Genomic DNA, 57,671 nt, shown 5'->3' with positions numbered 1-57,671 from the left:
CGTGCCCCAGGGTTCGCGGCCGGCGCCTCGCAGAGGTCCGCCCTTTCGTTCTCGAATAATTTCCGCTCGAAAACCACGGCATTCCCCGGTGTGCTCCGCGAATGCTGCTTCGTTCCGACAGGAGAACCTCATGAACATGCGTATCCGTCGTGTCGCGATGGCCGTCGCCACCGCCGCTGTGCTTCCGATCGCGCTGACGGCCTGTTCCGACGGCGGCAAGGACAGCGACGCGTCGAGTTCCGCGAAGGCGTCGGCCTCGGCCTCTGCCTCGGAGGGGGAGTCCGCAGGTTCGGCGGGGATGGCCGGGAGTTCCGACGAGCCGTTCGGTCCGGGATGTGCGTCGGTGCCGAAGGACGGGGCGGGGTCGTTCGACGGGATGGCGAAGGACCCGGTGGCCACCGCGGCGTCGAACAACCCGGCGTTGTCGACCCTGGTGTCGGCGGTGAAGAAGGCGGGTCTGGTGGACACGCTGAACAATGCCGAGAACATCACGGTGTTCGCGCCGACGAATGACGCGTTCGCGAAGATTCCGAAGGCGACGCTGGACAAGGTGCTCGCGGACAAGGCGCAGTTGACGAAGATTCTGACCTATCACGTCGTGGGTCAGAAGCTGGCGCCGAAGGATCTGGAGAACGGTTCGTTCGAGACGCTGGAGAAGAGCAAGCTCATGACGAGCGGATCGGGGGAGTCGTACACGGTGAATGACTCCGCCAAGGTGGTGTGCGGCAATGTGAAGACCGCCAACGCGAACGTGTACATCGTCGACACCGTACTGATGCCCACGAGCTGACACGGCGACGCGCTCCGGGCCCGCGGCCGACAACCGCGGGACTGCCAGGAGTTTCCTGTGGCGGGCAGGGAAATAGGGAGTGGCCGGGACAGGCATCTGTTCCGGCCACTCCGTTCGGCCCCGACAGTCAGGGAGCCGAGGACGCCGGCGGGACCGGCGGTGAGAGGTGAGGGATGAACAGAGCAGTCGTCACAGTGTTCGCGGAGGCACGGGACGTGGCCGCCCCGTGCCGGGTCCTCACCCGGGTACGGATCGGCAACCGCCCTCACCGGACCGCGCATGTCCGCTGAATCCGGGCCGAACAGCGCCATCGACGCGGTCCGCCCGGCACGGCCCGGCCGGTTCGGGCCCCGGCCGCCCGACCTCTGGTGGCCTGCACTGCGCCGCACGCCGGTCTCGATGTGGAACGACGACATCTCCGACTGGGCGGCCGCGCTGACCTACTACGCGATCCTGGCGGTCCTGCCGGCCATGCTCGTCATGGTCATCGCCTTCGGTCTGATCAGCCCGGACACGGCCGAGCAGTTCATCGCGCACGTCACGGCGTACGCACCGGCACAGTCGGGGGCGGAGCTGCACCAGGCGCTGGGGGAGATGGTGCGTCAGCGATCCGCCGCCTGGACGCTCCTGGTCGCCGGTGCGGCGAGCGCGCTCTGGTCGGCCTCCAGTTACCTCGCGGTGTTCCGCCGGGCCCTGCACCGCATGCACGACGTGGCGGACCGCCGCTCGGCCTGGCGGACCGCGCCCCGTCTGGTGCTGACCGCCCTGGCGTTGCTCGGGCTGCTCGTCGTGAGCGCGCTCGTCCTGCTGCTGACCGGCCCCGTGGCCGAGGCCGTCGGCCGCGTCCTCGGGGTGGACACCACCGTGTCCGTGGCGTGGGGCCTGCTCCGCTGGCCCGTGCTGATGTGCCTGGTGGCCCTGCTGGTCCTCGTCGTGTTCCACACAGGTCCGCTGCCCGCCCGCCGCCGCCGGTACAGCCTGCCCGGCGGCATCCTGGCAGCGTTCCTCTGGCTGGTCGTCTCCGCCGGATTCGCCCTGTACGCCTCCGTCCTGGGCGCCTACAGCAGGCTCTACGGCTCTCTCGCCGGCCTCGTCGTCTTCCTCGTGTGGCTGTGGCTGTCCAACCTCGCACTGCTGGCGGGCGCGCAGTTCACGGCCGAACTGAGCGGGGCCGCCGCGGCGAGGAAATCGGCAACAGTTTGAGACTCGAAGGTTTGTTCCGGCCGGGACGGCGCACACGGACTGAGGAAATCAAATCCTGTACGGACGGTGGAGGAACTGTGGGAATCATCGCTTGGATTCTGATCGGGTTGCTTGCCGGTGCCATCGCCAAGCTGCTCCTGCCGGGCAAGGACCCGGGCGGGATCATCATCACGATGCTGATCGGTATCGCCGGGGGTCTGCTGGGTGGCTGGCTGGGCAAGGTCATCTTCCATGTCGACTCGGTCGACGGGTTCTTCGAGGTGTCGACCTGGATCGCCGCCATCGTCGGCTCGCTGATTCTGCTGGTTCTGTACCGGGCGCTGACGGGCAACCGCCGGTCGCACCGCCACGCGTAGAAGGGCTCCTTGGCTCGTTCGACGCGCATGACTCACGGCCTGGGGCCGGCACCGGAACATCCGGGTGCCGGCCCCAGGCCGTGAGTCGTCGATCGCAAGCCCGTCCGAATGAACACGGCGGGCATTTCGGAGTGCGCCCCCTCGCGAGGGGTACCGGTGCGCCAAGCCGTGGGTTGGGAACAGCAGTCTCGCGGGCCGGCACTCCTCCGGCGTCCCGGGACGCCTGGGGGTGCGCCCAGGACTTCATGCCCGCCTGTTCACCGCGGCGGGTGTCCTGCGATGATCACCGGACAATCTGTGCGCCCGCCCGATCGCGGGCTCTCGCGCCGCGCCCGATCCCGTTTCCGGTCGGCCGGAGCGGGACGCGACGCCGCCCGTGAGGAGTCCGAGTGACCTACGACGTCGGCGCGCTGCGCGCCGGGATCCCCGCCCTGCTGTCCGGTGTCGCGCACTTCGACGGCCCGGGCGGAACACAGACCCCGGCCCGGGTCGCCGGAGCGATCGCGGACGCACTCACCGGTCCGCTGTCGATCCGGGGGCGCTGGACACCGGGAGAGGTGAACGCGGAGGGCATCGTCCAGGGGTTCCGGCAGGCGGTGGCCGACCTGGTGGGCGGCGATCCCTCCGGAGTCGTCTTCGGCCGCAGTGCCACCCAGCTGACGTACGACTTCGCCCATGCGCTGGCGAAGGACTGGGAGCCTGGGGACGAGGTCGTCGTCAGCCGTCTCGACCACGACGCGAACATCCGGCCGTGGCTCCAGGCGGCGGAACGGGCCGGTGCCCACGTGCGCTGGGCGGACTTCGACCCGGTGACGGGTGAACTCCCGACCGCGGCGGTCGGCGACCTCCTGACCGAGCGCACCCGGCTGGTCGCCGTCACCGCCGCCTCGAACCTGATCGGTACCGTGCCCGACATCGCCGAGATCTCGCGCCTGGTCCACCGGTGCCCGCGGGCGCTGCTGTATGTGGACGGGGTGCACTACGCGGCGCACGCGTTCGTGGATCTCGCGCGGCTCGGTGCCGACTTCTTCGTGTGCTCGCCCTACAAATTCCTCGGCCCGCACCACGGTGTCCTGTCGGCCTCCCCGGAACTGCTGGAGCGGCTGCGACCCGACAAGCTGCTGCCGTCCACCGACGCGGTTCCCGAGCGCTTCGAACTCGGGACGCTGCCCTACGAACTGCTCGCCGGTACGACCGCCGCGATCGACCTTCTCGCCGGGCTCGCCACCGTCACGACGGGCGGTCGCCGAGACCGACTGCGGTCCGCCTTCGATGCGATCGAGCGGCACGAGGGAGCGCTGCGCGAGCGGCTGGAGGCAGGTCTGGCCGAGCTGCCCGGCGTCACGGTCCGCTCCCGGGTGGCCGAGCGCACGCCCACCCTGCTGCTGACGTTCGATCACCGGGACGCGGCCGACGCCTATCCGTTCCTCGCCGACCTCGGTGTGCACGCGCCCGCCGGAGCGTTCTACGCGGTGGAGGCGTCCCGGCACCTCGGTCTCGGTGACACCGGGGGCCTCCGCGTCGGTCTCTCGCCGTACAACGATCAGGACGATGTCGAACGGCTGCTGGAGGGGCTGGCCGCATTTCTGCGGTCGTAGGGGCAAGGGGCATGGAGCAAGGGGCCCGGGCAGGGCCAGGGGTAGGCGGTGGATCAGGCGTTGGGTGCCGTCCGCCGGTCAGGGCCCGGCGCGGCGTCGTCGTCGGGCTGGTTCTCCGGCGCGGAGATCAGACGGAGTGCTTCGGCGAGGTGCCGTGGGCGGAGCAGCCCCGGACCCGACTGCCTGCCCCAGCCGGGGCCGCTGAGCAGGACCTGGCTCCGCGTCCGCGCCCCCCGCACTCCCCAGCGCGTCGCGGCGATGTGACGGGCGAGCGGAAGGTTCGCCGTGTCCCGTGACTGCGACCACAGGACCACCGACGAAGGGCCGACACGCTGCACCGCCGTCATGAGCGCTTCGGGCGGGACCGCGCCACCGAGCGTCAGGACAGGTACCCGCCGTTCCGCCAGCGCCGCGTTGAGCGCCTCCAGGGGCAGGGTGTGCATCTCGCCCGGAAGGCAGGCGAGCAGCACGGGCGAGGTCACGGTGTCCCGTCCTTGCCCCGCCGCGGACACATAGACATGCCGCAGAGTGGCGGAGACGTGCCAGGACAGGAGGTGCTCGACCTCGACGTAACGGTCGCCCGAGGACTCCCACTTGCGGCCGACCGCCCGCAGGGTGGGCACCATCACTTCCTCCCAGGCCCTGGTGAGGCCGTGGGTCCGGACCGCGGCCGTCAGCTGTTCCTGGACGGCTAGGGCGTCCAGCCGGACGGCCGCGCGCGCGAGACCACGGCACTCCTGGCGCACGTCACCCAACGGCAGCCCGGTGCCCGACCGCGAGCCCGGGTTTCCCGGCCGAGGGGCGGTCATCGACGACCGCTCCGGAATCCGGACGCCCGCAGGTGCCCGGGCGACCAGGAGGGGAGCTGCCGTGACATGGCCGCGGGCCGCCTCCTTCGCGACGCGGGCGGCCTCGGCCGGAGGCAGGCCGGCGGCGGTCAGACGGCACATCTCCTGGACCATGGCCACGTCATCGGGAGCCCAACGGCGGTGGCGGCCGTCCGCCCGTACCGCGGGCCCCAGACCGTACCGTCGGTCCCAGGAGCGCAGCGTCGTGGGCGACACTCCGAGCTTCCGCGCCAGGAAACCCGTGGTCACGCCCACGCCGGCGGTCTCCGCCTCCTCGTGGGCGCTCAGTTCCACGCTGCGGCCCCGGCGGGAACGGTGGGCGAGGCGCCGGCGGAAGGGGCGCCCCGCCCGAGGATGGAGGACCCGGGCGTGCGGCGGCAGCAGATCATGTCGGGGCCTCGCCTCGATTCCGGAGCCGTCCGGGACCGGCCGGTCCGCCGGGCTCACCCCCTCTTCGGCGCGGGGATGCCCGGCGGATGCAGCGGACCGATCCGTCGTGGCGACGGCGTCGCCCCGCCTCCCACCGGGGAGATTCCGCCGGTCCGGTGTTCACGCGCCGGACGGTGTCGGCCGACGCTCCGGGCGCCCCGTCGACCGCCGTGCCGTCGGGCGGCCCCGTCGCGTCTCAAGAACCTGGGCCGGAGCCGTCGAGCAAGCGATGCAGCACGGTCTCGGGGTCGCTGAGCGTCGAACGCAGCAGGGCCTCTTCGTACCCCTCGTCGCCGAGGAGGGAGCGGGCGGTGTCCTCGTAGCGTTCGCGTACCGGGCCCAACTCGGGCGTGCCGCGCTGCGGATGACCCACCGCGCTCCAGTACGTCTCCCCGGCGCCGTACGCGGCGACCGCTCGTTCCCCGGCGCCCTGCGCGGCGAGCGCGGAGGCCAGCAGATCCAGGCCGAGCGCGATGCCGAAACTGTCACCGATGCGCCGCTTGCCGTCCAGCATCGACAGGGCGTGCGCGGTGGCGTCCTCGGCGCGGTCCTCGAAGAGGGAGATGAGCGCCAACTGGTAGTCGGTGTACGAGCGTGTCCACCACTCGCCGCGCGCGACGCAGCCACGCCGCAGTTCCTCCGCCTCCCGGCGCGCCTCGTCCAGCAGTCCCTCCGCGGTCAGGGCGAACACCTTGACCAGGTGGCACAGCAGGTGGCCCGCTGAGGTGAAGGCCGTCCCGCCCGCTCCGCGCAGAGCTCCCTCGACCTGGTGCCTGGCCGCCATCGGCCGGCCCTGCAGCAGGTGGGCCAGGCCCAGGAGATACGTGGCGTGCAGGGTTCCGTCGACGTCGTCCTGGAGGTCGGCGCGGCGTCGGCAGAACTCGGCCAGTTGCCGTGCGGCCTCGTGCTCGCCGCGCAGGACCCGGGTGACCCCCAGCGCCCACAGGGCCCGCGTCCTGACCGGGCCGGACGCGGCGGACAGCGCCAGGGCGTCCTCCAGATACGCCGCGGCCTCCCGCAGGTGTCCGCAGCAGGTCCATGGGAAGGTGAGCAGTCCGATCAGTTCGAGGGCCGTGTCCGGGCGGTCGTCGAGCGCGTGGTCGAGTGCCGCGCACAGATCGGCGTGCGCCGAGCCGAGCCGGCCGTACCACTCCGCCTGCCGCTCTCCGAGCCAGCCGTCCCGGGCCTCGCGGGCCATCTCCAGGAAATGCCGGGCGTGCCGGTCCGACAACGCCTGGCTCTCGCCGACCTGGTCGAGCCACATGCCGCCGTACTCCCGGACGGTGTCGAGCATGCGGTAGCCGTCGCCCGCACGCGACAGCACCGATTTCCTCAACAGGCCCGCCAGCGCCCGGTCGACGAGGTCGGCGGGCAGCGGACCTCCGGCGCACACCGTGCGTACCGTCCGTGCGTCCACCGCGTCCCGGAACACCGACATCCGTGCCCACAGCAGGCGTTCCTCGGGCGCGCACAGCTCGTGGCTCCAGCCGATCGTGGTCCGCACCGCCCGGTGGCGGGGCGGCCCGTCGGGCACGCCGTCCGCCGTGATGTCCAGACGCAGGCCGAGCTCCAGGTCGACTTCCTCGACCGTACGGTGCGCCAACTGCCCCGTGATCAGCTCCACCGCCAGCGGCATCCCTTCGAGCCGTTGGCACAGACGGGCGGCGGTCACCATGTCCGCCGGGGCGGACAACGGGGTGCCCGCGGCGGCGGCGCGCAGCCGGAACATCTCCAGGGCGTCCGTGGCGGGCGGCAACGGCCCCACGGCGACGACGTGTTCACCGGGCACGTCGAGCGGCTCACGGCTGGTCGCGAGGACGGTCAGGCGCGGACAGGCCAGGACGAGACGGGCGACCAGACGGCGGCAGGGGCCGACCAGGTGCTCGCAGGAATCCAGCACGAGCAGGGCGTCCCGGTCCGCCAGCCAGTCGACCAGGGAGTCCAGCGCCCCGTTCGTGGTGTGATCCGCGAAGTCCACGGCGTCGGCCACGGACGCGACGAGCAGCCGGTCGTCCTGCAGGGGCCAGAGGTCGGCCCACGCCACCCCGCGCGCGCCCGAGCCCAGAATCCGGTCCGCCGCCTGGAGCGCCAGGCGGCTCTTGCCCACGCCCCCGGCCCCGGCCAGCGTGACGACGCGCTGCTCGCGCAACGCGACGTCCAGGTGGGCGAGTTCCTCCCGGCGTCCGACGAAGTCGGCAGGAACGACCGGCAGATTTCTCAACACGCGCACAGTCTTCCGGCTCTGGGTCCTCCGGCGCACCGAATTCGCCGACTCGGTCCCCGGCTTCCGTCCGCGCGGCGCAGGGGCGCACGGGTGGGGGCGCCGGGCCGGTCGCCGGTCACGCGACCGGGGCGACGCTTCGCGCACGCGCCGGCTCCATCGCCCAGCGCACGGCCGAGGTGAAGGCGCAGCCGAGCGGACGCACGCACACGCTGTCCACCAACTGCGGCCGGGGCAGCCGCAGTTCGGCAGCGGCCCAGGCGGGCAGCAGGGACACGGCGTTCGCGGCGAGCACCCCGTACGGGAGGCGGGCGATGAGTGGCACCGGCGGGTTCAGCAGGAGGAACCGCGCGGCATCGCGTGCCTCCGGAGTCGCCCGCACCTCACCGCGGTACTCGGTCAGCCGCTCGGTGAGTTCGGCGCGGTTCGTCGGCGGGTCCAGGACGCCCAGCGCGGTGGCGACGCGGGCCGTGTCCGCCACGTACGCGTCGCAGCCGGCGGCGGACAGCGGACGCGCGCCGTACCGCTGATGAGCGCGCAGGAAGCTGTCGATCTCCGCGACGTGGACCCAGCCGAGCAGGTGCGGATCGGCCGCGTGGTACGCCGTTCCCTCCGAGGTCGTCCCGCGCACCCGCTCATGGACCGCCCGTACCCGCTCACAGGCCTCCTGGGCGCTCTCGGCCGTCCCGTACGTCGTCATCGCGAGGAAGGTGCTCGTGCGCTGGAGTCTTCCCCAGGGGTCCCCGCGGAAGCCGGAGTGCGCGGACACGGCGGCCATCGCGAGCGGGTGGAGCGACTGGAGCAGCAGCGCGGAGAGCCCGCCGATGAACATCGACGCGTCCCCGTGCACCCTGCGGATCGGGCGGTCCGGGCCGAACCACCGCGGTCCGGGCGTGCCATGGATCCGGGCGCGGTTCTTCGGTCCCTCCGGGCCCGCGACCCGGGAGAACAGAGCGCTGCCCAGCCGTTCCCGTACTCCGGCACCGTCCGGTCCGGTCAGTCTCATGGGGGCGATGGCCTCCCTCCGCGTCATGCTCCGGGTGGGCCCGCGGACCTGTCGGGAACCGGCGAGACGATTCGGCCGGCCGGCCGCGCCGCACGGCGCGCGGACCCCGGAGCATTCGCCACCGCGGGGCCTGGCGGATGCGGCGCGCGACAGGCTGTTCCGAGGCTGTGCGCGCCCAAGCGGAAGCACTGTCCAGGATGGCCGAACTCATGGACGAAAGTCCACAGTGCCCACGTGTGCCCACGTGTGCCCACGTGTGCCCACGTGTGCCCACGTGCGACGCCGGGCCCGGTCCGCGGCCACCGCACCGAGCGGTCCGCCGTCCCGTGCCGCTCGCGGAGGCGGCGCACGCATATGGCTCACACATACGGTTCACATGGCGAGTCGGGTGCCCCAGGCCTCCGTCCGCGCGACCGTGTGGGCGACATGGGCGGCGGCCACATCCAGCGCGGCGTGCCCGGTCGACTTGAACACGGTGAGTTCGCCGTCGTCGCGGCGACCGGGGTGTTCGCCGGCCAGGACCGAGCCGAGGAGCGTCACGGACCGCTCGGGCGGGAGGTCCTGCAACTCGTGGGCGCCGGACGGGGGCCGGGTCGTGGCGGCGCCGGGCCATTCGGCGAAGAGACGGGCGTCCCGGACGGTGGCGGTGTCCAGCTCGGGGCCGTGGGAGCCGCCCACCGAGCTGATGTGTGTGCCGGGGGCGAGCCAGGCGCGACGGATCACCGGCCGCACGGCGCCGGTGCAGCAGAACACCGTGTCGGCCCCGCTCACCGCTTCCTCGATGCCGCGCGCGACCCGGCCGGCGGGGTGGAGAGCGGCGGCGCTCTCCGCGCGCTCCGGATCGCGGCCCGCCACGGAGACGGGGGCCTCGGGATCCAGGGCCGCGAGCAGCGTGATCTGGGCGCGCGCCTGGGCACCGGTCCCGATGACGGCGACCCGGGTGCCGCCTGGGCGCGCCAGGGCCCGAGCGCTCAGTGTGGCGGTCGCCGCGGTGCGGATCTCGGTGAGGGACTCGGCGTCCATCAGGGCCAGCGGGCGTCCGTCCGCCGCGTCGAAGAGCGCGACGAAGCCCCGGTGACTGCTGCGCCCGGGCCGTGCCGGGTCGGCGAACACGGAGACGAGCTTGGCCGCGAGCCCGAGACCGGGCACATGCCCGGGCATGGCACCGAGCAGGCCGCCCGGGGCGTGGGCCGCGATCCGCGGGGGCACGGAGACTTCGTCACGGCCTATGGCGACGAGAGCCGTCGCCACGGCGTCCAGGACGCGGTGCGGATCGAGCGCGGCGCGCGTCTGCGCCCCGTCGAGGAAGAGGATCTCGCTCATGCCGGACCTTCGGGGGACGTGGACGTGGACGTGGACTGCGACGAGGGCGTGGGCCGGGACGAGCCCGGTTCGGGGGCCTGGGGGACTTCGGGGGCTCCGGGGCCGGAGAGGATCCGCGCCAGTTCGTCCGTCGCCTCACGCAGTCGTTCCTGCAGGAGGGGGAGTCGGGCCTCGTCGAGCTCCGCGCCCAGGCCGACCAGGGTGAGGGCACAGACAGGCGCGCCCGGACGGGTGACCACGGCACGGGCGAGCGAGGCGACCGGCTGCTCGTTGCGCCCGTACTCGACGGCGAATCCGGTCCGCTCGGTGCGCTCGATGTCGGCCAGCAGTCCGTCGTCTCCGGTCAGCGGGTGTCCGCTCACCTCCGCGGCGCGCAGGTAGGGGACCCGGTCGGCCGGGGCGAGGGCGGCGACGAGGGCGAGCGGACCGGCGAACAGGTGGACGGGCAGGGCCTCGCCGGTCAGACGGCTGATCATCGCCAGGCGGTCGGGGCGTACGACATCGATCACGCGGGAGCGGTCGACCTCCGGCACCTGGAGGTTGACCATCATGCCGGTGCGCTCCGACAGCGCCTCGATCACCGGTCGGGCGAGCGCTCCGAGTGAGTTCCTGGCAGCCGAGGACGACAGTTGCAGGACCGCCGTGCCGGGCAGATAGCGATCACCGGCGCGCAGCACCCAGCCGCGCCGGACCAGGTCGACGAGGACGCGATAGGCGGTCGCCCGGTGCAGGCCGACCTCCTCGGCCAGGTCGGTGAGGCGCGGCGGCTGGGGCGCACGGGCCACGGCCTCGACCAGGTCCAGGGCCTTGTCCACCGCGGTACGGGGTGCTGCGGGCAATTCCGACCCCTCCTTGTGGCGTCGTGAGATGCGAGCGTACGGTAACGCATGTTTCGAGAGACGATACGTCTGTTGCGTAGAGCGTAACAACGACTTCAGGCAGAGCTACGACGAGGTGAAGATGACGGACGAGGCTTCGGGCGCACCGGCCCCGCACGCACCCGCGGTGAAGGGAACCGTCGCGGTGTACCGCGGCGCGACGCTGTTCGACGGAACCGGGCGGCCGGCCCGGAGCTCGACGTCGATCGTGATCGACGGCCAGGTGATCCGCGCCGTCGGGGACGACGCCGCGATCGCCGAGAACCTGCCGGCCGACGCCGAGGTCTTCGACCTCGGCGGCCGCTTCGTCGTGCCCGGCCTGATCGACGCCCACCAGCACATCGCGACGCCGCCCGACCGGCCCGTCGCCGAGGCGGTGCTGCGCCGGCTCGTCCACAGCGGAGTCACCGCCATCCGCGACATGGCCGACGACCTGCGCCAGGTGGGCGACCTCGCGAGGGCCACGCTCGTCGGCGAGATCCCCGGCCCCGACATCCGGTACGCCGCGCTGATGGCGGGACCCGGCTTCTTCGACGACCCGCGCACCCACCAGGTGTCCCAGGGGGAGACCCCCGGCGCCGTGCCGTGGATGCAGGCGATCACGCAGGACACCGACCTGCGGCTGGCCGTCGCCCTGGCGCGCGGGACCCATGCCGCCGCGATCAAGGTCTACGCGGACCTCGACCACGCCACCGTCGCCGCGATCACCGCGGAGGCGCACCGCCAGGGCATCCCCGTATGGGCCCACGCCACCGTCTTCCCGGCCACACCCGGTCAGATCGTGGCGGCCGGCGCGGACAGCGTCTCGCACGTCACCCTGCTCGCCTTCGAGGGCACCGACGGGCCGCTGATCAGCTACAAGAACAAACCGCCGGTCGACCACGACCGGTTCGCCGCGGGTGACGACCCCCGGATCGAGGAACTCTTCGCCCTGATGCGCGGGCGGGGCACCGTCCTCGACGCGACCGCGAGCATGTGGGCGAGCGAGGCCCTGGCGGGCGAAGGTCCCGAGGACGCGGCGCGGGCGGCGGCCAACACCGGACTCGCCGCGGCGCTCACCGCCCAGGCGCACCGCGCCGGTGTGGACATCGCGACCGGCACGGACTACGAGACCGACCCCGAGGACCCCTTCCCCGCGCTGTTCGACGAGTTGTCCTTCCTCGTGCGCCGCTGCGGGATGTCACCCGAGCAGGTGCTGCGCTCGGCCACGCTGATCGGTGCCCGGAGCGCCGGCGCCGAGGACGTCATGGGAAGCGTCGAAGCGGGCAAGCTCGCCAACTTCGTCGTCCTGGACGACGATCCGCTGCAGGACATCGAGCATCTGCGCAGCGTCACGCTGACCGTCAAGCGCGGCCGTCGCTTCGAGCGCCGTGACTTCGAGCGCACCGCCCCCGGCACCGGGAGGCCCGGCCGTGTCCAGACCTCCGAGACCGACGCGCCCGGAGCGACCCACCCCGTCGAGGAGACCCGATGACCGCCCTCCCCATGATCATCAACGCGCTCGGGCAGCTCGACAATCCGAACGCCCCGCAGTCGGCCGAGGCCGCCGCGCAGCTCAACCCCTCCAGCGAGCAGATGACCATCGACGCCCGCACCTTGGCCGACGCCCACGCCTCGGGCCTCACCGCCGTCAACATCACGCTCGGCTACACGATGGGCGATCTGCCTCCGTACGAGCACACGCTGCACGAGATCGACGTCTGGGACCGGATCATCCGCGACAACGCGGCCGACCTCCTCAAGGTCCGTACGGTCGCGGACATCCACCGGGCCAGGGAGGAGGGCCGGATCGGCGTCATCTACGGCTTCCAGAACGCCGTCGCGGTCGGTGAGGACACCGGGCGCGTCGCCACCTTCGCCGAGCGGGGCGTGCGGGTCGTCCAGCTCACGTACAACCAGGCCAACCACATCGGCGACGGCTCGATGGCGCCCGCCAACCGGGGGCTGACCGACTTCGGCCGGAGCGTCGTCGAGGCCCTCGACGACGCCCGCCTCATGGTCGACCTGTCCCACAGCGGGGAACGCACCTGTCTGGACGCCGCGAAGACCGCGCGGCGCCCCGTGTCGATCAACCACACCGGGTGCCGGGCCGTCGCCGACCTCCCCCGCAACAAGACGGACGAGGAACTGCGCCTGGTGGCCTCGCGCGGCGGCTTCGTGGGCATCTACTTCATGCCCTTCCTGAACGTGTCGGGTCACGCGACGGCCGCGGACGTCGTGGAGCACATCGTCCACGCGGTCGACGTCTGCGGTGAGGACCACGTCGGCATCGGCACCGACGGAACCATCACCTCCATCGACGACCTCGACGCCTACCGCGCACACCTCGCCGGGCACGTTGCCCTGCGGCGCGAGGCCGGCGTCGGTGCGGCGGGGGAGCGCGAGGACACGGTTCCCTTCGTGCTCGACCTGCGCGGAGTGGACCAGTTCCGCGAGCTGATCCGTCTCCTGGAACAGCGCGGCTACTCCTCCGAGCGCATCGAGAAGATCCTCGGCAGAAACTTCCTGGACTACGCCGACCGGGTGTGGGCCCCGGAGGCCGCCGCCCAGTAGTCGATGCGCGTGCCGGGGTCGCCGATTCCTTTGCCGGGGCGGGCAGTTGCCGCATCAGGGCGGCGAAGTGATCGCGTCCTCGGCGGGTTTCGGCCGAGAAGGCATCACATTCGCTCCGGCTCGGTCGATACGCGTTCCATTTCCGCGATGGACTGCGGTGGGTGTTTCCCGTCGGGAGACTTCACCCACCGCAGTTCGGCGTGAAGCCTCCTCCGTCATGGATGGCCGTACGTTCCGGCTGTCGTGATCAGGAGGGGACGTGGAACGACCGACAGACGGAGTCGCGGAGGCGCGGCCCGGTCAACTGACGTGTTGTGAACCGGGATGCGCGTATTTCCACCAGCATCAGCCGGGGTCGCACTGCCCCGGGTGCGGAAGCCGCACCAAACACCGCCCGACGCCCGACCTCTACGCACAACTGGGATATCCGCGCCCGGCCGCGCCGCCGCGTCCGGCGTTTCCGCCGTCGGTCCCACCGGGGTCCCCGCCATCCGCGCCACCGCTGGGGACCCGCGAAATACTGTCGCGCACCCTGTACGGCGGATTCTGGGCCGTGGTCGCCGTCGTCGTCGGAAGTATCTCCCTGGCCGGCCTGTTCGAGGGCCGTATCGGGGGATTCCTGCTCGGAATCGCGGTGGCCGCGGCAGCGGGCTTCTACGCCCTGTACGTGTTTCGCGGCGGGCGATTCCGCTTTCTCATCTTCTGAGACCCTCCCTTCCTGGGGCCTCCCTTCGGGTTCGAGGCCCATTTCTTCCAGGCCGAGGAGCCGTCGCTGTGCCCGAACCTGTCATTTCCGCGCTCGTCATCTGGGGCGGGACGAAGGTCTACCAGTCCGTGGTCTCCGACGTCCCCTCGGGCGGCCTCGGTTCGGACGCCACCTGCACCGAGTGGCTCCAGGCGGATCCGGCCGTCCAACGGCAGTCGGCCCTGACGGCCGCGCTGGAGGCCGGCAACAACGAGGCCGCGTCGGACGGTTTCATCGTCCAGAACACCCAGTACAGGTGCGGATACAACCCGGACATGACCCTGCGTCAACTCTTCACCGTGAACAACAAGGGTTAGTGCGTGGCGGGCGTCGCGGGGCAGGCGAGACGTTACGGACACGCCCTGGCACGGTCGTCCGTCATCCGAAGGCCGGCAGCCCCGTGACCCGTATCCGCGCGAGCAGGCCGTCGGCCGAGACCGGCCCGGTGGTCGATTCGCCGCTCGGGTCCGGGGCCGGTGGCTGCGTCGTCTCCCCGGGCGTGCCGCTCGGAGTGGGGGTCGGCGAGCCGGACACCTCACCGGCCGGCGGGGCGGGAGTGGCACGCGGAGGTGCCGTGCCGGCCCGGCCGCTCGGCGAGGGAGCCGCGGGGGAGGGTGTCGTGTTCGCACCGTGGCCGGGCGGCCGCTCCTCGGACCCGATGACGCCGACCCGTCGGTCGGTGCCCGGGTCGTCCGTCGGCAGGGCCGTTCGCCCGGCGGGCAGCCCGCGCGGACGCGTGAGGGAAGCCCCGCCGTCCACGGGCGACGGGGACGGCGTGCCGGTGGGCCGCTGACCCACGCGCGACGCGGCACCTGCGGCCGAGGAGTTCTTGTGCGCCTTGCGGACCCCGTTCGGCAGGGACAGCCAGGGCGCGGCCGAGTCGCTCCCGCTCACCAGGGTCGCGAGGGCCGTGGCGAAGCAGACGCAGGAGACCGCGACGATCCAGCCCATGCTCCGGAGCCAGGAGCGCCGCCGCCCGCTCTCGTCGACGAACACGGCTCCCTCGCCGGACGCGACGACTTCTGTCCGGCTCCGTGCCGCGCACGTCGACGGCCCCGTGATCCCTGCCATGCCCCGCTCCTTGCCGTTCCCTGTCGCACCCCGGCGACTGCGCGCTGTTCCGGATGGCGACTCCGCGCTGATCCAGAGATACGAAGGAGATCGCTCGTTGGCTCATTCCGACCGGTTGTGATGCATCTGGGCCGGGTTCGGTTCTGGAAGAGGGTCGGTGAAACGGGTACCGAGTCGACAGAATCGATTGTCTCGGCACGCGAATCGATCGTTTGGTCTTGCTGGAACTGCGTATCCGTTCGTAGCATTGCTGAATTCGCACGCCGACAGAGGAGTCCTCGATGGACCGCACTCGCCTGCAGCAGCTCCTGGCTCGTGAGAGCGCCGAGGCTGAGCGCCGCAACCCGCGGTCCAGGGCCGCGTACGAGCGGGCCGATCACCTGTTCGGCAGGGTCCCGATGACCTGGATGAACAAGACCGCGGGGGCCTTCCCGCGCTATCTGGACACCGCACGCGGCGCTCGTGTCACCGACATCGACGGCCACGAGTACATCGACTTCTGTCTCGGCGACACGGGCGCGATGGCCGGTCACTCCCCGGACGTGGTGGCCGAGGCGGTGCGGACCCGGTTCGCCGAGAGCGGCGGCGCGACCGCGATGCTCCCCACCGAGGACGCGGAGTGGGTGGGCGCCGAACTGACCCGCCGCTTCGGGCTCGCGCGCTGGAGCTTCTCGCTCACCGCGACCGACGCCAACCGCTGGTCCATCCGGCTGGCGCGCGCGGTCACCGGCCGCCCGAAGATCCTGGTGAACAGCTACAGCTACCACGGCAGCGTGGACGAGTCGCTGATCGTGGTCGGCCCGGACGGGCACGGCACCGCCCGCCCCGGCAACGTCGGCGCCCCCTGCGATGTCACCCTCACCAGCCGTGTGGCGGAGTTCAACGACCTGGAACAGCTGGAGCGCGAACTCGCCCACGGTGACGTCGCCGCCGTTCTCATGGAGCCCGCGCTCACCAACATCGGCATCGTGCTGCCCGAGACCGGCTACCTGGAGGGCGTCCGCGCCCTCACGCGCCGGTACGGGACCCTCCTCATCAACGACGAGACGCACACCTTCTCCGCGGGCCCCGGTGGCTGCACCGCCGCCTGGGGCCTGGAGCCGGATCTGCTCACCATCGGCAAGGCGATCGGCGGAGGGATCCCGGCCGGCGCCTACGGGCTCTCGGCCGAACTCGCCGACCAGCTGCTCGGCCGCGCCGACCTGGACCTGGTCGACATGGGCGGCGTCGGCGGCACCCTCGCCGGGAACGCCCTCTCCGTGGCCGCGATGCGGGCGACCCTGGAGCACGTCCTCACCGACGCGGCGTTCGACACGATGGCCAAGCTCTCCGAGCGCTTCGAGGCCGGGGTGCGGGCGGGCATCGAGGAATGGGCCCTGCCGTGGTCGGTGAGCCGGCTCGGAGCCCGTACCGAGTACCGGTTCGCCGACCCCGCGCCGCGCACCGGAACGGAATCGGCGGCGGCGGCCGACACCGAGCTGGAGGACTTCCTCCACCTGTATCTCGCCAACCGGGGGATCCTGCTGACCCCCTTCCACAACATGGCGCTCATGTGCCCGGCGACCACCGAGGAGGACGTGGACCGGCACACCGGCGTCTTCGCCGCCGCCCTGGCCGAACTGGTCGGCTGAACGGCGCCGTTAATCTGGGGACCGGGTCAGCCGGAGAGGAACAGCGTGGACGAGATCGACCGGGCCATCCTGCGTGAACTGCAGATCGACGGCCGTATCGCCTATGCCGAACTCGGGCCCAAGGTGGGGCTCTCCGCGTCGGCGGCCCGGCAGCGCCTGCAACGCCTGCTCGACTCGCAGGCGGTCCAAGTGGTCGGCATCACCGACCCGATGGGCATGGGCGGCCAGTCGATGGCCCTGCTCGGCATCGCCGTGGACGGCGATCCACGAGCGGTCGCCGACGTGCTGGCCGAACGCGCCGAAGTCGTCTACTCGGTGCTGACCTCGGGCGGCTTCGACCTGTTCGCCGAGGTCGTCTGCCCGGGGCCGCGGGATCTGCTGGACTTCGTCAACGATGTCGTACGGCCGATCGAAGGCGTCCGTCAGGTGCAGTCGTTCCCCTACTTCGGCATCCACACGCACCGGTTCCTGTGGAACGTGGGCTGAGCCCACCGCTCGCCACGCCCTGGTCGTGTCAGCCCTGGGACGCCACGTCCCGCGACGGCTTCACGTCGGGCGTGGCGACCCGCACCCCCAGCGGGCGGGCCAGGCCGATCACCCCTTCGTCCAGGCGCTGGAGGTGCCGCAGGACCCGGCCCGTGACGCGGTCGTGGCGTGGCGCGTCCGGTGTCTGCGGCTCCAGCATGGAGGCGAGGCTCGCTCCGGTCTCCGCGACGCCGTCGCCGGCGTCGTCCGCCACCCGTGCGACGAGGACATCGATGTTGCGACTGATCCGGCTGCCCGCCAGCTTGAGCCGAGGGTCCGCGGCGATCGTCCTGCTGTAGGGGACGAGTTCGGCCGTCGCCGCCAACGTCCGTGCGTGATAGGCGCACGTCTCCAGCAGTGCGACGACGTAGCGGGCGGTGTGCCGGCGCGCCCGCAACGGATTGATCCGGTGCGTCAGCGGCTTGGTGGAGGACCGCAGATCGTCCAGGGCCGTGTCCAGATCGCGGGCCTTGTCCAGCAGATCGAGCGAGACGCCGCCGCTCAACTGCTCCACCGCCGCGTCACTGACGTCCCTGAGCCGGACCAGCACCGTGGCGAGGAGTTCGTCCGTACGGCGGTCGGTGGGGACCGGGAGGACCAGGGCGGCCGCGACCATCCCGCAGACGGCGCCGAGCGCGGTCTCCTCGATCCGCAGGACGAGCACCGCCGGGCTGTAGGTGTTGAGCAGGGTGTACAGCAGTCCCAGCATCGCCGTCACGAAGAAGGACGAGAGGATGTACGACAGCGGGGCGGTGAAGTACATGGCGAAGATGAACAGCAGCACCAGCGTGAACGCCGTCCAGGTGTGGTTGCCGACCACGCCCGCCAGCGCGACACCCGCGATGACGCCGAGGACCGTGCCCAGCAGCCGACGGTAGCCCTTGACCATGATCTCCCCCGTCGAGGAGGTGTTCAGGAAGACCACCCAGCAGGTCAGCACCGCCCAGTACCACCGCTGAGGCGAGAGCATTTCTCCGCCGACGATGGCCAGGGCCGACCCCACCGAGACCTGCACCGCCGCCCGGGTCGTGGGCCGGTCCAGTCCCTTGGGGTCCGGCTCGTCGAGCTCCGCCTCCTCGGCGGCGATGGCGACGTCCTCGGCGTCCAGTTCCTCCCGGGAACGAATCGTCTCGGGGGTGTCGTCGGACTCGTCCTGGGGGCCGTCGATCGCCAGGCGCAGACCGAGGACGGCGCGGGCCGCCTCTCCGATGCCACGGAAGACGTCCTGCACGGCCGCCGACGCACGCGGCAGGTTCTCCTCGTCCCGGTAGCCGAGCAGCCGGTTGCGCACCTGTGCCAGTCCGGTGCCGTGCTCACCGGAGACGGGGCGGACCACGAGGAGCCGCAGCGCGTCGAGATCACGGCGCAGCACCGCGGTCGTGTCGTCCTGCGCCCGGAGCCGGTCGCCGGCCGCGGGCAGGGGTGCGTGGGGCAGGTGCAGGGTGAGCGTGTGGGCGCGTTCGGCGCTGCGAGCGGTGAGGATGAGGAGACCGAGCCGTTCGGCGGAGATCTCGGCGTCGGCCACCCGTCGCTGGAGCAGCGAGGCGGTCGTGCTGTCGCTGGTGCCCTCCTCCAGGCGGCCCTGGATCATCATCGCGCTCTCGTGCAGCCGCCGAGTACGCAGCCGTACGTCGTCCAGCGCCTTCTCGACGTGCTCGGTGTCGGGGTCGAGCAACTCGGTCTGGGCGCGCACCAACTGGGCGAAGCGGGCCCGGAACGCCTCGCGCAGCCGGTTGAGGACGCGTTCGGGTGTCTCGACGACGACGACGAAGCGCACCACCGCGCTGCACGCGAAGCCGATGGCCAGGATCGCGCACAGTACGGGGAGTGTGGAGGGGGTGGCGCCGACGAAGAGGGACACGAAGTAGACCTGGAACCCGATCAGTCCGAGCGCCGTCCCGCGATCGCCGTACCGGCGGCAGTAGACCGCGACGAAGATGAGCACGATGAAGAACACGTCGCCCGCGACGACATGGCCGCTCAGCAGCGCGCCCAGCGACATCGCCGCGACCGCCACGGGCAGGCCGAGCGCCAGCGTGAGCGCCTGCTCGCGGCGCTGCTTCTCCTTGAGGGCGAAGGTCGCGACCAGGGCGGCCATGGCGCCGGTCACCATGTGACCGACACCGGCTCCGAGGAGACCGAGGACGGCGAGCGCGAACGCGATGGCACCGACGGTCCGCAGGCCTGCCATGAGTCGCAGCAGACCCGGGTCGGCTGCCGCGAACCGGTCCCAGATCCCCGCCCGACTCGGCCGTGTCACTGTCCTCACGCTGCCGCTTTTCCCTGCTCCCGCGTCATGATCCGGACTTCCAGCATGGCACGCACGGGCGCCCCGTTCCTTGCCGCCTCACCGGCCGCGGCCCTCGGTCGGCGCGATCGCCATACGGGTGTCCGCGTGCTCCCGGCGGGGGAGCGGACGCGACCGGTCGGCGTCTCGGCACGTGTCCGGGCCCTCGGCGCCTGGGCCCTCAGCGCGTGTCCGGGGGGTGCGGCTCGGCATGGATGCATGGCGCCCCGGCGGGCCTCCGCGCGCAGGCATGCGGGGCTCAACGCGGATCCGGGCGGAGGAAGACCTCGTCGCTGTAGCACCAGGCCCAGGTCTCGCCCGCCTCCAGGGACCGGGCCAGCGGATGCCCGGACAGCTCGTGGTGCGCGGTCGCGTGCCGGCCCCGGGAGCTGTCGCAGCAGCCCACATGCCCGCAGGTCAGACAGGCGCGAAGGTGCACCCAGGAAGTGCCCTGGGCGAGGCACTCCGCGCAGCCGCCCGCGTCGGCGGAGCCCGCTTCGGACACGGCGTGCTCCAGATGCGAGCAACTCCGCCCCTCCGGCCGGCCGCCGTCCTCGGCGACGGTCCACCCGTGTTCCGCTGCCTCGTGAGGTGCCATGCCACGAGTCTCCCCGTCCGGAAACGGCCGCGCACGCCTTGGGCGGCCAGGGGCGGTCACTGCCGTTCCCGGCGGAGCGTCGCAGGCGCCAGGACCGGGGCAGGGGGCGGCATCAGGTGTCCGTTGCTGTACGGCCGCTCTTCCCGCACCTCTTGTGGGAGCGCTCCCAAGGCGTCAGGATGCCGCTCATGAACCCATTGCCGACCATTCGCGCCTACCGGCCCACCGACCGCGCAGCCGTCGCCGACGTGTGTGTGAGCACCGCGGACGAGGGAGGGGATTCGCGCGCCCGGTTTCCCGACGAGGAGTTGATGCCGACGCTCTTCGCCGAGCCCTACTGTCATCTCGAGCCCGAACTGGCCTTCGTCCTGGACGACGGGAGCGGCCGGGCGGTCGGCTATGTCGTCGGTACCAGGGACACCGCGGAGTTCGTCGCGAGGTTCCGCGACACCTGGATTCCGCGCGTCGCGCACCGCTATCCCGCCCTCACGGCAGCGCCCCGCACGCCGAGCGAGGAGATGGTCGGGCTGCTGCACACGCCCGAGCGCATGATCCTGCCCGAACTCGCCGACCACCCGGCGCACTTGCACATCGACCTGCTGTCGGACTTCCAACGGCGCGGTTACGGAAGGGCGTTGATGAACACCTTCCTGACCGCTCTGCACGACCGCGAGGTGCGCGCCGTCCATCTGGGGATGGTCACCGCCAACACGCCCGCGCGGGCGTTCTACGACCGTCTCGGCTTCCACGAGATCCCCGTCGAGGACCCTGGACCGCTCACCTACCTGGGCAGATCCACGGTGGTCGAGGAGGCGGCGTACGCCGAACAGCCGCTCACGGTGAGGGCGCCGGGGAGTTCCGGGCGTCCGTAGCCACCTCGATGCGAGGGAGAGGCGCAGCTCCCGGTCGGTGCGCCGGTCGGGACGTACGGCGGGCGGAGCGGTTCGGAGGTACGACGGATGCACCGGTTCCGGCGGCCGGTGGACCGCCGGAACCGGTGCGGGTACGACGCGGGCCTCAGCGCGCGGCGGCGGCCGTTTCGGGCGTGGCCGCGGGGCCGGTCGTGTCGCCGGCGAGAGCGGCGCGGGCTGCCGGGATGACGGCCGCGATCGCGGCGGCCACCAGGGCGACGGCGCCACCGACGATGAGGCCGGTGCGGAAACCGCTCTCGGAGGTGAAGCTGTAGCCGGCCGCGCTCGTCGTCATCTGGGCGAGGATGACGCCGACCACCGCCGAGCCGACGGAGGTGCCCAGGGAGCGCATCAGCGTGTTGAAGCCGTTGGCGGCGGCGGTCTCGGAGAGCGGGACCGAGCTCATGATCAGGGCCGGCATCGAGCCGTAGGCGAGGCCGACGCCGCTGTTGATGACCATGCCGACCAGCATGAGACCCCAGGGCGAACCCATGAGCGCCAGCGACAGTCCGTAACCGAGGGCGATGACGAGAACACCGCAGATCAGCGTGAACTTCGGGCCGCGGGCGTCGGTGAGCTTCCCGCCGAACGGAGAGACGATCATCATCATGATGCCGCCGGGTGCCATCCACAGGCCGGACGCGAGCATCGACTGGCCCAGGCCGTAGCCGGTGGTCTCGGGGAACTGCAGCAGCTGCGGGATGATCAGCATGCTGGCGTACATGCCGAATCCGACGAAGATCGAGGCGACGTTGGTGAGCAGGACCCGGGGGCGGGCCGTCGTGCGCAGGTCGACCAGCGGGTCCTGGGTGCGCAGCTCCCAGGCACCCCAGGCGAGCAGGACCACCACCGCGGTGACGAGCAGTCCGAGCGTCGTCGCCGAGCCCCAGCCCCAGTCGGCGCCCTTGGAGACGCCGAGGAGCAGGCAGACCAGGCCGATGCCGAGCCCGAGCGCGCCGAGCCCGTCGAAGCGCTGACCCTTGGCGCTGGCCGGCACGTCCGGGATGAGGAACCAGATCAGCGTTCCGATCACCGCGGCGAGCACGGCGGAGCCCCAGAACAGCACGCGCCAGTTCGCGTACTGGGCGACCGCCGCGGATATGGGCAGGCCGAGGCCGCCGCCGATACCCATGGAGGCGCTGACCAGCGCGATGGAGGAGCTCAGCTTCTCCTTCGGCACGACGTCGCGCAGCAGGGCGATGCCCAGCGGCACCATGCCCATGCCCATGCCCTGCAGGCCCCGTCCGACGATCATCGGGGTGATGGACGAGGAGAGGGCGCACACGACGGAGCCCACCACGAGCGGGACGGAGCAGGCGAGCAGCATCCGCCGCTTGCCCACCAGGTCGCCCAGGCGGCCGGAGACCGGGACGCAGACGGCCGCGACCAGCAGGGTGACGGTGATCACCCAGGCGGAGTTCGCGGATGTGGTGTGCAGGATCTGCGGCAGCTCGGCGATGAGCGGGGTGACCAGCGTCTGCATGATCGCCGCCACGGTGCCGGCGAAGGCGAGCGTGGCGACCACGCCGCCCGCTCGGGCGGAGGGCTGGGGGGCGTCCATCAGGGACTCCTCGGGTTCTGTCTTCGGTGGCAAGAGATGTGCATCGTACACGTCGTATGTATCGCGCATGTGATGTGGCTCATGCATGCAGGTGTGGGAGCATGGAGGAGGGCCGCACCGAAATCTGCGGGGTGCGCGGCTCAGGTGACGACGGGAGGCGGCAGGCGGATGGTCAGGCCCACACACGAGGTCGAGTACGAGCAGATGCTGCTCAGCCGCCATGGCCTGCTGAACCAGCGGGGCGGCCGCACCAAGGACGGCGTCCTGGAGCGCAGCGCCTACATCCTGCTCAGCCGTATCCGGGTCCAGGGGCCGATGTCGATCGGCGAACTGAGCGACGCCTTCGGGCTCGACGCCTCCACCCTCAACCGGCAGACCGCGGCGGCGATGCGCGCCGGGCTCGTCGAGCGCATCCCGGACCCCGAGGGCGGCATGGCCCGCAAGTTCCGCATCACGGACGAGGGCGCGCGCCTCCTCGACGAGGAGCGCCAGGGGCTGATCAGTTCCCTGGACCGTGTCATGGCCGACTGGTCGGAGCCGGACATCGCCGCCTTCGCCTCCTATCTGCGGCGCTTCAACACCGACATCGAGCGCATCGGTGGTCGTCCCTGGCCGCGCCCGTGACCCATCGGTCCGACTGCCGGCGGACCGGGGCACCGTGGCGGAAAACCCGATGACGCGGTGACGTGCCGCCTCCTACGCTCACCCGCATGGACACAGCCGGGGGACTGCTGAACGTCGTCGATGTCGAGGCGACCTGCTGGGAAGGCCCGCCCCCGCCCGGAGCCGTGAGCGAGATCATCGAGATCGGGCTGACGGTCGTCGACCTGGACCAGGGCGTGCGGGTGGAGAAGCACCGTCTTCTTGTGCGGCCCGCGCGGTCGACGGTCAGCGCCTTCTGCACGGAGCTGACCGGGCTGACCCAGGACGAGGTCGCGGAAGGACTCGATTTCGCGGCGGCCTGCCGTGAGTTGGCCGCCTGTCATCGCGCGGGGGAGCGGCCGTGGGCGAGTTGGGGCGACTACGACCGGCATCAGTTCACCCGTCAGTGCGCCGCCGCGGCGACCCCGTACCCCTTCGGCCACCGGCACACCAACGCCAAGGCGGTCTTCACCGCCGCTCGCGGCTTGCGGAAGCGGCCCGGCATGGCGCAGGCCCTGCGGATCGCGGAACTGCCACTGGAAGGCAGGCATCACCGGGGCGAGGACGACGCGTGGAACATCGCGGCCCTGGTCCTCGACCTGGCCGAACGAGGGGCCTGGCCGGACGCCGTCGTGTCGCGCGGTTAGCTCCGAGGACCGTGCGCCGAGGTGCTGCGCTCGACCGGCTCCGCCGCGGCGCGTGATGGCCGGCCGGCACACCGGCGTGCCACCGGTTCACCCCGAAGGGTTGTTTCGCGGCAGGTCGTCGCGAACGTGGTGTGGGCGACGGTGCGGCGGGGAGAACCTGGGCCGTACGCGAACGCCGACACCAAGGAGCGCCGCGTGTCAGATGTCGTCTTCACCGCGGATTTCACCTCGGCCCGTCAATGGGTCGCGGGACATTCCTGGGCCTATCCCGACGGCGGTCCGGTCAATCCGGACGACGACAAGCTCGACCATCTGGTGGCCGACCCGGCCTATTGCCGGACGGGCCGCTTCAGAGCGACCCGGCGACCGGACGGCAGATGGAACGCGGGCCTGCTGACCACCGAGGGGAGCGCGGACGCGTTCATGGTCCGCACGGGAGACGTGCTGGAGACGCGGGTCAGGCTGCCCACCGAGACCGGCGCCTGGCCGGCCATCTGGACGTGGTGCGACGGCGGTCAGGAGATCGACCTCTTCGAGTACCACCCCGACAACCCCGACCTGCTGGAACTCTCCAACCATGTACGCGGCACCCACCGCTATTACCGGGACGAGGCCATCGGGCCGGGAGCCTGGGTAGACCTGGTGGTCGAGTTCGGCGCCCACCGTGTCGTGTGGTGGGTGAACGGGACCCGCGCCTTCGCCGACCGGCGCGGCGTGGGCAGGACCTGGCGGGCCTACCTCATCGTCAACCTGTCCGTGTGCGCGGGGCGTTACCACCCGGCGCCACCCCCGGAGATCTCCGAGATGGCGTTCGAGGTGGCCCATCTGCACGTCCGCAGGCCTCAGTTCGACGAGCCGTTCCCCGCGGTGGAGGACGTAGGCCTCCTCGACTGACGCCCGCCGGGCGGTGGGGCGGTAGGCGGTGGTCAGAGGCGGCAGGCAGCGGCTGTCGGACGTCAGGGCCGGCCATTCGGCAGCCCGCTTCCGTCATCCGGGGTCGCTCGTCGGGCGCTGTGACGTGGGCGGGCGGGGGCAAAGCGGGCAAGCCACCCACGGCCGAGGGGAATCGAGCCGCGACAAGTGCATCCGCCGCGGCCCTCGGCGCGGAAGTACGGCATCAGTAGCGGCGCTGCGCCCGTGCACGTCGTGCCGACGGGTGCCGAGGGCCATGACGAATCCGCAACCGGGGCGAGACGCCCCCGAGGCCGCGTACGTCAGTCACGTCGGCAGCTGCCGTACGTGCCGGCGGGAGTCGGGGCGTTGCCCGCGGGCCGAACGCCTGTGGCGTCTCTATCAGGAGTGGCGCAACGGCTACCGCGCCCGGCCCGAGACTACCGAGTGAGTCGCCGCCCCCGTCGGCACGCGCTCCGCGGAGCGGCACCGGACCTGTGACCCGGCTGTGACCCGGACTGTGGCCCGGACTGTGGCCTCTGGAACCGGGGCGCGGTCCGCAGGGCTCACCCGATCCTTGAGGACTGGTCGTGACCTCTCCCGGTCCGCCACCAAACCGTTGTCCCTTCGGCTACGGATATCCAGTGGCCGGTGGGACGATTCTTCCTCGGCCGGTGCGAGGCGTGGAGAGACGCCGTGAAGGTGAAGAGGTGCCATGCGAGGCTCAGCGCGGATGTCCGCCGGTGATGTGTCCCGGCCCGGGGCGACCGGGACACCCGCGGCGCTGGAGCCGTGTCGCGCCACCGGTCCGGGTTCGGGTCCGACGCGCGCCGCCGTGCTGATCCTTCACGGTGGCAGGGCGGACAGCCGGGCCCCGTCACGTCCGTGGCATGTCGCCCGTGTGCGCATGCGGCCCTTCGTACGTGCTGTGACGCGGGCGCTGCCGGACGAGGACGTGTTCGTCGGGCAGGTGCGCTACCGCCACAGAGGGTGGAACGGTGCGGACGCCGACCCTGTCGCCGACGTCCGGCAGGCGCTCGCCGAACTCGCCGATCTGGTGGGGGAGGTGCCGGTGGTGCTCGTGGGCCACTCGATGGGCGGTCGCGCCGCCCTGCGGGCAGCGGCCGCGCCGCAGGTCCGGGGCGTGGTCGCCCTAGCGCCCTGGTGCCCGGAGGGCGAGCCGGTGGCCCACCTCCGGGACAAGCGCGTGATCGTGCTGCACGGAGACCGGGACCGGGTCACCGATCCCGCGGCGTCGTTCGCCCTCGTCCGCCGGGCCGACGAGGCGGGCTCCGCCGCGAGCGCGGTGCGGGTCGAGGGCGGTGACCACGCGATGCTCCGACGCGCGGGCACCTGGCATCGGGCGACGGCCTCGACGGTCGCCGAGCTGGTGGCCCGGGGTGACGGTGGGCTCGGACCGCTCTCCGCCGAGTGGCCCGGCAGCGAACCCGGGGTTCTCTAGAACCCTGTCCGGCCGATCACGGCGGAGGAGACCGGCGCCCGCGTCTCCGCCGCGACCGACCGGGACAGGTCCTAGTGGCCGGTCGAGTCCAGCCGGTCGTCGGGGTCCGGGCCGGTGGAGAAGCCGCGGCGAGGGCCGGCCGCCAGTCGTGCGGCGGAGGCGGGGAGCGGGGCGCCCGTCGACGGATCCCAGCTGAGGATCCATTCGAAGTCGCGTTGCAGCCGACGGGCTTCGCTCCGGACGAGCGTGGGTATGTCGCCGCGTTCGGAGATCAGTTGGGCATAGATCGGCGCATCGTGCACGTGGGGATCCTCGACTCGCTCTCGTGGTCTTCCGTGCCTCGAAGGTACGGCCGGGACGTGGTCACAGCGGTGATCCGCCCAGCTCGGCCACAACCGGTCACGGTGTGACCATCGGGCGCCGTCGATGTCGAACGAGCTGTCAGGGGACGCCAGTTCCTTACGCACTTCCGACAGGCAGGGAGGGCGCGACCTGGTCCGCGGGACGCATGAGCGGCGGGGCGGGAGGGGCTGGACCAGGGCGGCCGGACGGGAAGAGAGTTCCGATCGCCCCCAACGGGGTTGCTCCGCCGCTGTTCTGAGTACGGCGCGTGCCCTCACCGTCGCCCTGCGAGGTCGTGCGATGAAGGTCACGAAAATGTATCGGACATCTGGGACGTGGATCTTCACATGGGGTGCACAACATGGCTAAGTTGGCGACCAGGCCGTCCGACTCCCTCCGGCGAAGCTCGCCGGGCGGCGCGGCCTCCGCCGAGTCCTGGCTGTCCCCGTGGCAGCCGGAGCCGGGGACCCACCGAACTTGGGGTGAATCGGCCCAACTGCCTCACAAGGCAAGGGCCGTAGGGCATACCTTCCGGAACCGTCCGCCCGAACCCGACAGCTAACCCGGTAGGCGGATGACGGAAGGAGTGCCACTCCCATGGCGCCGGAACGCACCCCGCCCACCTCGGGCACCAATCTGCCGAGCGTGCGGGACGCCGCCGTCGCGGCGATGGCCGTGTCGCGCGAGTCGACGCTCGCCCCCACGGGGAACGCCCAGTCGCCCGCCGGGCGCGCTGAGCCCAGCCGGGAAGAAGTCCGCCAACGGCTTTCGTCGCTCTACGACCAGGCGGAGAACGCCACCGGCAACTTCAACGCGACCCGCGCCCTGGCGAACCTCTCCCGCAAGCCCGACCGGCGAGCCGCCGGTCAGGGACGCGCGGATGTCGACCCCGCCCAGGCCGACCTGATGCGGCAGTGGTTCGACGGGGCGCGCTCCCGGCTCGGACCCTCGGCCCCGGCCGTGCTTCCGGCCGACAGGCAGCCGAGCCGCGGTCGGGAAGCCGCCCGCCCGACACAGGGCGCGAGACGTCCGGCCGATGGCCCGACGACATATCAGGTGGAGCAAGCCGGCCGCCCTGTAGCCGAGTTGACCGCGGCACCGGCACGAGAGCTGACCGCGGGTCCGACTCCGGAACTGACCGCGCGCCCCGTGCTGGAACTGACAGCGGGTCCGGCGGCCGAACTGACGGCCGGGCGCGGCCCGGCAGCAGCGGGGCCTGGGGCGGCGGTTCGTGCGGCCCTGCCGACGGCATCCGCTCCTGACGCCGCGTCGCAGCTGTCCCCGCTCCAGGTCAAGAAGGATCGTGCCCGGCGCCAACTGGCCGCCGCGCAGGCGCTGCTGTCGAGGCACATCGCGCGGCAGAGCATGCCGGTCGTGCAGGCTCCGGCGATGGAGTACCGGTCGGCCGTGGAGTACCGCCCGGCGGTGGAGGCGCCCCGGCCCACCTCGTTCGAGTCGGTTCCGTTGCCCACCTCGTTCGAGTCGGTGCCGCTGCCCGCGCAGTTCCAGTCGGCACCTTTGCCGACTACGTACGAGTCGGCACCGTTGCCCACCTCGTTCGCGTCGGCACCCCTGCCCACATCCTTTGAGCCGGCGCCCATGCCCACCTCGTTCGCGTCGGCACCCCTGTCCACATCCTTCGAATCGACGCCCATGCCCACCTCGTTCGCGTCGGCACCCCTGCCCGCATCCTTTGAGCCGGCGCCCATGCCCACCTCGTTCGCAGCGGCACCGCTGCCGACCTCGTTCGAGTCGGCGCCTCTTCCAGCTTCCTTCGCGTCGGCGGCCCTGCCCGTCGACGCCGGGTGGCGGCAGCCGTGGCCGGCCGGAGGCGACCAGCCCTGGCCCACGGCCCCCGCGCCCGTCGATCCGACTCCGGGGTTCGATATCGACAGCCTCACCCGTGTCGGCGCGGCTGCCGGCACCGTTGCCGCTCCCGCCGCCGCACCGGTCGTCGGATACGACAGCAGGGCCGCGGAGGCGGTCGCCTTCGCCCGTGCGCAGGTCGGCAGGCCGTGCGTGTGGGGCGCGTCCGGACCCGGTTCGTACGACCCCTCCGGCCTCACCCAGGCGGCCTGGAAGAGCGCCGGGGTGCTGCTCCCCCGCTCGACGCAGGACCAGGTAAAGGTCGGCCCCGCGATCGCCCTCACCGGTATCCAGCCGGGTGACCTGGTCTTCTTCCACGGCAACGTGAGCCATGTCGGCCTCTATGTCGGTGACGGCATGATGATCCACGCCCCGAGTCCCGGTGCGCGGATCGCCGAGGAGTCGATCCACTACGCCGGGCAGGGGTCGATCCACAGCGTCGTACGTCCGGCCTGAGACCGACCCGGACCTCCGGAGGAACGCCGCGGCGGCGCGCGCTGTCAGAATTCCCGGTCGATCCCCGTGACGGCGGCCGGCCCCAGCGGGGCGTCGTCCTCCGAGAGGCCGCTGTCGCGGAGCGCGCCGGCGACGAGCCGGACGGCCTCGACCTCGGCGCTCTTCTGATTCGCCGCCTCGACTTCGAGCCGGACGGAGAACGTGTGGTTCTCGTCGACGGTCAGGAGGCTCAGCTCTTCGGTCTCGCCCAGGTCCGTGTTCTGAGGGTCCTGAGGGCGAAGCCTGCGTTCCACGTCGGCGCGGGACGCGTCCGAGAGGCCGTGGACGAACGTCCCGGGAACGGTGATGACGTAGGTGGTCACAGGAACTCCTTGCGTGGGTGCCCCGCGGGCCTGAAGTGCGGTCGGCTGTGTGATCGCCCGTCTACCCCGCATTGTGCCGGGCACCCGGGGCTTCTTCGCGTCGGACGGCGCCTGCCGCGTGGTGATCGGGTGGCGATACGGTCGCCCCATGGCTGATGCTCGGTTGACCACCGCCTCGTTTCTCGTGCTCGGCATCATCGACAAGTTGGGCGAGGCCAGCGCGTACGACGTCAAGGGGGAGGCCGCACGTACGGTCGCGCCCTTCTGGTCGGTGCCGCACGCACAGGTGTACGCGCAGTGCGACCGCCTCCTCGAGGCCGGGCTGTTGTCACAGGTGCGCCAGGAGAGCGGCCGCGACCGCAGGGTGCTGACGCTGATGGACCAGGGCAGGGCGGCCCTGCGGGGCTGGCTGGACGACCCCGCCTTCGTCCCGGTGGAGGCTCGGGAACGCGGCATCCTCAAGTTGTGGTTCGGTGGCCGGCCCGAACTGCTCGGTCCCGTACGCTCGCTGTACCCCCGGATGCCGCCGCGCGCCGTGGCGGAGGGACCGGGACCGATGGCCACCGGGCCGCTGCGTGATCTGGCCGCCCAGGCCACGGGGCTCGTCGCCGGATGTGTGCTTGCCGTCGTACGTTCCCAACCGCCTCGTCCCCGCGACCTTCGCCGCGTGATGCCTTCCGCGGCATGACGCCCTCGGCCACCGCCGCTCGCTTCGGTGCCGCCGTCCGTCGCCGGTTCGGCTCACAGCGGGAGGATCACCAGGGCCGTGTCGTCGGTGGCGCCGCCGGGCGGGAGCAGATCCGACAGGAGGGCGTCGGCTAGGGCATCGGGCTCCGCCTCCCGGTGGTCGGCCAGGGCGGCGGCGAGACGTCCGAGGCCGACGTCGATGTCTTCGGTGCGGCGTTCGATCAGACCGTCCGTGTACAGGACCAGGGTGTCGCCCCCGGCGAAGTCCGTAGTGGCCTCGGGGCGGGGCACGTGCTCCGGCCGGGCTCCGAGGGGAGGATCGGTCGCCCGGTCCAGGAACTCCACCCTCCCGTCGCCGTGCAGCAGGGCGGGCGGGGGATGACCGGCACTGCTGTAGGTGATGGTGTGGGTCTCCCAGTCGATGCAGGCCGTCACCGCCGTGGTGGACTCGGCGCCCTCGACGGAACGCGCGTACAGCCCGAGCACCTCCAGGGCTCGCGCGGGGCCGCTGGAGGCCCGGGACGCGGCACTGAGGGCACTGCGCAACTGGCCCATGACGCAGGCAGCCGACAGGCCGTGGCCCACGACATCGCCCACCGCGATCGCCATGCGGTCGCCGGTCAGGCCCACCAGGTCGTACCAGTCGCCGCACACGTTCAGCGCACTCGTGGCCGGCCGGTAGCGCACGGCGGCGTGGTGGGGCCCCACTTGGTGGGGTGAGGGCAGCAGCGCGTCCTGGAGGGCGACGGCGACCTCCCGTTCGCGGGCGTGGGCCCGCCGCAGACGATCGTTGACCTCCTGCAGCTCCTTGGCCCGCTTGTACAACTCGGCCTCCAGTACGGGGGTCCGGTCGCCGTGCGTCACCCCGCCGCGGGCGCGGACGAGTTCGGTGACCTCCTCCACCCGGTGGACCAGCAGCACCACGTTGCCGTCCGTGTCGAACACGGGAGCGTTGACAGGGCTCCAGTACCGATCCTGCCAGACCCCCGGCCTGTCCAAGGACTCGACGTCATAGCGCTGCAGGGCCATGGCGTCGCGCTCCCCGGTCTCCACGACCCGGCGCAGGGACGCCTCCAGGTTCCGCATCCCGTTGGCAGCCGAGTCGTCCGGCCGGTCGGGGAACACGTCGAACAGATACCGGCCGACCAGCTGCTCGCGGGAGCGGCCGGAGTTGGCCAGATAGTCCTCGTTCGCGTCCAGGAAGACCATCTGCGGGGTGAGCAGCGCGACCATGCCGGGCAGGGCGTGGAACACGCCGCCGTAGTCGATCTCCGCTCCCGCCACCTGTTCACCCGCCTCACGCCGTGGCCCTGGTCGTGCCCACGGTGGAAGCGGCGGAGCAGCCGACCCTGCCCACCCGCCCAGGTCATGGCCAGGGCTACGCCCAGGGCCCACGTGTGGTGCAGTCTTCCCATCAGGCCACCGGACCGCGTCCGCTGCAACCGCGGGAGGACCGCGCCGCCCTCGCCCGGCCCCGGTTCGCCGGGACGGGCCGGTCCTCCGGCGTCCCCGACGTGTCTTCGGACCCTTCCTCCATACGGTTGCTCCATACGGTGTTGCTGTGAATTCGAGAGGCGGTTGAACACACCAGGATCCGCGTGCGTATAGGGCTGGGGGATTTCCATGCCGAGCCGACCACGACGCGTAGGAGCACTACCTTGGGACGCAACACGCGCAGACGCCCCACGGGCGCACGACGCGCGACCTCTGCAGCTGTCGCGCTGATACTGGGCGGAGGCGGACTGGTAGCAGTCAACGTCTACGCATCCGCGACCGAGAGCGGGGCGGGCGGCGACCAGCAGGGCGCGAACGTCCTGTCCGCCGGTGCCGCCACCATCGACTGCCCTGACATCGGGGACGAGTTGACGTCGGTCCCGGAAGCCGCGAAGGGGGATGTCGACAAGGAACTCGCGCTCCTGGACCAGCAGATCGCCGAGGCCTATCAGCAACTCCAGGCAAAAGCCGACCAGATGCAGCAGAACGGCGACAGCGACGCCGACGCCATCATGAATCCGCTCAAGGAGAAGCGCATCGAGTCGATCGGCCGCATCGTGGCCGCCATCGACGGCGCGGGCGAGCGGCCGGACGGGCTCGACGACCTCGCGGCCTGCGAACTGCGCTCCTCCGGCAACCAGTCCGGTGGCGGGGAGAACGGCGGTCAGGGCGACGGCGCACAGGGTGGCGCGGGACAGGACCAGGGCGGTGCCGCGGGCCAGGGCGACCAGCAGGGCGGCGGCGCCCCGGCCGGCAACGGCCCCGTGGCCGCCGACTTCGCGGACATCAAGTCGGTCCAGCCCAACGCGCAGAACCCGCGACCCCAGGACAACGCCTCCCAGGGCGAGTTCGCCACCAGTTGCGGCGTGAACGCCAACGGACTGTTCAACTCCGACAACGTGATCGTGGCTCCCGGTGTCACCAACGGCGCCCACCACTTCCACGACTACGTCGGCAACCAGTCCAACAACGCCTTCGCCAGTGACGGCGATCTGGCCAAGGCCGACACGTCCTGCCAGGACGAAGGCGACAAGTCCACCTACTACTGGCCCGTGGTGCGTCTCCAGAACGGAACCCGCGAGAAGGACGCCGACGCCGCCGGAGGCGGGACCGAGGGCAACGCCGGTGAGATCGTCACTCCCAAGCAGGTCACGCTGACCTTCGTCGGCAGCCCGCGCAGCAAGGTGACGGCCATGCCGCGCCTGCTGCGCATCATCACGGGTGACGCCAAGGCGTTCGTCAACGGCAACGCCAACGCCAACGCCTCCTGGAGCTGCACCGGCTTCGAGGACCGGCAGTTGAAGGACAAGTACCCGGTCTGTCCGCAGGGCAGCGACGTGGTCCGCACCTTCAAGTTCCAGAGCTGCTGGGACGGTGCGAACATCGACAGCGCCAACCACCGTGCCCACGTGGCCTTCGCGGATGCCGAGGGCAACTGCCCCGGCGGCTTCAAGGCCATTCCGCAGCTGGTCCAGCGCATCGTCTACGACATCGACGCGCCGAGTCTGCAGGACGGTGGCCGTACGTCACCGTTGTTCGCGGTGGACTCCTTCCCCGAGCAGCTGCACAAGCCGGTCACGGACCACGGCGACTTCATCAACGTCTTCGACGAGGGCCTGATGAAGGACATGGTCGACTGCATCAACGCCGGCCGGAAGTGCGGCGCGGGTGCGGGGGGCGAGGAGCCGGAGGACCCGTCGCAGAGCGCCGAGCCCCCGAACCCCTCCGAGGAAGCCCCGGATCCCTCCGAGGAAGCACCGAACCCGTCCGAGGAAGCCCCCGATCCTTCTGAGGAAGCCCCGAACCCCTCCGAGGAGCCCACGGAGCAGCCGGCACCCACCGCGGATGACCCCTCCGACGACAACGGGGGATCAGCCCCCGGTGACAACGGCGGCGGTCAGACCGAGGAGCCCTCGGACGACGCACCGAGCACCGAGCCGGCGGACGGCAACGCGTCTCCCGTCGACGTGGAGCCCAAGGCCGATGTGACGTCGTCGCACGACATCACGGGCGACGACCGGAGCGCCGAAGTGGGCACGCCCGCTCAGACGGCACCCGCGGCCGGATCGGACCAGTCGGCGGCCTCGCAGACCGAGCCGCAGGCGGTCGGGGGCGGTGGGCTCGCCGAGACCGGGGCGCAGCTCTGGCCGGCCGCGATCGGCGGGATCTTCGTGATCGCGGGCTTCGTACTGCTCCGCCGTATCCGGCGCAGCCAGATGTGACACGGACCCGTCAGGACGGACACGTCCTGACGGGCGAGTTCCGACGGATGAGTTCTGAGGGGGCTCGTGGCCTGTGTGGACAGGGCACGGGCCCCCTCGGCCGCGTTCAGGGCGACGCTCTCGACCGGCGGTGTGTGCCGATTCACAGCATGCTGGTGGAAGACGCGATCATGTCGTCCACATTGGGGAAGGCGAAGCTCCATGGACGCATCAGAGCAGGCACCGGATGACCGGCCCCTCGACCTGTACCTCGAAATGCTCCGCCTGCGTATGGCTCCGGCGGACTACGCGCTCTTGCTGCGCATGGTCGAGCCCGTACTCGAAGCGATCAGGGAGGAGAGGGCGGGAGCGATCGAACTGAATCTGGACGGCGCGGAACCCGACAGCGTCTCGCAGGAGGTCCGTGACGAGGCGTCGCTCGTGGTCGCCGTAGCCGTCACAGGACGCCTGGACAACCGGATCGTCGAGCTGGAGACCGAGGAGATCGGGGTCGTCCGGGTCGTCACGGATTCGGGTACCGCGGATGATCCCGAGCGGTGCAAGGAGATCGCCGACTTCATCGGGGAGCGGCACCGCCAGGACGAGGAACTGCGCGGCATCGCCGAGGTGAGCGGTCTGCCCACCGATGTGTGACACCGCTCGGAGCGCTCCGGCCTGTACCGCGAAGCCGTTGACCGGGCGGCCGGAGCGCTGCCCACGCGCAGGGCGCGGGCGGGCCGCTCCGGTGCCCCCGCCCCGGCTGTCCCGTGAGCGGAGGAACACGCTTGCGGAGAAACCCGGTCCGACGGGTTCCCGGGCGCCGGGGACGCCCCTGCGTGGCCCGTGTGCGGGCGATCATGGTCTTGCGGTCGGAAAAGATGGCGTAGAGTTCAGTTCAACGACGCGGGGTGGAGCAGCTCGGTAGCTCGCTGGGCTCATAACCCAGAGGTCGCAGGTTCAAATCCTGTCCCCGCTACTCGAAGATCGAGGGGCCGACATCATGATGTCGGCCCCTCAGTCGTGTTGTACGACCTTGAAGGCCCGGACGGCTCGAGCCGCTGTGAACGTGCGGATGTTCCTGTCCGGCAGGGGCCGAGCGGGCGATGTCGCCACAATGGCCCCATGACGAAGATCCAGAACGGTGCCGAGCGGGTCGCGGCGGCCGCCCGCTCCCGAAGCCGCCGAGGGTTCGCGCTGATCGCCATCGACGGCATGGGCGGCTCGGGAAAGTCCACCCTGGCCTCGGCCGTGGCCGGGGCCGGGGGTGCCGTGGTCGTGCACGGAGACGACTTCTACCGCCCGATGGACGCGGACGAACGCGCCGGACTGACTCCCGCCCAGGGCTACGACCGCTACTTCGACTGGCAACGGCTGCGCGACGAGGTGCTCACCCCGCTCACCGACGGCCGCGACGCGGGCTACCGGCGCTACGACTGGTCGACCGGAGCCCTGGCGACGGACGGGAGACTCGCGGTCGCCCGGGACGGCATCGTCATCGTCGAGGGTGTGTATGCGGCTCGACCCGAACTCGCCGACCACTACGACCTGGTGGTGTACGTCGACACCCCGCCCGACGAATCCCTGCGCCGGCTCCGAGCCCGCGGTGACGACCACGGCCCCATCGATTGGGAGGCCCGCTGGCGTCTGGCGGAGGAGCACTACCTGACCACGACCCGCCCCCGGGAACGGGCCGACCTGGTGATCCCCGGACACTGAAACCGGCCGCGCGCCGGGCGATGTCCTCGTCGGGGGGCATGCGGTGCCTGAAGGCGCGGCACAAAAAAGCACCGCCTCCGGGATGACCGGAGGCGGTGCTCGTGGAGCGCCGGGCAGGCCTTGCACCTGCATTTCCCCGCAGGAAGCGGGGCGTCTTTCCTTGGACCACCAACGCCGGGCTCGGCACCGAGTGTTCGGTGCGGGCTCAAGATCCAGCATATCAGCTGACCAGGGGTCCGACGCCGTCCCCCGGCGGGCCGAAACGCACATGCTGAAGCGGAGTGTTTGCTTGCTGTTTGGGGAGACGTGACGTGCATTGTCGGCCAATAACCGCGACGGGCACCGTCCTTGGCCGCGTGGCGTCTTCGGGTTCCTCGTGGCCGGAAGAGGCGTGCCGTGGGGCCGCCGCACGCGGCCCGGCACGCAAGCCGGTTACCCCGTGCAACCGGCACCGGGGGGCCGTCGCGCCGGACGGCGCGGACCTGTGATGCGGGAGTGCACGCAGGTGACGCACGTCGACAGGGGTGCGCCGTGCGCCACCCGCCCGCGTCGGCGACTGCGCGGCCGTGAACGCGGACGGGGCCGGATGCCCCGCCGGGCGACCCGTGGGGTGTCGGCCGGGCCGGGCTCCGTACGGGTGGGTGCGGCCCGTCGTCCTCCGGCCAAAACAGGCGGCGCCGGCCCGCGGTCCCGTTCCGTAGGGCCCTTGTCGCTGTCGGTGGCCGGTGATTAGGCTCCGGCTCACTTTCGCACTTCGTACACATTTTCTGCACGTGCGGGCCGGCCGGACGGGCCGGTCCGTCGGTTCCTGACGCGCTGCGCGACCTCCTCGACCGGGAGCGTCGCCGGCCGGACCGGGGAGCACGGGGGAGGTGGAGATGGCCGACGAGTGTGCGGCGTCGCGGCAGACCGCGGACTCACGCGGCGAGCGCCGCAGGAGCACCGCCTCCGCGGCCCGGCGACCCGCCGACCGAGGCCGGCGCGATGTGCGCCTGCTGTGGCTGACCAACGCGGTCGACGGACTCGGTACCCAGACCTCCGGTGTCGTGTTCCCCCTGCTGCTCCTGCACTTGGGCCACAGCCCCGCCGTGGCCGGGGTGTTCGCCAGTGCCGCCGCGCTCACGGGCGTGGCCCTCGGACCGCTCGTCGCCGTCCCCGCCGACCGAGGGCATCGGCGGCGCATCATGATCGCCTCGGCGGTGCTGGCCGCCGCGGCCATGGCGGGGCTCGCGATCGCCGCGTCCCAGGGGCGCACCCCGTTACGGATTCTCGTGGCGCTCGCGCTGGCCGAGCGGCTGTGCGCGGTGACCTACGAGGCTGCCGCGCGCGGTGCCCTCGCCCATCTCGTCGCCCTCCCGGACGAGTTGCCCCGCGTGGCGGCCGGGATCCAGACGGGCGACCAGGTCGCCCTGGTCGCCGGGCCCGCCCTCGGCGGCGTGCTCTTCCAACTCGCCCGGCCCCTGCCCTTCCTGGCCGACACCCTCTCGTACGCCGTGACGGCGCTCGGCGTCCGCGCGATCCGTACCCCCGTCGACGAACCACGCGAGGAGCGCGGCCCGCGCCCCGGCGTCCTCGGGACCCTGCGCGCGCTGCCGGGCGACGTCGGAGGCGGACTCGCCCTCGTCGCCCGCTCCGCCGTGCTGAGACTCGTCGTGACCTGGACGTCGGTGGCGAGCGGCGTGGTGACGCTGCTGTCCTTCACCGTGCTGTTCGTGCTCGGCGCGCACGGCGGCACGGCGGCGACCGGCCTGGTCCTGGCGGCCTCGGGAGCGGCGGGACTGCTCGGTTCGCTGCTGTCGGTGCGCGTGGTGAGACGGTTCGGACCGCGCCGGGCCCTGGTGACGGCGACATGGCTGCTGATCGCTCCGACGGCCGCGCTCACCGCCGCCCACGGACCGTGGGCCTTCGGAGCGGCCTTCGCCGGACTGTGCGTCCTGGTGCCGGTGATCACCGTCGTGCTGTCCAGCGCCGCCATCGCCGCCACTCCGCGGGAGACGCAGTCGCGGGCCGGCGCCGTCATCGGGTCGGCGGCCGCGCTCGCCGCCGCCGGCGCACCGGCCGCCGCCGCGGTCCTGGTGACCGAAGTCGGGCCCCGGGCACCCGCGTTGCTGTGCACCGCGGCCGTGGTCGTGCTCGCCGGATACACCCATGCCGCCGCTCGCGGGACGCTCACCCCGGCCACCGCCGACGGAGTCCGGCGACCCGATCGCGCGACCGGGCCCTCGACCGGAAAGGAGCGGCAGCCATGAGTGATCCGTACCAGGTGTTCCGCGGCTCACTGCCGGACGTCTGCCCGAGTGACCCGACACGCATGGTGTTCGCCGGTGACGCCGAGGGGCGCTGCGAGGTGTTCACCTGGGACGCGGGCGCCCGCCGGGCCCGGCAGGTCACCGACCGCGCCGGCGGGACGGCGCACTGCGCGATCGACGCCGACGCCTACGTGTGGTGGTTCGAGGACGACGCCGAGGGAAACGGCCGCTGGTGGTTCCGCGCCTTCGACGGAGGACCGCGGCTGCCCGGCCTGCCCGGAGTACCCGCCGGACAACCGCGCGGTCTCGCCATCGCACAGGACGGAACGGTCGCTGCGGCCGTCGCAGACTCCGACGCCACGACCCTTCTCGTCGGACACCGCGGGCGCGCGGCACGCACCCTGCTGCGCACCCCCACCCCCTTCCGGCTCGCCGGCATCAGCGCGGACGGCGGCCTGCTGGCCGTCGCGACAGCGCCCGGGGACGCCGCGGCCGTCACCGTCCTGACCGCGCGGGGCGAGACGGTTGCGGTGCTCCCGGGGACGGGAGAAACACGCGGGCCCGAGGACCGGCTCGCCCGTCCCACGGACCGGGGCGCGGCGGGGCGGCTGTGGTGTCTGGGGTTCTCCCCGCGGCCGGGAGACCGGGAGCTGCTGCTCGTGCGGGAGAGCGGGCACCGCTACGTCCTGGCGACCTGGACGCCCACGGCCGGAACGATCACACACCCGTGGTGCTCCTTCGACACCGAGATCACCGCCCGCTGGTATCCCGACGGACGTGCGGTACTGGTCCGTCAGGAACGGCACGGCCGCTCCCTGCTGCACCGCGTCGAGCCGCGCACCCGCCGCCGTACCCTCGTCCCCACGCCCGCGGGCAGCCTGCTCGACGCGGCACCCCGCCCCGGCGGAGCCCTGCACTACGTGTGGACCGACACCGCGCACCCGCCCGTGCCGCGCGCCACCGACGCGACCCCGCTGCCACCGGCCGGCCCCGCGACCGTCGTGCCCGGCCACCACACCAGCCTGTGGACACCGGTCCCCGACGGCCGCGTCCACGCCCTGCTCAGCCTGCCGGAGCGGCACACGGCGGTACCCCCGCCGGCTGTCTTCCTCGTCCACGGTGGACCGGCCGACCACGACCGGGACGCCTACGACGCCACCGTGCACTCCCTCGTCGCCTCCGGCTACGCCGTGGTGCGCGTCAACTACCGCGGCTCCACCGGATACGGCCCGAACTGGCGACAGGCCTTCCCGGACGGCGTCGGACACACCCAGGTCGGGGATCTCGCCGCCGTCCGCGCCGAGCTCGTACGGCGACAGCTGATCGCCGGGGACGCCACCGCGCTGTGGGGCGTCTCGTGGGGCGCCTATCTGGTCCTTCTCGCCCTCGGCACCCGCCCCGGCCTCTGGCGGGCCGGCGTCGCCGTCAAGCCCGTCGCGGACTGGGTCGCCGCCCATCGCTCGACCACGCCGGCGCTCCGGGCCCTGGACGTACGGCTGTTCGGCGGCACCCCCGACGAGATGCCCGAACGCTACGCGCGGAGCTCGCCCCTCACCTACGCGGCCGAGGTCGCGGCACCGCTGCTCGTGGTGGGCGCGACGAAGGACACCAAGTGCCCGCCCGGGCAGATCCGCAGCTACCTCGAAGCCCTGGAACGGGCGGGGGTGCCGCACGAGGCGATGTGGCTGGACACCGGCCACGACGGCTACGACGGCGCCGCCCATGTCTCCGTGCTGCGCCGGTCCCTGCGCTTCCTGCACATCCACCTGCCCGCCGCGCACCGGCCGGCCGGCCCACAGCGTCCCCCGGCACGGCTCGGGGGATCCCGGTCCCACTGATGCACCAGTGGGACCGGGCCACGCACAGCACCACCCCACCGAAGGAGGAACCACCGTGCAGAAGGACATCATCCACAACGACCCGCTCGCGGGCGACGAGGAAAACCGCAAGCCGGGCATCGGCATCACCATCACCATCCCGTTCCGCAACGCCGACGAGGGCGGCGACGACGAAGAGTGACCCACCGCCCGGCCGGCCCGTGGTCCGCCACGGGCCGGCCGGGCTCCCCTGCCGTGTCCCGCGCCCTCACAAGGAGTCGTCCGTGCGCGTCCTTCTGGTCAACATGCCCTGGTCGCCCATCGACCTGCCCTCCCTGGCCCTCGGCATCCTCAAACGCAGCGTCGACGAGCGGGTACCCGGCGCCACCTGCGAAGTGCTGCACGCCAACCTGGAGTTCACGGACTGGATCACCAGCCGCACCGAATTCTCCGCCGAGGACTACGAGTACTACGCGCTGTCGTCCTACTTCCTCGGCTGCGGCGACTGGGTCTTCTCCTCGGCGCTGTACGACGACCCCGGCTGGAAGGACGCGGAGTTCACCCGCGTCATGGAAGGCAAGCTGCGCAAGTCCCGGATGCGGATGACCCGTCAACTGCACGAGCAGGTGCCGGAGTTCGTCGCCGCGATCGCCCGCCGTATCGTCGAGGCCGAGCCCGACGTGGTCGGCTTCACCTCCACGTTCCAGCAGAACACCGCGGCGCTGGCCGCGGCCCGCCAGGTCAAGAAGCTCGCCCCGCACATCGTCACGGTCATGGGCGGGGCCAACTGCGACGCGGAACAGGGTGCTTCGGTCCACCGCAACTTCCCGTTCGTCGACTACGTCGTGCGCGGAGAGGGCGAACAGGCCTTCCCCCAGCTGCTGACGGCACTGCAGGACGAGAAACCCGAACCGGCCGCCCTCGCGGGACTGTGCCACCGGGACGCCGACGGCGTCTCCGTCGCCAACCCGATGCCGAGCGGTCCGCTGCCGCCCGCCGCGATCCTTCCCCCGGACTACAGCGGCTACTTCGAACGCCTCGCGGCGTCCGTGGCACGCAACTGGGTCGAGCCCAAACTCGTCGTCGAGGGAGCCCGCGGCTGCTGGTGGGGCGAGAAGCACCACTGCACGTTCTGCGGACTCAACGGCTCCTTCATGCAGTTCCGCAGCAAGAGCCCGGACGTGTTCTACGAGGAGATCATGGACCTCGCGCGCCGGCATCGCGTCCTGGACATGTACGTCGTCGACAACATCCTCGACATGGGCTATCTGAAGACCGTGCTGCCCCGCATCATCGACAGCGGCCACGACCTGCGCATGCACATCGAGATCAAGGCCAACATGCGCCGCTCCCAGCTCCAGGTCCTCGCCGACGCCGGCCTCATCTACGTCCAGCCGGGCATCGAGAGTCTCAACAGCCGTGTGCTCGAACTGATGGACAAGGGCGTCAGCGGCTGCCAGAACGTCCGGATGCTCCGCGACGCGGCCGAGACGGGACTGTCCGTCTCATGGAACTACCTGCACGGGTTTCCCGGCGAGACCGCGGAGGACTACGAGCCCGTCATACGTCAGCTCCCGGCCCTGGAACACCTCAACCCGCCCGTCGACCTGTCGGCCCGCATCGCCATCGAGCGCTTCAGCCCCTACTTCAAACAGCCCGAACTGGGCTTCACCGGCCTGCGGCCCGAGGAGCACTACCGCTTCACCTACGACCTGCCCGAAGCCGAACTGTACGATCTGGCCTATGTCTTCGAAGCGCCCGAACGCGGGATCGCCGAGGAGACGGTCGACCAGCTCAACGCCGGGATCGCGGCGTGGAAGAAGCGCCATGTCGACGCGCGCCTGACGCACACCGATCTCGGCGACCGGGTCGTGCTGGTCAGCCGCCGTGAGGCCTTCGACTGGCGGACCCTGTGCCTCACCGACCCGCTGGAGATCGCCGCGTTCCGGCTGCTGGACCAGCCCCACACCTCCGTGGCCCTGCTGCGCAAACTGAACGACGGCCCGACGGGTTTCCCGGACACCACCCGGACGGACCTCCAGCGCCTGCTGGACTCCTGGGTCGAGCGGGGCCTGGTGTTCACGGACGCCGGACAGTACGTCCACCTCGCCCCGGCCGCGGTCAACCAGGACCTGCTCAGGCTGGACTACATGGCCCACACGCACCGGCGCCCGCGCTCCGAGGAGCCCGTCACCACCACCCCGGCACGGCAGGACCGCTCGACGCCGACGCCGTCCCCCGCCCTTTCCTGACGGTCGCCAACGCCCGACCAGCGCTGCCGACCGGTACACGACGACCCCGACGGAGACCGCACACGATGACAACGCAGACCGCACCGAACCCGGCCGTGCGGGCATGGCGCGACCTCGACGCCGAGGCCCGCCTTCTGCCCGGCATGTCGCTCGGGCGCATCCCGGTCCCGGCCGGGGCCGACGTCGCCGACCGGCTCTGGGAGATGGGCGTACGGCTCGTCGAACTGGAGGAGCCGGTCGATCTGGCCGCCGAGGACGCCGCCGCGCACCGGCGGGCCGTGGACCTGCTCTGCCTGATCCGCGACCTGACCGCCCGGGCCGTCCAGGTCGACTGGGACCTGAGGCTTCCCCCCGAAGGCAGCGCCGAACAGTGGAAGCTGCTCTCCCATCTGCACCCGCCCCGCGGCATCACCGGTCTCACCGACGGCGACGACGCGCTCCACGCCTGGCGGACCCGGCACTACCTCTGCAAGCTGGTGTGGCGTCAGGGTCCCGGCTTCGTGCAGATCCGCGACCGCCGCTGGGGCGACCTGCGCCGCTTCACCGCCGACGAGCCGCACTACATGGAGGCCATCGCCCTCCTCGACCGCGGCACGGCCCGAACCGCCGTGCCCTCCGACGTACTCGACGACTTCACCACCGAGCACCTGGTCCTGCACGTGGGGGAACTGGCGTGGTGGCTGCCGTACCGCGTGTCTCGGTGGCTGCAGGAGGCCATGGCGGTCTGAGGGGCAGGGCGGGGCGCTCGTCAGCACAGGTACTCACCCGCGAACCGGGAGCGTCGAGGCACCTCGCTCCAGGTGGGACCCTCGCCCAGTTGGGCCGTGGGCTCCCGGGTGGTGCTTGCGGTGGTGGCGGGCGGGGCGGCAGGGTGCGGGGTGTGCCTACTCTGCTGATCGTGCATCACACGCCCTCGCCCAACTGCCAGGCCCTGTTCGAGGCCGTGGTCTCCGGCGCCACGGCGCCCGAGATCGAGGGCGTCCGGGTGGTGAGGCGGGCGGCGCTCGGCGCGACCGCCTCGGATGTGCTCGACGCCGACGGATATCTGCTCGGCACCCCGGCGAACCTCGGCTACATGTCGGGCGCGCTGAAGCACTTCTTCGACCAGGTCTACTACCCGTGCCTGGACACGACGGCCGCGCGCCCCTTCGGCTACTACGTGCACGGCGGGAACGACGTGACGGGGGCGGTGCGCGGCATCGAGTCGATCACGACGGGCCTGGGCTGGCGGCGGGCGGCCGAGGCCGTGGCGGTGACCGGCGAGCCGGGCAAGGCCGACATCGAGGCATGCTGGGAACTCGGCGCGACCCTCGCCGCCCGATTGATCGACTGATCCCGGCGCGTCGCGGCCGCCGGGGGCGGCGCCGCTACGTCCCGGCGTTCGGGGCGAACGTGCGGGCGAGATGGGCCGTCAGGCGTGCCGCCGTCGGTGGGGAGAGGCGGGCGCCGATGTACCCGTCCGGGCGGACCAGGAGGGCCGCCGGCTGGTCGCCGAGTGCGTAGAGACGTGCGAAGTCGCCGGCTGTGTCGACGTACGCGGGTGGGCCCGAGGAGTCCGGAGGGGTGCCGGCGGGCAGGATCACGCAGGTGTCGACCCGTCCCTCGGAGAAGTCGCTCGCCGCGTCGGCGAGTTGCCATCCACGGTCGCCGTCCCCGTACAGCAGCAGCACATGCCCGCGGTCCCGCAGAAGGTCGTACAGACGCAGGGGATAGGCGGCGATGTGTGCCGAGAGTCCGGCGCAGTCCGGTGCCCGGTCGCCCGGCTGGGGGCCGGGCCCCTCGGCGGCCGGGTCCACCAGCGGGCTGCCGCGGTAGCCGACGAGGAGTTGGGCTTCACGCAGCATCATCGTCCGCGGGTCGACCGGGTCGGCCTGAACGCCCTGGGTGGCGTGCCGGACCGTGCGGTCGACGACCTCCTCACCGACCGGCCGCCGCTCGGCGTCGTAACTCGCCGCTAGCTCGGGGTGTGTGCCGCCCTCGATGGCGAGGGCGAGTTTCCAGGCCAGGTTCCAGGCGTCCTGGACACCGGTGTTCATGCCCTGGGCGCCGGTCGGCGGGTGGATGTGGGCCGCGTCCCCGGCGACGAAGACACGGCCCTCGCCGTACCGGTCGACGATCCGGTGGCTGATGCGGAACACCGAGGACCAGCGCAGGGCCGAGGCGGTCGTGGGCTGCGGGGAAAGCCGGTCCAGCACGGCCTGGATGTCGGAGAGCGCGGGTGTGTGGCCGCTCTCCAGCCCGTGGACGACACGGTCGGCCGGCTCGGCCGTTCCGTCCCGCCGTCCCGCCGCGGAGAGTTCGGGCGGGACCATCATCGACATCCGGTACCGCTTCCGGCCGGGCAGCGGGATGCACACCAGCAGGTCGTCCACCTCGCCGGCCGCGTTCCGGTGCATGGCGCGGACGCCGTATCCGGACGGCAGGTCCCAGTCCACCTCCACGTCACCGAGCATGTACTCCTCCGGGAACGCGCTGCCCTCGAAGGTGAGACCCAACTGCTTGCGCACCGCGCTGTGCGCGCCGTCGCAGCCCACCAGGTACCGCGCCCTGACCTCTTCCTCGGACCCGGATGCGGACCGCAGCGCGACTGTCACGCCGTCGGCGTCCTGGCTGAATGAGACCATTTCGGTGCCGCGTTCGATCCGGGTCCCGAACCGAGCGAGGAACGCGTCGAGGATGCGTTCCGTCTCGTACTGCGGCAACGCGGCGAATCCGTACGGCACTTCGGGCGGAAGGACGAGGTCGATCCGGGCCTGTTCGACACCGTTGACGTACGCCAGTTGGCCGTTCATCGGTACGGCCGCTTCCAGGACCGTGCGAGCGAGCCCCATGCGGTCCCAGAGTTCCAGTGTGCGCGGCTGGATGCCCACCGCCTTCGCGTACGGCAGCCGTGCCGGAAGCCGGTCGACGATACGGCAGCGCACCCCGCGTCTGCGCAGCTCCGCGGCCGTGGTGAGGCCCACCGGGCCGCCGCCCGCGACCACCACGTCGGTTCCGAAGGTGTGCGCCACGGGAGCCTCCCTGCGTACGCCCCCTGCGTCGAGTGGATCTCCTTCCATCGTGGCCCCGGCGCGACCGGCCTGGCTACTCGATCACGAGCGCGAGGAGCCCGTGCGCAGGCGGGCGGAGCAGGGCAGCGGATGCGAACAGGGCAGGTGGAAGCCACGATGGTTCGTGATGGGAGGGGCGCCGAGCCTCACCCTGTACCGCCCCCCACCGGAGGTGCGCAGTGGCAGGCACCGAACCGGGCGGACGAACGGGCAACATCTTCTTCGCGTTCGCGCCGTGGATCATCTTCGACATCGTGGCGAGCCCCAGTACGTGGAAGTACGCGGCGCTGGCGGCCCTGGTGGCATCGGTCGTGCTGAACATCGGTGACATACGCCGCGGCCGGCCGAAGATCCTGGAGGTGACGGGCATCGTCTTCTTCGCCGTCCTCAGCGTGCTCGCTCTCGCCGTGGACCGGCACGACCTCATCTGGCTCGAGACCTACGCCCAGCCACTGGCGAACGGTGTGATCGCCGTAGTGGCCCTGGTCTCCCTCGCCTTCGATCCGTTCACGGCTCAGTACGCCCGTGAGACGACACCGCGCGAGTACTGGGACTCGCCCGTGTTCCGGCACATCAATGTCGTCCTCACCGCGGTCTGGAGCGCCGTCTTCGTCGTCATCGCCGTGCTCGGCGTCGTGGCCGTCCACACCGAGGGCTCCTCGGACTGGCTGAACTGGGTCATTCCGGTGGCCCTGCTGGTTCTCGCCGTACGTTTCACCGAGCGCTACCCGGACCAGTACGCCGCACGACACGCCACCGAGCGGGCCGCTGTCTGACCGTCACGGAATCCTGAGCACACGCCGTCTCCCGTCGCCCGGCGCGCAGTCGGGTCAGCGCTGTGCGGGAGGAGGCGCTCCGTCGGTGTGGATCCGGTGGTGGCCGTCCGGAGGACGGTGGGGCAGATGGAGGTGGTGGGAGGCCAGGCGTTCGATGACGAGGAAGGCGGCGTCGTCGCCGGGCTGGTCACCGATGTGACCGACCAGGTCGTCGTGGATCCGGCGCAGCAGGGCGTCGGGGCCGGAGGCGGGAAAGGAGGCGACGCGCTCGGCCAGGGGGTAGAAGGCCCCGGCCGGGGAGCGGGCCTCGATCACGCCGTCGGTGTACAGGAGCAGGAAGTCGCCGGTCTCGAAGACGAACGGGTCGGTGCGGTGGCTCTCGGCGGGCAGCTCGCACATGCCCAGCGGGGGAACCGGGTGCCGTGCGTGCAGGACCGTGACCTCGTGATCGCGCAGGAGCAGGGGCGGGGGATGGCCGCAGTTGATCATCTCGGCCCGCGTACCGTCGTCGGGGATGTCGAGAACGAGCGCCGTGATGAAGTGTTCGCCCGGGTCGTGCCGGGTGTCGGCCACCTCGTCCATGTCCCGGCACACGCTCACCTCCAGGGCCGCCGCCAGTTCCGGCAGGGTGGCGTAGCGGTGGGCGCCCTCGCGGAAGGCGCCCAGCGCCACCGAGGCCTCACCGATGGCGGCCAGCCCCTTGCCCCGGACGTCGCCGATGATGACGCGGGTGGACGGGCCGGCGGCGCGGGTGACCGCGAACAGGTCGCCGCCGATCTGGGTGTCGTCCTCGGCCGCCAGGTACAGCCAGGCCACCCGCAGCGGACCGATCCGGCGTGGTGGTGGCCGCAGCAGGACCCGCTGAGCGGTCTCGGCGACCGATCGCGCGCGCACCAGCTCCCGGGCGCGCCGCTCCCGTACATGGCACACGAACACCACGAGCGCGGAGAGCACCACCAGGGCGATGAGCTGTGCGATGTGGTTGGTGGTGCCGAGTCCGCCGTGCAGGACGGCGATGACCACCTGGGCGGCCACGGCCAGCACCCCTACCAGAGCCGTCAGCGCGGGGCCGGCGAGCGAGGCGGTGAGGGTCGGCGCGATGACCAGCAACGGGCCCAGGTGGACGTCGGTGGGGGAGCGGATGTCCACCACGGTGATCATGACGATCAACGCGAGGGGGATCGCCACCAGACGGCGGCCCGACGGTTGCTCCACGAGACGGTCCACTGACATGCGCCGGTTACCCACATGCCCCATTTTGTACCTATTCGCGCGGCTGTGAGCTTCGGCGCGACCTCTGCGGTCGGCGCGTCCGGCGCGACCGTCGGCCCGAGGGGGTGATCCCGGAGCCCCCTCGGGCCGGATGTGTCAGCGCGCGATGCCGGTTCCCCGGCGGGCGGACGTCAGTTCCACAGCGGGTAGGTGACCGTGTGCGCGTATCCCTCCGGCCGGTCGCCGGTGTACACCAGCGTCATCTGCGCGTAGTGCTGCACGTGTGGCTTCTTCTTCCACGGCTCCGGGTGGTCCAGCAGGACGATGACCGGGTACGAGTGGAACTTGCCCGCCGCGCAGTACGGCTTGCAGTCGTTCACCATGTTGACGCCCTCGGCCACCGCCGACTTCTGGTTCCAGTGCGACCAGTGGAGCGAGACGAGGCGGCTGTTGCCGTCGCCGCAGGCCAGGATGAAGTCGGCGGGCCGCACGTCCGGGTGCCAGAAGCAGTCGACGAGTACGGGTGTCGCCTGTCGCTGCTTCGTGGTCCCCGCGGCGGGAGGGGCGGCGGACGCGGTTCCCATGACGGCGGCGAGGGACGCGGCCGCGCAGAGGGTGATCGCTGTTCTCACTGAAATTCTGCGCATATCTGCTCCGTGCGGGATGCTCTGCGATTCGGTCACCAGCGTTTCGTCTCTGCTCAGACGGTACGGCCGTGACGTGTGATGTACCACTCATACGGATTAACGACACCATTTCGTGAGAAGTACCCAGGACCGCACTGCTCCGGCCCCCGGGACAAGGGGCGCTCCGCGTGCGCCGCGGCACTAGAATTCGTCCGTGATGAATAAATCCGGGCCGCAGCGCGGGCGCAGGCCGGGAAGTCCGGACACCCGAACCGCGATCCTGGATGTCGCGCGGCGCCGCTTCCTCGAGGACGGCTATCACGCGGTGACCCTGCGATCCGTCGCCGGTGAGGCCGAGGTCGATCTCGCCCTGATCAGCTACTACTTCGGTTCCAAGAAGGGGCTGTTCGGTGCCGCTCTGGCGCTGGGCGCGAACCCGGCCGAAGTCCTCGCGCGGGTCGTGGAGGAGGGTGACCTCAGCACCTTTCCCGAACGGGTCGTCCGTCAGGTTCTCGCCGTCTGGGACGACCCCGTGACGGGCCCGCCCCTGCTGGCGATGCTGAAGAGCGCGATCGACGACGACGCTGTCGGCGAGCTGGTCAAGGAGGCGGTCGAGCGCGAGATCGTGGACCGGATCGCGGGCCTCGTGCCGGGACGGAACGCCCGGCAACGGGCGGCCTCGTTCACCACCGTGATCGCCGGATTGATCGCCACACGCTATCTGCTGCGCCTGGGGCCGATCGCTTCCATGACACCCGACGAGGTGGTCCGCCTTGTGAGCCCGCAGGTGCGACAGGCGCTGCGCGGGCCCGCACGCCCGACGCCCGGAGCCCGGCCGGCGGCGCGTTCCTGACCGGGCGGCCGGGATCCGTCACCGGCCGGGCTCCGTCATAGGTGTCGCGGTCCCCGACACGCCGAAGCCGGCGTCTGTGCGAGACGCCGGCCCGGAGCTCTCAGAGGTACGACGGCTGCTTCTCCGTACCGACGGGACGCGGTGCCTCGTGGTCGTCGGCGGCCGGCTCCGGCCGCGGAGCCGAACGCAGCAGCAGGGCGACGGCCAGCGCGGCGAACAGGGCGGCCGCACCGGCGCCCAGGAGCGCGAGGTGCATGCCGTCGATGAAGGCGGTCGTCGCCCGGCCGGAGACCGGGCCGCCGATGGCGTGGGCGGCGGCCAGGGAGGAGCGCGCCGCGTCCGCCATGTGGTCCGGCAGTCCGGGCAGGCTCAGGTGGTCGCGGTAGGCGGCACTGAGCAGGCTGCCGAGGACGGCGATCCCCAGGGCGCCGCCGAGCTCACGCGCCAGGTCGTTCATGGCCGAGCCGACGTTCTGCAGCGAGCGCGGCAGAGCGTCCGTGATGGACGTCGTGGCCGGAGTCATGGCCAGGCCCATGCCCGCGCCCAGCGGCACGAGACCGGTGGCGATGAGCCAGTACGGGCTGGACGCGTCGAGCCGTGAGAGCACCCCCATGCCCGCGGCGACGCCGAACAGGCCGGCCACCCAGGGCCCCCGGAAGCCGAACCGGGCCACCAGGACAGGTGCGGCGCGGGAGACCGGCACCATGGTCACGGCCATCGGCAGCATGGCGGTGGCGGCCATCAACGCGCTGTCACCACGCACCAGTTGGAGGTACTGCATCATCACGAAGATGAACCCGAAGAACACGAAGAACTGAAGCATGATCGACAGGGAGCCCGCGGCGAAGTGGGGGTTGCGGAACAGCCGGGGGTCCAGCAGCGGGTTGTCGCGGCGCAGTTCGAAGAGGACGAATCCGATCAGCACCGCGAGGCCCAGCCCGATCCCCGCGAGCGTGACCGGGTCTGCCCACCCGCGGGTCGGCGCCTCGATGACCGAGTAGACGAGCGCGACCAGACCGACGACGGCGAGGAGAGCGCCTCCGATGTCGAGCCGGGGCTGCTTCGGTTCCGCGGACTCGGGCACGAAGAGCAGCGTCCCGACCAGGGCGACCAGGGCCAGGGCGACGTTCAGCAGGAACACCGAGCGCCATGACCAGCCCTCCAGCAGCGCTCCGGTGGCGAACAGGCCCACCAGAGCGCTGGCTCCGGCGACCGCGGCCCAGACGCTGACGGCCCGCGCCCGCTGAGCCCGCGGGAACGTACTGGTGATCGTCGACAGGGTGGCCGGCATGACCAGCGCGGCGCCCACTCCGAGAACGCCTCGCAGGGCGATGAGCGTGGAGGGTTCGGTCGTCAGCGCGGCGGCGGCCGACCCGGCTCCGAAGAGTGACAGTCCCGCGAGGAGGGCCCGCCTGCGACCGAAGCGGTCGCCCAGGGCGCCGGCGGGCAGCAGCAGCGACGCGAAGACGAGGCTGTAGGAGTCGATGATCCAGGACAACTGCGTCTGCGTGGCGTGCGTCTCGCGAGCGAGATCGGGCAGTGCCACATTGAGCGAGGCCATGGCGGCGACCACGGTGCCGAGGGCGAGGCACGTGACCACCAGGATCAGGTTCTGTCGTGCGGCCGGCGCGGAACCGGCGGCAGGGGCGCGCGTGGAGGGCATGGTGCTCTGTCCTTCGTCCGAGCGGTCCGGGGGGATCCCGGTGCCTGGTCCCAGAGTCGGCCGTCCGATGCTCGATTTCCACATTGATGAATTCGGTGCGCGGTCTCGCGGCCGGTGAGGAGAGGCTGTGTCCGGGTGACACCGCTCGGTGTCGAACCGGGGAAAAGTGCTGGTCGGAGGCCCGTAGCGTGCACTGTGGCGGCCCGCCGCGGACGGGCACGCCCACCTTCCCGCCCCCGGATCCGAGCGAGAAGCCGGCCCCTGTTGAATTTCTCGTCCAGGTCGTACGGCGGACCGGGCGAGGCTCTCCGACGGCGCCCGACCGGAGGCCCGCGCCCGTCCGCGATGTCACCCTGTTCCGCCCGGCTCGGGGCTTACGCCCGGCTCAGGCGTTCCTCCCGGCCGGATGGCATCTCCGGCCAGGTGGCGTCTCCGGCCGGGTGGCATCTCCAGCCCCTGACCCGCGTGGACGCGGGGGCACCGTCATGTCGCTCATCGTCCCTTTGGCGCTTGCCGCCGCGAACGGGCCGTCAGGAGCCTTCGGGGAAAACGACCTTTCGCGTCAGAAAGGCCAACTGGGCCCGCTTCTCCGGCAGTTGTACATCGGGGAGGTCGATCCTGGGGAGTACGACCTCCGGGCCGGCGACGAAGCCCTGTCTCAGCAATCGGCTGATCGCCAGCAGGGCGTGGCGGACGTGCTCTCCCGGGCGCTCCTGGAGGAGAGGCCCGAGGACCTGGCCGTCCTCCTCGTGGACGTCAAACACCCCCGTGTGCAGGCCCTGTACGAGGACTGGGGCTTCCGGAAGATCGGCGCGCGTCAGCCCTTCCCAGACTCTCCGCTCTACGCCGTCATGCTCGCGGACCTGCCGCTCTCATCCTGACCCGGGTGGCCCGCTGCCGTCGCCCTCCGGAATGGCGCGTGCCGCCTCGATGGGGGCGTTGCGTTGTGTCATCAGCACGCGGTAGAGGTCCTGATCCTCGGAGCAGCAGGCCGACGAAGACTCGTCCTCCGGACACGAAGTCCGCGTATGCCGTGACGCGGGGATTCCCGTCGCTCGTGGACGCTCTCGAAGCGACGTTGCCACGAGCTGCCTTCTTCTCCTTGGCGCTCGTTCACGATGTCCTGATCGGCGGTCTACGGGCGCAGCGCCCACGGCGCCATCGCCGGCGGACAGGACCATGCATTCCAGCGTGGCCCTGCGGACGCCGGTAGGCCACCCCATGGTGTCCGTGTCGTTCAGTCGGCGGAAGCCGAAGGCTACGAAGTGCGCCGCCCACGCCCCCGCCAGCCGACGGCTCCCGGAAACCTTTTGGCTCTGGACATCGAGCCGTCCGGTAGGGCGTTGACCTGCTGTGGTGGGGGCTGTGGTCGGGGGTCGGGAGCCCGTGGTCGGGGGAGGTCGGAAAGCGATGTACCTGATGAGGGACCTCGTGGTCGGTTCCGTGGTCGGGGTGGCCGTGTCTACGGTGCAAAGCCGATCGGGACGCCCTCGTCCGCCACAGTGGGAGGTGTCTGAGCATCCCGTAGCCGCGGCGGATCTGGCGCCACTGTCGGCAAGCACCAGCTTGTCTCGGACCCGGCGTCGCGCGGTCGGGGAAGCGTCTGCGTGGAGGAGTCGTTCTCCGCGGTGCGCAGATGACGCCGTGCCGTGAACAGGACCATCCACCGCACTGCGCAGACTATTTGCGCAGCTCGCTCCCTGCTGTGCGCACTGCGCAGCCTCCCTGCGCAGTGCGCAGCCGACCTGTGTCGACTTGAACAAGAAATCGAATTGGTCCAGCTGCAAGGGGCCTGGAAACGCACCTATGACGCCCTCGCCGCGCCCGCCCCCACCGTGGGGAACACGGTGCTGCGTCGTCGTTTGCTGATGTTGTCGATGGGGTTGTGGTGGCATCCGTTCTGGTCGGGGGTTGGCTGTGCGGGCGGAGTTGCGCAGTCGGGCCCGCGCTGGCGTGGATGCGCAGCGGTGAACCGGCGTGGCCTGCGCAGATGACTGTGCGGGAGGAACAGATCCTGCGCATTATCGGCTTGTCCATCGAGGGGCTGACCGTGGCGGAGCTCGGCGCTGTAGTGGGACTGCGCAGCAAGGATCGGTGGCCTACTGCCTGCGCAACCGGACGAGTGCGGTGCGCTGGTCCGCGACGGATGGAGCTGGCGCACCCGCCAGCTCCGCCGCCGACGGTTTACTTGCCGGTGATCGGGTCCTGCACCTGATGGCGCGCGTGGCGGGCACGGGAGTCCGGCGGCGTCGCCTGTCTTCCGCTCGTGATGATGCTTGAGTCGCGCCCCGGTACTGAGGACACCGTCCGGAGCGTGGTCGCTCCAGTACGTGTGGGCGACCATCAGCGCCGCGCGTTCATGCCCCTCGTCCGGAGCCAGATCCCAGCCCGGGGGAGGAGGGACGGGATGACGTACGCCAGGCGTTCTCGTGCCTCTCCCCTGCATCCAGCGGTTCGGTCGACCCCGGCACCCGCTGGAAGGGCGTCCGCAGATCTGCGCAGGCCTGACCGAGTGCGTCCTGAACGCCGATCAGAGTCGTACGAGGATGCCATGATCTGGCGGAACTGTTGTTCGAACCACATGTCGGGTACGCCTCGTGACGACATCTCTTGCATCAACTCTTGCTGCATCTCTTGCGACTTCTCTTGCGCGAGGATCGCTCCGCATCGTGGAATCCGTGCAGGTCACCTCCCCGTGCAGTCGTAGTCGGGTTTCTGACATCCCGGTTGGGGCCTGTCCGATGTATCGGACGGAGCCATTCATGGATGCGGACTCGTTGGTGAAGGCAGGCGTGACCGACTATGCCCGCCACCGGCAGCGACCATCGGGGCGAAGCTGTCGGCGACCGCCGCAGCGTTCCCAGCCTGAGCCCGAGGAGCCCGTGAAGGTGGACGACCAAGGGTGCGACGCCATGCGGTACGTCGTCGCAGAGCTGGACTTCGTGGGCATGTTATCCGTGAAATCGCCAGCACGCGGTGCCGCGTGCCTGCCGCTCGAACGGCTGGTCCATCAGAGCAAGGTACCATCGCCCCAACTGGCCGATTCTGTCGCGAAGTTCGAGGCAGGACAGCCCTTGCAGGACCTGGAGCACACAGACCATGGCCAGCTGAGCTGGCGACAGGCCCGGCCGGCCATCCTGCGGATACCAGGCGACGAAGTCCCGGTCCCGCCACAAGCCGATCCCGCACCCATATCGCCGTCGTCCCGCCGGGATTGCTCGCCCGTGCCACCTGCGCAGTCAGTGGCGGGATCTGGACACCGGAGCGCGGGCGGATGGACATCGAACGCCTCCCGTACGGCCGTCGATCTCATGAACCATCCCCGAGCATGCCCGCGGAGCAAGCCACCGCGCCTGAAGTCCTCAAGATTCCCGACAGAGTCCCTCAGTGTCGTTGTCGTTCCGGCTTCCTCGCACTTCCCCTGCGGCCGAGATCCTCACGCTACGAGGTGTCAGTGCGCCGCATCGAACGGCGATTGGCGTAGTCATTCATCTTTACGAAACTGATACTCAATCAGATGCAACCGTGTTCAACGTCACGCAACCCTCACGCTGATCGTCCGAAATGCCCATACAACCACCACTGGATCTTCATTCCCGTCTCACTTAAGGTCCAAGACTGACCTCCCTTTTAAGGGATTCTTCATTTAGTTGTTCGTTCGGAAACGGGGTGTGTATGCGGCGGCGCATACGAATGCGTAGACGCCTGGCGTTGATGCTGGCGGCAGCAACGGTGGTGGGGGTGGCACCGGCAGCGGCTAGCGCCTTACCCCATGTGCTTAGCGCACGCTCAACTGTGGGGGACGAGATCGGTTCTGGGGCAGAGGCGACCACAGAAGGTGCCCTGTCCGAGGCGAGACAGACCGGCAAGAACGTTGAGATCGGGTCACTGCGTGGCGAGAGCAGCGATGTTTATGCCACACCCGACGGCAACCTGGAAGCTCGGGAGTACATACGGCCCGTGCGGGCGAGGGTGGATGGCGAATGGAAGCCTGTTGACACCCAGTTGGTGAAGTCGGCAGAGGGCATGGTGGCCACGAAGACCACTACTGTCGGCTTGGAATTCTCGGCTGGCGGAGACGCTCCGCTGGTGCGCATGGCGAAGGCTGGCCGTGAGCTTTCTCTGTTCTGGCCAGGCAAGCTGCCCCTACCGGAACTCGACGGAGCCACGGCCACGTATCACGATGTCTTGCCTGATGTGGACCTGCGGATGGGGGCCCAGGAGGACGGGTTCACCCAACTGCTGGTGGTGAAGTCCGCAGAGGCTGCATCCAGCAGCGAGCTCTCTCAGCTGCGGCTGAGGCTGGCCGCAGACGGCATGGACGTGAAGGAAACCGCGCAGGGCGGTTTGGAAGCAATCGACCAGGGCGCCAAGAGTCCGGTATTCGAGGCGCCCAAGCCGGTGATGTGGGATTCCAGCCCGAGTAACGAGGAGACCGAGGCGAGCGCGTCCTCGCAGGCGCGAACAGCCTCTTTCAGTGCCAACAGCGCAGCACAGACCGTTTCTGATGAAGAACCTGCGGCTGGAGAGTCGGCGAAACTGGCTCCTGTCGATGTCGAGGTCCCATCGGGCGGCCATGAACTGGTCCTTACGCCGGACGCCGATGTGCTGAAGGGTAAGGACACCACATATCCCGTGTTCATCGACCCGCAGTGGTATTCACCGCGGGCGACGTCGTGGACGATGGCGTCAAAGTACTGGGCGTCCTCGCCGCAGTGGAAGTTCAACGGTGAGAGCAACGCCGGGATGGGCTACTGCGGTTGGGCCTACTGCCAGCCTCAGGACACCAAGCGGCTCTTCTATCAGATCCCGGTCTCGAAGTTCAGGGGCAAGAGCATCCTGCAGGCGGAGTTCGTGGTGCGGAACGTGTGGTCGGCTTCGTGTGACGCCCGCGGGGTGCAGTTGTGGCAGACGAAGCCTATCTCCGATTCGACGACCTGGAACTCGCAGGACAAGTCCGATTTCTGGATCAACCATTTGAAGACGGAGTCATTCGCCTACGGCTACGAGGGTTGTTCGGCCAAGGACGCCGAGTTCGATGTGAAGTCGGCTCTGCAGCAGGCCGCAAACGGCAGCGGGCCGACGATGACGTTCGGCATGCGGGCCTCAAGCGAGACGGACCGCGACGGCTGGAAGCGGTTCTCGGACAAGGCGTTCCTGCGCGTGAAGTACAACCGCCCGCCGCCGCAGATCAAGATGTCGCAGCTGACCATGCAGTACGGCGGCACCTGCAAGAAGCCCGACAGCGCGGCGCGTACGCGCACGCTGGGGACGATCTACGCCAACAATGTGACCGATCCCGACGGAGACAGCGTATCCGTCCAGTTCCGAGCTCAGTGGGACTCGGGCGAATGGAAGCCAGAATGGACCGGGTTCAAGAAGTCCGGCTCCGACTTCGCGATCAGCCTGCCGACGTCGATCCCGGAGAACAAGCAAATCCATTGGTACGCCCGGTCGTACGACAGAGGCCAGTACTCGCCGTGGTCATTCACGGGTAGTGCCACCGCTTGTTACTTCTACTACGACACGAAGGCGCCGAAGCTACCCACGATCTCCTCGGATGACTACCCGCTCTCTCTCTCGGGAGACCCGGGCGACCCGTGGTACGACGGTATCGGCAAGTACGGCACGTTCAATGTGGGCGGCAATGACGGGTCGACAACGAAGTACTTGTACGGCATCAACGTCGACCCTTCACCCAAGAACCCCATTCCCACGTCCAATGGGGCGGCCAAGACTCTCAGCCTGCTACCGCCACTCATCGGCCTCAACACCCTGTACGTCTCTTCCGTCGACTCGGCCGGGAACGTCTCGGCACCTGCCGGGTATCGCTTCCGCGTCAAAGCAGGCCAGCCGGAGCGGGCGATGTGGCAGCTGAACGAGACGGACGGGGCGAAAGCGGCCGAGGGGACGGCGCCGGAGCGCACTGCCGAGCTGAAGGGCGGTGCAACACCCGGCGTGTCCGGGGCCAAGGGCACGGCCGTGTCCTTCGACGGGGTCGACGACTACGCAGTCACCGCCATCCCCACTGTGGACACCGAGACGGGTTTCTCGGTGTCGGCGTGGGCGAAGTTGTCGAAGATGCCGGACGGGGCTGCCATCGTCGCGGCCCAGCCGGGTAACCACGCTCCCGGTTTCGAGCTCTACTACTCCAAGACATATGACCGGTGGGCCTTCAACCAGTACAAGGCCGATACGCCGGACGCTGGGATCGTGCGGGCCATGCAGGCCTCCGCAGGGGGTGTCAAGGCTGGTGCGTGGACCCATCTTGTGGGCACCTACAGCGCGAGTAACAACGAACTGAAGCTCTACGTCAATGGCGAGCTCGGAGGGAGCACGGTGTATGACTCGCCGTGGGACGCGCGGCGCGGGCTGCAGATCGGCGCTGGCTCCTACAACGGCCAGCCGGGCTCGTTCTTTCCCGGCGCCATCGACGAGCTGCAGATCTTCGACAAGCCGTTGTCGTCCGGCGAGGTGACCCGGCTGTATGGCAAGGACTCGCTCATCTCGGGCCGTCCCGCACGTGCTGTGTTCCCGATGGACGAGCCTGCCACCGCGACACAACTGACCGGAAAGGCCGAGGTGTCGCCCGCAGCGCTCGTCGGTGGCGCCACCGCCGGACAGCCGGGTGTCGCAGGCCAGGCACTGACGCTGGATGGCATCAACGACTACGCCACTACCGACCGTCCGCTGCTGAACAACCAGCGCAGCTTCGCGGTCTCTGCCTGGGCCAAGCTGCCCAAGACCAAGCCCGACCACGCCGCCGTCGCAGTGACCCAGGCGGGCGAGCACCGGCCGGGGCTCGAGCTGTACTACTCCAAGACGTACGACCGGTGGGCCGTCAACCAGTACTCGGCCGATTCCGCGGATGCCACACCGATCCGGGCCATGCAGGCCGAGGGCAAGACCGCCTACGGCGACACATGGACCCATCTAGTCGGCGTCCACGACACCGTCGCCGACAAACTCACGCTCTACGTCAACGGTGTCGAAGCCGGATCCGCTGATCTGCAGGCTGACTGGTACGCCGGCGGCGCGACACAGATCGGCGCCGGTTCGTATGACGGAAAGCCTGACTCCTTCTTCCCCGGCCAGCTCGATGACGTTCGCCTATTCGACAGGCCTGTGTCCGCCGGCGAAGTGCAGCAACTGTTCAAGCAGAGGCCGGTGCTCAAGGGGCGCTGGATGTTCGACAAAAGCAGCACCACCAACCCCGCCACCACTCCGGATGCCGCGCATACACACAACCCCCTCACGCTGAACGGCGGTGCGACGCTGACCGATGCGGGACAGATCGACACCGCGGGCCGTACCAGCTCCCTGAGCCTGAATGGCACCGGCGCCTATGCGGCAACCGGCACCGTTCCCGTCGACACCAGCGCAAGCTTCACCGTGACTGCGTGGGTACAAGCAGCCGCCATACCCAGCCACGACGCGGCAGCGCTCAGCGGCGATGGAGTGAACCAGAGCGCTTTCGACCTGCGCTTCGTGCCCGACACGAAGGATCCGGAAGCCCTGGGTCGCTGGGAACTCGCGGTCCCGGACAAGGACGGCACCGACGCGTCGGTAACACTGGTCAACAGCACTGAGTTCTACGACGTCAGAGACTGGAACCACCTCGCCGTGACCTATGACGGATTCACCAAAGAAGCCGGCCTCTACGTCAATGGCGTCCTACAGGACGTGGCGTGCGAGGACGGCGACGGTGACGGTTCAGCGGACGAGTCCGGCTGCAGGGACCTGCTCGCCTGGGCCGAAGACGTACTGACGTTCAAGCTGCCGCCGAAGGCGTCCGGGAAGCCGCCGCCCATCGCGACGTTCAGGATCAGGAAGTAGCCGTGGTTGGTGGCGTTCGTCCAGGTGGCCGCGTCGA

44 protein-coding genes, 1 tRNA gene, 4 pseudogenes and 1 riboswitch are annotated in these 57,671 nt (G+C 70.9%); of the genes and pseudogenes, 31 read left to right on the top strand and 18 right to left on the bottom strand.

Annotated features, from left to right (window positions below; genetic code table 11):
* The first annotated feature begins 130 nt into the window (after window positions 1–130).
* From ACWD68_RS31530 to ACWD68_RS31515, 4 genes are all read left to right on the top strand, one after another.
* Window positions 131–790, top strand: coding sequence for a fasciclin domain-containing protein (locus ACWD68_RS31530; RefSeq protein ID WP_451809861.1), 660 nt, complete (start codon window positions 131–133; stop codon window positions 788–790).
* Between the two features lie 279 nt (window positions 791–1,069).
* Entirely contained in the window at window positions 1,070–1,993 is a 924-nt protein-coding gene (locus ACWD68_RS31525; RefSeq protein ID WP_451809860.1) for a YihY/virulence factor BrkB family protein, read from the top strand.
* 77 nt (window positions 1,994–2,070) lie between these two features.
* Window positions 2,071–2,349 carry a GlsB/YeaQ/YmgE family stress response membrane protein gene (locus tag ACWD68_RS31520; protein WP_451809859.1) on the top strand — a complete coding sequence of 93 codons (279 nt, stop codon included), beginning with the start codon at window positions 2,071–2,073 and terminating at the stop codon, window positions 2,347–2,349.
* A 389-nt stretch (window positions 2,350–2,738) separates the two neighbouring features.
* A complete protein-coding gene (locus tag ACWD68_RS31515; RefSeq protein WP_451809858.1) occupies window positions 2,739–3,947 on the top strand; it encodes a cysteine desulfurase-like protein in 1,209 nt (402 codons plus the stop codon).
* Between the two features lie 53 nt (window positions 3,948–4,000).
* Here ACWD68_RS31515 and ACWD68_RS31510 read toward each other — a convergent pair whose 3' ends face one another.
* The 5 genes from ACWD68_RS31510 to ACWD68_RS31490 form a co-directional block, all read right to left on the bottom strand.
* Window positions 4,001–5,083 carry a MerR family transcriptional regulator gene (locus tag ACWD68_RS31510; protein WP_451809871.1) on the bottom strand — a complete coding sequence of 361 codons (1,083 nt, stop codon included), beginning with the start codon at window positions 5,081–5,083 and terminating at the stop codon, window positions 4,001–4,003.
* A gap of 337 nt (window positions 5,084–5,420) precedes the next feature.
* Window positions 5,421–7,448: an ATP-binding protein gene (locus ACWD68_RS31505; RefSeq protein WP_451809857.1), complete on the bottom strand. Its 2,028-nt coding sequence runs from the start codon at window positions 7,446–7,448 to the stop codon at window positions 5,421–5,423.
* 115 nt (window positions 7,449–7,563) lie between these two features.
* Window positions 7,564–8,451: an oxygenase MpaB family protein gene (locus ACWD68_RS31500; RefSeq protein ID WP_451809856.1), complete on the bottom strand. Its 888-nt coding sequence runs from the start codon at window positions 8,449–8,451 to the stop codon at window positions 7,564–7,566.
* 372 nt (window positions 8,452–8,823) lie between these two features.
* Window positions 8,824–9,774 carry an ornithine cyclodeaminase family protein gene (locus ACWD68_RS31495; RefSeq protein ID WP_451809855.1) on the bottom strand — a complete coding sequence of 317 codons (951 nt, stop codon included), beginning with the start codon at window positions 9,772–9,774 and terminating at the stop codon, window positions 8,824–8,826.
* Window positions 9,771–10,613: an IclR family transcriptional regulator gene (locus ACWD68_RS31490; RefSeq protein WP_451809854.1), complete on the bottom strand. Its 843-nt coding sequence runs from the start codon at window positions 10,611–10,613 to the stop codon at window positions 9,771–9,773. Before ACWD68_RS31490 ends, ACWD68_RS31495 begins: the two co-directional genes overlap by 4 nt.
* Window positions 10,614–10,734: 121 nt before the next feature.
* On the opposite strand from ACWD68_RS31490, the gene ACWD68_RS31485 reads away from it, so the two are divergent.
* From ACWD68_RS31485 to ACWD68_RS31470, 4 genes are all read left to right on the top strand, one after another.
* Window positions 10,735–12,126: an amidohydrolase family protein gene (locus tag ACWD68_RS31485; RefSeq protein WP_451809853.1), complete on the top strand. Its 1,392-nt coding sequence runs from the start codon at window positions 10,735–10,737 to the stop codon at window positions 12,124–12,126.
* Window positions 12,123–13,205, top strand: coding sequence for a dipeptidase (locus ACWD68_RS31480; protein ID WP_451809852.1), 1,083 nt, complete (start codon window positions 12,123–12,125; stop codon window positions 13,203–13,205). The genes ACWD68_RS31485 and ACWD68_RS31480 overlap by 4 nt, the downstream gene beginning before the upstream one ends.
* 553 nt (window positions 13,206–13,758) lie before the next feature.
* On the top strand, window positions 13,759–13,911 hold the full coding sequence (locus ACWD68_RS31475) for a hypothetical protein (RefSeq protein ID WP_451809851.1): 153 nt from the start codon (window positions 13,759–13,761) through the stop codon (window positions 13,909–13,911).
* Window positions 13,912–13,979: 68 nt separating this feature from the next.
* Window positions 13,980–14,267, top strand: coding sequence for a hypothetical protein (locus ACWD68_RS31470; protein ID WP_451809850.1), 288 nt, complete (start codon window positions 13,980–13,982; stop codon window positions 14,265–14,267).
* Between the two features lie 61 nt (window positions 14,268–14,328).
* On the opposite strand, the gene ACWD68_RS31465 is transcribed toward ACWD68_RS31470, so the two are convergent.
* On the bottom strand, window positions 14,329–15,021 hold the full coding sequence (locus ACWD68_RS31465; RefSeq protein ID WP_451809849.1) for a hypothetical protein: 693 nt from the start codon (window positions 15,019–15,021) through the stop codon (window positions 14,329–14,331).
* Window positions 15,022–15,302: 281 nt separating this feature from the next.
* Between ACWD68_RS31465 and ACWD68_RS31460 the strand changes: the two genes are divergently transcribed.
* Both ACWD68_RS31460 and ACWD68_RS31455 read left to right on the top strand, forming a co-directional pair.
* The gene (locus ACWD68_RS31460; RefSeq protein WP_451809848.1) at window positions 15,303–16,652 is read left to right on the top strand and encodes a transaminase; all 1,350 of its coding nucleotides are present in this window, start codon (window positions 15,303–15,305) and stop codon (window positions 16,650–16,652) included.
* Between the two features lie 45 nt (window positions 16,653–16,697).
* Window positions 16,698–17,138: an Lrp/AsnC family transcriptional regulator gene (locus ACWD68_RS31455; RefSeq protein WP_451809847.1), complete on the top strand. Its 441-nt coding sequence runs from the start codon at window positions 16,698–16,700 to the stop codon at window positions 17,136–17,138.
* A gap of 28 nt (window positions 17,139–17,166) precedes the next feature.
* Here ACWD68_RS31455 and ACWD68_RS31450 read toward each other — a convergent pair whose 3' ends face one another.
* Window positions 17,167–19,446: an FUSC family protein gene (locus tag ACWD68_RS31450; protein ID WP_451809846.1), complete on the bottom strand. Its 2,280-nt coding sequence runs from the start codon at window positions 19,444–19,446 to the stop codon at window positions 17,167–17,169.
* A gap of 277 nt (window positions 19,447–19,723) precedes the next feature.
* Window positions 19,724–20,062 carry a UBP-type zinc finger domain-containing protein gene (locus tag ACWD68_RS31445; protein WP_451809845.1) on the bottom strand — a complete coding sequence of 113 codons (339 nt, stop codon included), beginning with the start codon at window positions 20,060–20,062 and terminating at the stop codon, window positions 19,724–19,726.
* Window positions 20,063–20,250: 188 nt separating this feature from the next.
* On the opposite strand from ACWD68_RS31445, the gene ACWD68_RS31440 reads away from it, so the two are divergent.
* On the top strand, window positions 20,251–20,934 hold the full coding sequence (locus ACWD68_RS31440) for a GNAT family N-acetyltransferase (RefSeq protein WP_451809844.1): 684 nt from the start codon (window positions 20,251–20,253) through the stop codon (window positions 20,932–20,934).
* Between the two features lie 145 nt (window positions 20,935–21,079).
* On the opposite strand, the gene ACWD68_RS31435 is transcribed toward ACWD68_RS31440, so the two are convergent.
* Complete coding sequence (locus ACWD68_RS31435; RefSeq protein ID WP_451809843.1) at window positions 21,080–22,534, bottom strand: MFS transporter; 1,455 nt, start codon at window positions 22,532–22,534, stop codon at window positions 21,080–21,082.
* Between the two features lie 168 nt (window positions 22,535–22,702).
* Here ACWD68_RS31435 and ACWD68_RS31430 point away from each other — a divergent pair, with 168 nt between their 5' ends.
* The 4 genes from ACWD68_RS31430 to ACWD68_RS31415 all read left to right on the top strand — a co-directional run bounded on the left by ACWD68_RS31430 (window position 22,703) and on the right by ACWD68_RS31415 (window position 26,176).
* Entirely contained in the window at window positions 22,703–23,158 is a 456-nt protein-coding gene (locus ACWD68_RS31430; RefSeq protein WP_451809842.1) for a MarR family winged helix-turn-helix transcriptional regulator, read from the top strand.
* Window positions 23,159–23,244: 86 nt separating this feature from the next.
* A complete protein-coding gene (locus tag ACWD68_RS31425) occupies window positions 23,245–23,823 on the top strand; it encodes an exonuclease domain-containing protein (RefSeq protein ID WP_451809841.1) in 579 nt (192 codons plus the stop codon).
* 195 nt (window positions 23,824–24,018) lie between these two features.
* On the top strand, window positions 24,019–24,717 hold the full coding sequence (locus ACWD68_RS31420) for a beta-glucanase (protein WP_451809840.1): 699 nt from the start codon (window positions 24,019–24,021) through the stop codon (window positions 24,715–24,717).
* 832 nt (window positions 24,718–25,549) lie between these two features.
* Entirely contained in the window at window positions 25,550–26,176 is a 627-nt protein-coding gene (locus ACWD68_RS31415; RefSeq protein WP_451809870.1) for an alpha/beta fold hydrolase, read from the top strand.
* 71 nt (window positions 26,177–26,247) lie between these two features.
* Here the strand turns inward: ACWD68_RS31415 and ACWD68_RS31410 are convergent, their stop codons facing one another.
* Window positions 26,248–26,478 carry a hypothetical protein gene (locus ACWD68_RS31410; protein ID WP_451809839.1) on the bottom strand — a complete coding sequence of 77 codons (231 nt, stop codon included), beginning with the start codon at window positions 26,476–26,478 and terminating at the stop codon, window positions 26,248–26,250.
* A 456-nt stretch (window positions 26,479–26,934) separates the two neighbouring features.
* Window positions 26,935–27,107, top strand: a riboswitch (cyclic di-AMP (ydaO/yuaA leader).
* Between the two features lie 8 nt (window positions 27,108–27,115).
* On the opposite strand from ACWD68_RS31410, the gene ACWD68_RS31405 reads away from it, so the two are divergent.
* Complete coding sequence (locus ACWD68_RS31405; RefSeq protein WP_451809838.1) at window positions 27,116–28,840, top strand: NlpC/P60 family protein; 1,725 nt, start codon at window positions 27,116–27,118, stop codon at window positions 28,838–28,840.
* A 44-nt stretch (window positions 28,841–28,884) separates the two neighbouring features.
* Here ACWD68_RS31405 and ACWD68_RS31400 read toward each other — a convergent pair whose 3' ends face one another.
* Complete coding sequence (locus ACWD68_RS31400; RefSeq protein ID WP_451809837.1) at window positions 28,885–29,202, bottom strand: hypothetical protein; 318 nt, start codon at window positions 29,200–29,202, stop codon at window positions 28,885–28,887.
* A 148-nt stretch (window positions 29,203–29,350) separates the two neighbouring features.
* On the opposite strand from ACWD68_RS31400, the gene ACWD68_RS31395 reads away from it, so the two are divergent.
* Window positions 29,351–29,890, top strand: a complete 540-nt coding sequence (locus tag ACWD68_RS31395) for a PadR family transcriptional regulator (protein ID WP_451809836.1) — start codon at window positions 29,351–29,353, stop codon at window positions 29,888–29,890.
* 53 nt (window positions 29,891–29,943) lie between these two features.
* Here ACWD68_RS31395 and ACWD68_RS31390 read toward each other — a convergent pair whose 3' ends face one another.
* Window positions 29,944–31,173, bottom strand: a complete 1,230-nt coding sequence (locus ACWD68_RS31390; RefSeq protein ID WP_451809835.1) for a PP2C family protein-serine/threonine phosphatase — start codon at window positions 31,171–31,173, stop codon at window positions 29,944–29,946.
* 374 nt (window positions 31,174–31,547) lie between these two features.
* Here ACWD68_RS31390 and ACWD68_RS31385 point away from each other — a divergent pair, with 374 nt between their 5' ends.
* From ACWD68_RS31385 to ACWD68_RS31340, 10 genes are all read left to right on the top strand, one after another.
* On the top strand, window positions 31,548–33,605 hold the full coding sequence (locus ACWD68_RS31385) for a DUF1996 domain-containing protein (RefSeq protein ID WP_451809834.1): 2,058 nt from the start codon (window positions 31,548–31,550) through the stop codon (window positions 33,603–33,605).
* Between the two features lie 201 nt (window positions 33,606–33,806).
* A complete protein-coding gene (locus tag ACWD68_RS31380) occupies window positions 33,807–34,238 on the top strand; it encodes a hypothetical protein (RefSeq protein WP_266754914.1) in 432 nt (143 codons plus the stop codon).
* Window positions 34,239–34,486: 248 nt separating this feature from the next.
* Window positions 34,487–34,560, top strand: a tRNA-Met gene (locus tag ACWD68_RS31375).
* Between the two features lie 146 nt (window positions 34,561–34,706).
* Complete coding sequence (locus ACWD68_RS31370; protein WP_451809833.1) at window positions 34,707–35,300, top strand: uridine kinase family protein; 594 nt, start codon at window positions 34,707–34,709, stop codon at window positions 35,298–35,300.
* A gap of 878 nt (window positions 35,301–36,178) precedes the next feature.
* Window positions 36,179–37,549, top strand: a complete 1,371-nt coding sequence (locus ACWD68_RS31365; RefSeq protein ID WP_451809832.1) for an MFS transporter — start codon at window positions 36,179–36,181, stop codon at window positions 37,547–37,549.
* Entirely contained in the window at window positions 37,546–39,387 is a 1,842-nt protein-coding gene (locus ACWD68_RS31360) for an alpha/beta hydrolase family protein (RefSeq protein ID WP_451809831.1), read from the top strand. Before ACWD68_RS31365 ends, ACWD68_RS31360 begins: the two co-directional genes overlap by 4 nt.
* A gap of 55 nt (window positions 39,388–39,442) precedes the next feature.
* A complete protein-coding gene (locus tag ACWD68_RS31355) occupies window positions 39,443–39,568 on the top strand; it encodes a hypothetical protein (RefSeq protein ID WP_257785090.1) in 126 nt (41 codons plus the stop codon).
* Between the two features lie 82 nt (window positions 39,569–39,650).
* Complete coding sequence (locus ACWD68_RS31350) at window positions 39,651–41,618, top strand: RiPP maturation radical SAM C-methyltransferase (protein ID WP_451809830.1); 1,968 nt, start codon at window positions 39,651–39,653, stop codon at window positions 41,616–41,618.
* 65 nt (window positions 41,619–41,683) lie between these two features.
* On the top strand, window positions 41,684–42,346 hold the full coding sequence (locus ACWD68_RS31345; protein WP_451809829.1) for a DUF5825 family protein: 663 nt from the start codon (window positions 41,684–41,686) through the stop codon (window positions 42,344–42,346).
* A gap of 152 nt (window positions 42,347–42,498) precedes the next feature.
* Window positions 42,499–42,951 carry a flavodoxin family protein gene (locus ACWD68_RS31340; RefSeq protein ID WP_451809828.1) on the top strand — a complete coding sequence of 151 codons (453 nt, stop codon included), beginning with the start codon at window positions 42,499–42,501 and terminating at the stop codon, window positions 42,949–42,951.
* A 34-nt stretch (window positions 42,952–42,985) separates the two neighbouring features.
* Here the strand turns inward: ACWD68_RS31340 and ACWD68_RS31335 are convergent, their stop codons facing one another.
* Entirely contained in the window at window positions 42,986–44,629 is a 1,644-nt protein-coding gene (locus ACWD68_RS31335) for an FAD-dependent monooxygenase (RefSeq protein WP_451809827.1), read from the bottom strand.
* 218 nt (window positions 44,630–44,847) lie between these two features.
* On the opposite strand from ACWD68_RS31335, the gene ACWD68_RS31330 reads away from it, so the two are divergent.
* Window positions 44,848–45,444, top strand: a complete 597-nt coding sequence (locus tag ACWD68_RS31330; RefSeq protein WP_451809826.1) for a hypothetical protein — start codon at window positions 44,848–44,850, stop codon at window positions 45,442–45,444.
* A gap of 54 nt (window positions 45,445–45,498) precedes the next feature.
* Here the strand turns inward: ACWD68_RS31330 and ACWD68_RS31325 are convergent, their stop codons facing one another.
* Window positions 45,499–46,677: a PP2C family protein-serine/threonine phosphatase gene (locus ACWD68_RS31325; protein WP_451809825.1), complete on the bottom strand. Its 1,179-nt coding sequence runs from the start codon at window positions 46,675–46,677 to the stop codon at window positions 45,499–45,501.
* A 170-nt stretch (window positions 46,678–46,847) separates the two neighbouring features.
* Window positions 46,848–47,303: a hypothetical protein gene (locus ACWD68_RS31320; protein ID WP_451809824.1), complete on the bottom strand. Its 456-nt coding sequence runs from the start codon at window positions 47,301–47,303 to the stop codon at window positions 46,848–46,850.
* Between the two features lie 196 nt (window positions 47,304–47,499).
* On the opposite strand from ACWD68_RS31320, the gene ACWD68_RS31315 reads away from it, so the two are divergent.
* Complete coding sequence (locus tag ACWD68_RS31315) at window positions 47,500–48,135, top strand: TetR/AcrR family transcriptional regulator (protein ID WP_451809869.1); 636 nt, start codon at window positions 47,500–47,502, stop codon at window positions 48,133–48,135.
* A gap of 100 nt (window positions 48,136–48,235) precedes the next feature.
* On the opposite strand, the gene ACWD68_RS31310 is transcribed toward ACWD68_RS31315, so the two are convergent.
* Together ACWD68_RS31310 and ACWD68_RS31305 are read right to left on the bottom strand one after the other, a co-directional pair.
* Window positions 48,236–49,798, bottom strand: a complete 1,563-nt coding sequence (locus ACWD68_RS31310) for an MFS transporter (protein ID WP_451809823.1) — start codon at window positions 49,796–49,798, stop codon at window positions 48,236–48,238.
* 530 nt (window positions 49,799–50,328) lie between these two features.
* Window positions 50,329–50,475, bottom strand: a pseudogene (locus ACWD68_RS31305) (GNAT family N-acetyltransferase); the annotation flags it as partial.
* 21 nt (window positions 50,476–50,496) lie between these two features.
* On the opposite strand from ACWD68_RS31305, the pseudogene ACWD68_RS31300 reads away from it, so the two are divergent.
* Both ACWD68_RS31300 and ACWD68_RS31295 read left to right on the top strand, forming a co-directional pair.
* Window positions 50,497–50,679, top strand: a pseudogene (locus ACWD68_RS31300) (GNAT family N-acetyltransferase); the annotation flags it as partial.
* A gap of 2,794 nt (window positions 50,680–53,473) precedes the next feature.
* A pseudogene (locus ACWD68_RS31295) lies at window positions 53,474–57,472 on the top strand (LamG-like jellyroll fold domain-containing protein); the annotation flags it as partial.
* Here ACWD68_RS31295 and ACWD68_RS31290 read toward each other — a convergent pair.
* Window positions 57,457–57,671, bottom strand: a pseudogene (locus ACWD68_RS31290) (1,3-beta-glucanase); the annotation flags it as partial. The pseudogenes ACWD68_RS31295 and ACWD68_RS31290 overlap by 16 nt on opposite strands.

The sequence above is a fragment of the Streptomyces sp. NPDC005141 genome, from assembly GCF_053599975.1.
This window is presented reverse-complemented; position numbering and strand designations above follow the sequence as displayed.

Excerpts from the sequence above, each read along its gene's own strand:
- ACWD68_RS31530 (WP_451809861.1), top strand. The coding sequence starts at position 131 with ATGAACATGCGTATCCGTCGTGTCGCGATGGCCGTCGCCACCGCCGCT.
- ACWD68_RS31525 (WP_451809860.1), top strand. The coding sequence starts at position 1,070 with ATGTCCGCTGAATCCGGGCCGAACAGCGCCATCGACGCGGTCCGCCCG.
- ACWD68_RS31500 (WP_451809856.1), bottom strand. The coding sequence starts at position 8,451 with ATGAGACTGACCGGACCGGACGGTGCCGGAGTACGGGAACGGCTGGGC.
- ACWD68_RS31495 (WP_451809855.1), bottom strand. The coding sequence starts at position 9,774 with ATGAGCGAGATCCTCTTCCTCGACGGGGCGCAGACGCGCGCCGCGCTC.
- ACWD68_RS31485 (WP_451809853.1), top strand. The coding sequence starts at position 10,735 with ATGACGGACGAGGCTTCGGGCGCACCGGCCCCGCACGCACCCGCGGTG.
- ACWD68_RS31480 (WP_451809852.1), top strand. The coding sequence starts at position 12,123 with ATGACCGCCCTCCCCATGATCATCAACGCGCTCGGGCAGCTCGACAAT.
- ACWD68_RS31465 (WP_451809849.1), bottom strand. The coding sequence starts at position 15,021 with ATGGCAGGGATCACGGGGCCGTCGACGTGCGCGGCACGGAGCCGGACA.
- ACWD68_RS31460 (WP_451809848.1), top strand. The coding sequence starts at position 15,303 with ATGGACCGCACTCGCCTGCAGCAGCTCCTGGCTCGTGAGAGCGCCGAG.
- ACWD68_RS31445 (WP_451809845.1), bottom strand. The coding sequence starts at position 20,062 with ATGGCACCTCACGAGGCAGCGGAACACGGGTGGACCGTCGCCGAGGAC.
- ACWD68_RS31440 (WP_451809844.1), top strand. The coding sequence starts at position 20,251 with ATGAACCCATTGCCGACCATTCGCGCCTACCGGCCCACCGACCGCGCA.
- ACWD68_RS31435 (WP_451809843.1), bottom strand. The coding sequence starts at position 22,534 with ATGGACGCCCCCCAGCCCTCCGCCCGAGCGGGCGGCGTGGTCGCCACG.
- ACWD68_RS31430 (WP_451809842.1), top strand. The coding sequence starts at position 22,703 with ATGGTCAGGCCCACACACGAGGTCGAGTACGAGCAGATGCTGCTCAGC.
- ACWD68_RS31425 (WP_451809841.1), top strand. The coding sequence starts at position 23,245 with ATGGACACAGCCGGGGGACTGCTGAACGTCGTCGATGTCGAGGCGACC.
- ACWD68_RS31405 (WP_451809838.1), top strand. The coding sequence starts at position 27,116 with ATGGCGCCGGAACGCACCCCGCCCACCTCGGGCACCAATCTGCCGAGC.
- ACWD68_RS31395 (WP_451809836.1), top strand. The coding sequence starts at position 29,351 with ATGGCTGATGCTCGGTTGACCACCGCCTCGTTTCTCGTGCTCGGCATC.
- ACWD68_RS31380 (WP_266754914.1), top strand. The coding sequence starts at position 33,807 with ATGGACGCATCAGAGCAGGCACCGGATGACCGGCCCCTCGACCTGTAC.
- ACWD68_RS31370 (WP_451809833.1), top strand. The coding sequence starts at position 34,707 with ATGACGAAGATCCAGAACGGTGCCGAGCGGGTCGCGGCGGCCGCCCGC.
- ACWD68_RS31365 (WP_451809832.1), top strand. The coding sequence starts at position 36,179 with ATGGCCGACGAGTGTGCGGCGTCGCGGCAGACCGCGGACTCACGCGGC.
- ACWD68_RS31360 (WP_451809831.1), top strand. The coding sequence starts at position 37,546 with ATGAGTGATCCGTACCAGGTGTTCCGCGGCTCACTGCCGGACGTCTGC.
- ACWD68_RS31345 (WP_451809829.1), top strand. The coding sequence starts at position 41,684 with ATGACAACGCAGACCGCACCGAACCCGGCCGTGCGGGCATGGCGCGAC.
- ACWD68_RS31325 (WP_451809825.1), bottom strand. The coding sequence starts at position 46,677 with ATGTCAGTGGACCGTCTCGTGGAGCAACCGTCGGGCCGCCGTCTGGTG.
- ACWD68_RS31320 (WP_451809824.1), bottom strand. The coding sequence starts at position 47,303 with ATGCGCAGAATTTCAGTGAGAACAGCGATCACCCTCTGCGCGGCCGCG.
- ACWD68_RS31315 (WP_451809869.1), top strand. The coding sequence starts at position 47,500 with ATGAATAAATCCGGGCCGCAGCGCGGGCGCAGGCCGGGAAGTCCGGAC.
- ACWD68_RS31310 (WP_451809823.1), bottom strand. The coding sequence starts at position 49,798 with ATGCCCTCCACGCGCGCCCCTGCCGCCGGTTCCGCGCCGGCCGCACGA.